Origin of the sequence: Avibacterium paragallinarum (genome assembly GCF_011765605.1) — a bacterium.
In the GTDB taxonomy this organism is placed as follows: domain Bacteria; phylum Pseudomonadota; class Gammaproteobacteria; order Enterobacterales; family Pasteurellaceae; genus Avibacterium; species Avibacterium paragallinarum.
This window is the reverse complement of record NZ_CP050316.1, coordinates 1,777,284-1,834,954: the sequence shown is the minus strand read 5'-3', so window position 1 is coordinate 1,834,954 and position 57,671 is coordinate 1,777,284. Positions and strand designations below refer to the sequence as shown.

General features: G+C 41.0%; 48 protein-coding genes, 5 tRNA genes and 4 pseudogenes (2 of these 57 cut by a window edge). 37 read left to right on the top strand and 20 right to left on the bottom strand.

Going from position 1 to position 57,671, the window contains the following annotated elements; translation table 11 throughout:
- The 9 genes from HBL79_RS08830 to polA form a co-directional block, all read left to right on the top strand.
- On the top strand, positions 1-18 hold the final stretch of the coding sequence (locus HBL79_RS08830) for an HlyC/CorC family transporter (protein ID WP_035688765.1). The gene continues 1,263 nt to the left of window position 1, outside the view; 18 of the gene's 1,281 nt are visible here — the last part of the coding sequence; the start codon falls outside the window, past its left edge; it ends in the stop codon at positions 16-18.
- A gap of 233 nt (positions 19-251) precedes the next feature.
- A complete protein-coding gene (gene exbB, locus HBL79_RS08825; protein WP_035688763.1) occupies positions 252-698 on the top strand; it encodes a TonB-system energizer ExbB in 447 nt (148 codons plus the stop codon).
- Positions 699-707: 9 nt separating this feature from the next.
- The gene (gene exbD / locus HBL79_RS08820) at positions 708-1,097 is read left to right on the top strand and encodes a TonB system transport protein ExbD (protein WP_017806909.1); all 390 of its coding nucleotides are present in this window, start codon (positions 708-710) and stop codon (positions 1,095-1,097) included.
- Entirely contained in the window at positions 1,094-1,849 is a 756-nt protein-coding gene (locus tag HBL79_RS08815; RefSeq protein ID WP_035688760.1) for an energy transducer TonB, read from the top strand. The genes exbD and HBL79_RS08815 overlap by 4 nt, the downstream gene beginning before the upstream one ends.
- 390 nt (positions 1,850-2,239) lie before the next feature.
- Positions 2,240-4,111 carry a PTS mannitol transporter subunit IICBA gene (locus HBL79_RS08810; protein WP_035688758.1) on the top strand — a complete coding sequence of 624 codons (1,872 nt, stop codon included), beginning with the start codon at positions 2,240-2,242 and terminating at the stop codon, positions 4,109-4,111.
- Positions 4,112-4,178: 67 nt separating this feature from the next.
- Positions 4,179-5,330 (top strand): mannitol-1-phosphate 5-dehydrogenase, encoded by a 1,152-nt coding sequence (locus tag HBL79_RS08805; protein WP_035688756.1) that lies wholly within the window; start codon positions 4,179-4,181, stop codon positions 5,328-5,330.
- Between the two features lie 115 nt (positions 5,331-5,445).
- Positions 5,446-5,955, top strand: a complete 510-nt coding sequence (locus HBL79_RS08800; RefSeq protein ID WP_017806905.1) for an MltR family transcriptional regulator — start codon at positions 5,446-5,448, stop codon at positions 5,953-5,955.
- A 100-nt stretch (positions 5,956-6,055) separates the two neighbouring features.
- The gene (locus HBL79_RS08795) at positions 6,056-6,838 is read left to right on the top strand and encodes a glycosyltransferase family 32 protein (RefSeq protein WP_156127781.1); all 783 of its coding nucleotides are present in this window, start codon (positions 6,056-6,058) and stop codon (positions 6,836-6,838) included.
- 101 nt (positions 6,839-6,939) lie between these two features.
- Positions 6,940-9,804: a DNA polymerase I gene (gene polA, locus HBL79_RS08790; RefSeq protein WP_035685606.1), complete on the top strand. Its 2,865-nt coding sequence runs from the start codon at positions 6,940-6,942 to the stop codon at positions 9,802-9,804.
- A 74-nt stretch (positions 9,805-9,878) separates the two neighbouring features.
- Here polA and HBL79_RS08785 read toward each other — a convergent pair whose 3' ends face one another.
- Together HBL79_RS08785 and HBL79_RS08780 are read right to left on the bottom strand one after the other, a co-directional pair.
- Positions 9,879-11,663, bottom strand: coding sequence for a cation:proton antiporter (locus HBL79_RS08785; protein WP_035685602.1), 1,785 nt, complete (start codon positions 11,661-11,663; stop codon positions 9,879-9,881).
- Between the two features lie 110 nt (positions 11,664-11,773).
- Complete coding sequence (locus tag HBL79_RS08780; protein WP_035685599.1) at positions 11,774-13,801, bottom strand: BCCT family transporter; 2,028 nt, start codon at positions 13,799-13,801, stop codon at positions 11,774-11,776.
- Positions 13,802-14,244: 443 nt separating this feature from the next.
- Here HBL79_RS08780 and copM point away from each other — a divergent pair, with 443 nt between their 5' ends.
- Both copM and HBL79_RS08770 read left to right on the top strand, forming a co-directional pair.
- On the top strand, positions 14,245-14,595 hold the full coding sequence (gene copM, locus HBL79_RS08775) for a CopM family metallochaperone (RefSeq protein ID WP_035685595.1): 351 nt from the start codon (positions 14,245-14,247) through the stop codon (positions 14,593-14,595).
- 159 nt (positions 14,596-14,754) lie between these two features.
- Positions 14,755-15,111: pseudogene (locus tag HBL79_RS08770) on the top strand (DNA-processing protein DprA); the annotation flags it as partial.
- A gap of 3 nt (positions 15,112-15,114) precedes the next feature.
- Here HBL79_RS08770 and HBL79_RS08765 read toward each other — a convergent pair.
- Positions 15,115-15,666: pseudogene (locus tag HBL79_RS08765) on the bottom strand (BCCT family transporter); the annotation flags it as partial.
- 505 nt (positions 15,667-16,171) lie between these two features.
- Between HBL79_RS08765 and tig the strand changes: the two are divergent.
- The 4 genes from tig to aspA all read left to right on the top strand — a co-directional run bounded on the left by tig (position 16,172) and on the right by aspA (position 21,082).
- Positions 16,172-17,470 carry a trigger factor gene (tig, locus tag HBL79_RS08760; RefSeq protein WP_035685589.1) on the top strand — a complete coding sequence of 433 codons (1,299 nt, stop codon included), beginning with the start codon at positions 16,172-16,174 and terminating at the stop codon, positions 17,468-17,470.
- Between the two features lie 117 nt (positions 17,471-17,587).
- On the top strand, positions 17,588-18,178 hold the full coding sequence (gene clpP, locus HBL79_RS08755) for an ATP-dependent Clp endopeptidase proteolytic subunit ClpP (RefSeq protein ID WP_017806897.1): 591 nt from the start codon (positions 17,588-17,590) through the stop codon (positions 18,176-18,178).
- A gap of 3 nt (positions 18,179-18,181) precedes the next feature.
- The gene (gene clpX, locus HBL79_RS08750) at positions 18,182-19,432 is read left to right on the top strand and encodes an ATP-dependent protease ATP-binding subunit ClpX (RefSeq protein WP_035685587.1); all 1,251 of its coding nucleotides are present in this window, start codon (positions 18,182-18,184) and stop codon (positions 19,430-19,432) included.
- Positions 19,433-19,654: 222 nt separating this feature from the next.
- A complete protein-coding gene (gene aspA / locus HBL79_RS08745) occupies positions 19,655-21,082 on the top strand; it encodes an aspartate ammonia-lyase (RefSeq protein WP_035685584.1) in 1,428 nt (475 codons plus the stop codon).
- A gap of 90 nt (positions 21,083-21,172) precedes the next feature.
- Here the strand turns inward: aspA and HBL79_RS08740 are convergent, their stop codons facing one another.
- The 6 genes from HBL79_RS08740 to ubiA all read right to left on the bottom strand — a co-directional run bounded on the left by HBL79_RS08740 (position 21,173) and on the right by ubiA (position 26,943).
- Positions 21,173-22,969, bottom strand: a complete 1,797-nt coding sequence (locus tag HBL79_RS08740; RefSeq protein WP_035685582.1) for an AMP-dependent synthetase/ligase — start codon at positions 22,967-22,969, stop codon at positions 21,173-21,175.
- Between the two features lie 160 nt (positions 22,970-23,129).
- Positions 23,130-23,573: a ribosomal protein S18-alanine N-acetyltransferase gene (gene rimI, locus HBL79_RS08735; protein ID WP_017805347.1), complete on the bottom strand. Its 444-nt coding sequence runs from the start codon at positions 23,571-23,573 to the stop codon at positions 23,130-23,132.
- Position 23,574: 1 nt separating this feature from the next.
- Positions 23,575-23,985 (bottom strand): DNA polymerase III subunit psi, encoded by a 411-nt coding sequence (locus HBL79_RS08730; protein ID WP_026138449.1) that lies wholly within the window; start codon positions 23,983-23,985, stop codon positions 23,575-23,577.
- Between the two features lie 114 nt (positions 23,986-24,099).
- Positions 24,100-25,431: an HslU--HslV peptidase ATPase subunit gene (hslU, locus tag HBL79_RS08725; RefSeq protein WP_035685580.1), complete on the bottom strand. Its 1,332-nt coding sequence runs from the start codon at positions 25,429-25,431 to the stop codon at positions 24,100-24,102.
- Between the two features lie 47 nt (positions 25,432-25,478).
- Entirely contained in the window at positions 25,479-26,003 is a 525-nt protein-coding gene (hslV, locus tag HBL79_RS08720; RefSeq protein WP_017805350.1) for an ATP-dependent protease subunit HslV, read from the bottom strand.
- A gap of 76 nt (positions 26,004-26,079) precedes the next feature.
- A complete protein-coding gene (ubiA, locus tag HBL79_RS08715) occupies positions 26,080-26,943 on the bottom strand; it encodes a 4-hydroxybenzoate octaprenyltransferase (RefSeq protein WP_035685578.1) in 864 nt (287 codons plus the stop codon).
- A 133-nt stretch (positions 26,944-27,076) separates the two neighbouring features.
- Here ubiA and glpE point away from each other — a divergent pair, with 133 nt between their 5' ends.
- On the top strand, positions 27,077-27,412 hold the full coding sequence (gene glpE, locus HBL79_RS08710) for a thiosulfate sulfurtransferase GlpE (RefSeq protein WP_035685576.1): 336 nt from the start codon (positions 27,077-27,079) through the stop codon (positions 27,410-27,412).
- A gap of 120 nt (positions 27,413-27,532) precedes the next feature.
- On the opposite strand, the gene brnQ is transcribed toward glpE, so the two are convergent.
- Both brnQ and HBL79_RS08700 read right to left on the bottom strand, forming a co-directional pair.
- Positions 27,533-28,864: a branched-chain amino acid transport system II carrier protein gene (brnQ, locus tag HBL79_RS08705; protein ID WP_035685574.1), complete on the bottom strand. Its 1,332-nt coding sequence runs from the start codon at positions 28,862-28,864 to the stop codon at positions 27,533-27,535.
- Between the two features lie 10 nt (positions 28,865-28,874).
- Positions 28,875-31,178: a Tex family protein gene (locus tag HBL79_RS08700; RefSeq protein WP_035685573.1), complete on the bottom strand. Its 2,304-nt coding sequence runs from the start codon at positions 31,176-31,178 to the stop codon at positions 28,875-28,877.
- 174 nt (positions 31,179-31,352) lie between these two features.
- On the opposite strand from HBL79_RS08700, the gene HBL79_RS08695 reads away from it, so the two are divergent.
- The 6 genes and pseudogenes from HBL79_RS08695 to acrB all read left to right on the top strand — a co-directional run bounded on the left by HBL79_RS08695 (position 31,353) and on the right by acrB (position 37,670).
- Positions 31,353-31,613, top strand: coding sequence for a type II toxin-antitoxin system Phd/YefM family antitoxin (locus HBL79_RS08695; RefSeq protein WP_017805355.1), 261 nt, complete (start codon positions 31,353-31,355; stop codon positions 31,611-31,613).
- An 8-nt stretch (positions 31,614-31,621) separates the two neighbouring features.
- Positions 31,622-32,041 carry a type II toxin-antitoxin system VapC family toxin gene (locus tag HBL79_RS08690; RefSeq protein WP_035685571.1) on the top strand — a complete coding sequence of 140 codons (420 nt, stop codon included), beginning with the start codon at positions 31,622-31,624 and terminating at the stop codon, positions 32,039-32,041.
- Positions 32,042-32,050: 9 nt separating this feature from the next.
- Positions 32,051-32,527, top strand: a complete 477-nt coding sequence (gene greB / locus HBL79_RS08685; protein ID WP_035685569.1) for a transcription elongation factor GreB — start codon at positions 32,051-32,053, stop codon at positions 32,525-32,527.
- Positions 32,528-32,747: 220 nt separating this feature from the next.
- Positions 32,748-33,314 (top strand): annotated as a pseudogene (locus tag HBL79_RS08680) (TetR/AcrR family transcriptional regulator).
- Positions 33,315-33,341: 27 nt separating this feature from the next.
- On the top strand, positions 33,342-34,568 hold the full coding sequence (acrA, locus tag HBL79_RS08675; RefSeq protein ID WP_017805359.1) for a multidrug efflux RND transporter periplasmic adaptor subunit AcrA: 1,227 nt from the start codon (positions 33,342-33,344) through the stop codon (positions 34,566-34,568).
- Positions 34,569-34,583: 15 nt separating this feature from the next.
- Entirely contained in the window at positions 34,584-37,670 is a 3,087-nt protein-coding gene (acrB, locus tag HBL79_RS08670; RefSeq protein WP_035685567.1) for a multidrug efflux RND transporter permease subunit AcrB, read from the top strand.
- Between the two features lie 123 nt (positions 37,671-37,793).
- Here acrB and HBL79_RS08665 read toward each other — a convergent pair whose 3' ends face one another.
- The gene (locus tag HBL79_RS08665) at positions 37,794-38,522 is read right to left on the bottom strand and encodes a copper homeostasis protein CutC (RefSeq protein ID WP_017805361.1); all 729 of its coding nucleotides are present in this window, start codon (positions 38,520-38,522) and stop codon (positions 37,794-37,796) included.
- 203 nt (positions 38,523-38,725) lie between these two features.
- Here HBL79_RS08665 and HBL79_RS08660 point away from each other — a divergent pair, with 203 nt between their 5' ends.
- The 5 genes from HBL79_RS08660 to HBL79_RS08640 are packed head-to-tail and all read left to right on the top strand — an operon-like array spanning position 38,726 to position 43,062.
- Complete coding sequence (locus HBL79_RS08660) at positions 38,726-40,003, top strand: PTS sugar transporter subunit IIC (RefSeq protein WP_035685564.1); 1,278 nt, start codon at positions 38,726-38,728, stop codon at positions 40,001-40,003.
- 38 nt (positions 40,004-40,041) lie between these two features.
- The gene (locus HBL79_RS08655; RefSeq protein ID WP_233570697.1) at positions 40,042-40,965 is read left to right on the top strand and encodes a glycosylasparaginase; all 924 of its coding nucleotides are present in this window, start codon (positions 40,042-40,044) and stop codon (positions 40,963-40,965) included.
- Positions 40,920-42,383 carry a M17 family metallopeptidase gene (locus HBL79_RS08650; RefSeq protein ID WP_233570696.1) on the top strand — a complete coding sequence of 488 codons (1,464 nt, stop codon included), beginning with the start codon at positions 40,920-40,922 and terminating at the stop codon, positions 42,381-42,383. The genes HBL79_RS08655 and HBL79_RS08650 overlap by 46 nt, the downstream gene beginning before the upstream one ends.
- A gap of 26 nt (positions 42,384-42,409) precedes the next feature.
- Positions 42,410-42,712: a PTS sugar transporter subunit IIB gene (locus HBL79_RS08645; RefSeq protein WP_017805365.1), complete on the top strand. Its 303-nt coding sequence runs from the start codon at positions 42,410-42,412 to the stop codon at positions 42,710-42,712.
- Between the two features lie 14 nt (positions 42,713-42,726).
- Positions 42,727-43,062, top strand: coding sequence for a PTS lactose/cellobiose transporter subunit IIA (locus HBL79_RS08640; protein WP_035685558.1), 336 nt, complete (start codon positions 42,727-42,729; stop codon positions 43,060-43,062).
- Here the strand turns inward: HBL79_RS08640 and HBL79_RS08635 are convergent.
- Positions 43,041-43,865, bottom strand: a complete 825-nt coding sequence (locus tag HBL79_RS08635) for a helix-turn-helix domain-containing protein (protein WP_046097505.1) — start codon at positions 43,863-43,865, stop codon at positions 43,041-43,043. The genes HBL79_RS08640 and HBL79_RS08635 overlap by 22 nt on opposite strands.
- A 245-nt stretch (positions 43,866-44,110) precedes the next feature.
- Here HBL79_RS08635 and eno point away from each other — a divergent pair, with 245 nt between their 5' ends.
- The 6 genes from eno to HBL79_RS08605 all read left to right on the top strand — a co-directional run bounded on the left by eno (position 44,111) and on the right by HBL79_RS08605 (position 48,299).
- Positions 44,111-45,412 (top strand): phosphopyruvate hydratase, encoded by a 1,302-nt coding sequence (eno, locus tag HBL79_RS08630; protein ID WP_046097504.1) that lies wholly within the window; start codon positions 44,111-44,113, stop codon positions 45,410-45,412.
- A 227-nt stretch (positions 45,413-45,639) separates the two neighbouring features.
- Entirely contained in the window at positions 45,640-45,855 is a 216-nt protein-coding gene (locus HBL79_RS08625; protein ID WP_035685552.1) for a YceK/YidQ family lipoprotein, read from the top strand.
- A gap of 3 nt (positions 45,856-45,858) precedes the next feature.
- Positions 45,859-47,871 carry a DNA helicase Rep gene (gene rep / locus HBL79_RS08620; protein WP_035685550.1) on the top strand — a complete coding sequence of 671 codons (2,013 nt, stop codon included), beginning with the start codon at positions 45,859-45,861 and terminating at the stop codon, positions 47,869-47,871.
- A gap of 112 nt (positions 47,872-47,983) precedes the next feature.
- Positions 47,984-48,073 (top strand) — tRNA-Ser (locus tag HBL79_RS08615).
- Between the two features lie 10 nt (positions 48,074-48,083).
- Positions 48,084-48,160, top strand: a tRNA-Arg gene (locus tag HBL79_RS08610).
- Between the two features lie 62 nt (positions 48,161-48,222).
- Positions 48,223-48,299: transfer RNA gene (locus tag HBL79_RS08605), tRNA-Arg, on the top strand.
- A 29-nt stretch (positions 48,300-48,328) separates the two neighbouring features.
- Here HBL79_RS08605 and folA read toward each other — a convergent pair.
- Both folA and folD read right to left on the bottom strand, forming a co-directional pair.
- Positions 48,329-48,823: a type 3 dihydrofolate reductase gene (gene folA, locus HBL79_RS08600; RefSeq protein WP_167316931.1), complete on the bottom strand. Its 495-nt coding sequence runs from the start codon at positions 48,821-48,823 to the stop codon at positions 48,329-48,331.
- Positions 48,824-48,968: 145 nt separating this feature from the next.
- The gene (gene folD / locus HBL79_RS08595) at positions 48,969-49,844 is read right to left on the bottom strand and encodes a bifunctional methylenetetrahydrofolate dehydrogenase/methenyltetrahydrofolate cyclohydrolase FolD (RefSeq protein WP_017805372.1); all 876 of its coding nucleotides are present in this window, start codon (positions 49,842-49,844) and stop codon (positions 48,969-48,971) included.
- A gap of 165 nt (positions 49,845-50,009) precedes the next feature.
- Between folD and HBL79_RS08590 the strand changes: the two genes are divergently transcribed.
- Both HBL79_RS08590 and HBL79_RS08585 read left to right on the top strand, forming a co-directional pair.
- Positions 50,010-50,086 (top strand) — tRNA-Pro (locus HBL79_RS08590).
- Positions 50,087-50,112: 26 nt separating this feature from the next.
- Positions 50,113-50,189, top strand: a tRNA-Arg gene (locus HBL79_RS08585).
- Positions 50,190-50,464: 275 nt separating this feature from the next.
- Here the strand turns inward: HBL79_RS08585 and dusA are convergent.
- The 5 genes and pseudogenes from dusA to HBL79_RS08560 all read right to left on the bottom strand — a co-directional run bounded on the left by dusA (position 50,465) and on the right by HBL79_RS08560 (position 56,557).
- Positions 50,465-51,463, bottom strand: a complete 999-nt coding sequence (gene dusA / locus HBL79_RS08580; protein WP_035685543.1) for a tRNA dihydrouridine(20/20a) synthase DusA — start codon at positions 51,461-51,463, stop codon at positions 50,465-50,467.
- Positions 51,463-52,888 (bottom strand): annotated as a pseudogene (locus HBL79_RS08575) (chloride channel protein). Before HBL79_RS08575 ends, dusA begins: the two are co-directional and overlap by 1 nt.
- Before the next feature lie 337 nt (positions 52,889-53,225).
- Positions 53,226-53,942 carry a purine-nucleoside phosphorylase gene (gene deoD / locus HBL79_RS08570; RefSeq protein ID WP_017805375.1) on the bottom strand — a complete coding sequence of 239 codons (717 nt, stop codon included), beginning with the start codon at positions 53,940-53,942 and terminating at the stop codon, positions 53,226-53,228.
- 17 nt (positions 53,943-53,959) lie between these two features.
- Positions 53,960-55,198 (bottom strand): phosphopentomutase, encoded by a 1,239-nt coding sequence (deoB, locus tag HBL79_RS08565; protein ID WP_035685540.1) that lies wholly within the window; start codon positions 55,196-55,198, stop codon positions 53,960-53,962.
- Between the two features lie 96 nt (positions 55,199-55,294).
- Complete coding sequence (locus HBL79_RS08560; RefSeq protein WP_035685538.1) at positions 55,295-56,557, bottom strand: NupC/NupG family nucleoside CNT transporter; 1,263 nt, start codon at positions 56,555-56,557, stop codon at positions 55,295-55,297.
- 342 nt (positions 56,558-56,899) lie between these two features.
- On the opposite strand from HBL79_RS08560, the gene HBL79_RS08555 reads away from it, so the two are divergent.
- Both HBL79_RS08555 and HBL79_RS08550 read left to right on the top strand, forming a co-directional pair.
- On the top strand, positions 56,900-57,406 hold the full coding sequence (locus HBL79_RS08555) for a SprT family zinc-dependent metalloprotease (protein WP_017807545.1): 507 nt from the start codon (positions 56,900-56,902) through the stop codon (positions 57,404-57,406).
- Positions 57,407-57,455: 49 nt separating this feature from the next.
- Positions 57,456-57,671, top strand: partial view of an opacity family porin gene (locus tag HBL79_RS08550; protein WP_124994882.1) — the 5' portion only. 327 nt of this gene lie beyond the right edge of the window; the window shows 216 of its 543 coding nt (coding positions 1-216); its start codon is at positions 57,456-57,458; its stop codon lies beyond the right edge, outside the window.

The window sequence follows — 57,671 nt, the reverse complement described above, 5'->3', positions numbered from 1 at the left end:
TCTAAAAACGCGGAATAAAAAATCTTATTTTTCAGTTCCTCTTAAAGACGAAAGTGTTTGCTTTCGTCTTTTTCTTTTGTAGCTAAAAAATCAATAAAAGTGCGGTCATTTTCACCGCACTTTTTTATTGGTGCTTTGACCCATAAATTTTTCTTTGTTACAATTCGTAATCTAATTGAAATTAATTCTCAATACTAATTATAGGCGGATTGCCTAAATTCTATTTTGAAGTCAGCGTTAAGGATTTTCCAATGCCACAATTATTCGCATTTTTACAACATTACATTGATTACATTATTCTTGGGTTGCTCGGGTTAATGAGTTTTATTATGGTATGGTTTGTGATTGAACGCTTTGTTTTCCTAAACCGTGTTGATGTTGCCAAATACTCCAATATCCACGAGCTAGACATTGATCTCAACCGCAACCTCACTATTATTTCCACTATCGGATCTAATGCCCCTTATGTGGGATTATTGGGGACGGTAATCGGGATTTTATTAACCTTTTATGAATTGGGAAATTCAGGCGGTGATATTGATGCTGCGGCGATTATGCTCAACCTTTCTCTTGCTCTAAAAGCTACTGCGGTGGGAATTTTGGTTGCCATTCCGTCAATGGTGTTTTACAACGGCTTGCAACGCAAAGTAGAAGTCAATCGCCTAAAATGGAAAGCCTTAAACGAGAAAAACAGCTAGGATCATAACGTGAAAAAATTTGATGAAATCAACATTATCCCTTTCATTGACATTATGTTGGTGCTGTTGGCGATTGTATTAATTACCGCGTCTTTTATTTCGCAAGGTAAAATTCAAGTGAACGTGCCAAAAGCCAGTAGCACAGTGGCATTTAAGTCGGATGACTTGGCAAAATTATTAACCGTTACCGAAACGGGCGAAATCTTTTTTAACGATAAGCCGACGGATTTAGCTCAGATGGAAAAAGAAGTGGCAAGCTGGGCAAAAGATCAAAAAGTTACCCTTAAAGTGGATGCCAAAGCGACATTTCAAGATTTCGTAACCCTAACGGATTTAATGGCAAAAAATGACATCAAAAACGTTGCCATTGTGACGATGAAAGAAAAGGCAAATAAATGACGAACAAACAGCGTTCTTGGTTTGGCTTTTTAGCTTCTTTGCTCTTTCATTGCTTTTTATTCGGCGGGATTGCTTATGCGTTACGATCTGATGACACTGCTAATGGCTATCAGGCTGATTTGATCGACACCAGCATTTCAATGGAAATGTTGCAAGGAATGATGGTCGAACCTGAGCCAGCTCCCGTCCCTGAGCCTGAGCCAGAAGTGAAGCCTGAACCTCAGCCTGTGGCGAAGGAAGATGTGCCTGATCCGACGCAACAGCCTGAAAAAGTTACGGAAGTGAAAAAAGAAAAACCAAAAGAAAAGAAAAAGCCAAAAGAAAAATCAAATAAAGCGATAAAAAATAAAGATCTATCAAAGGGTGACCGCAATGTAGATTCTGCAGCGAAAATAGATTCTGTCGCCACAGGATTAAGTAAAGCCACGGTGGACAACCCTAATTTGGTGGGCAAGGGAAACAGCACAGATGAGGTGAAAGCCTATCTTTTAGCTCTACGCAGAGAATTTGAACGGCAAAAACGCTATCCACAGCGTGCAAAATTAATGCGTAAGCAGGGTATAGTGAAGATTTCCTTTTCTGTAGCAAATAACGGAACGATTGGTAATATTAAAGTGGCACAATCCTCAGGCAATGCCGATTTAGATAATGCCGCATTGAATGCGGTGAAAAACGCACAATCTGTTGGTCCAAAGCCTTTAGGGCTACAGGAAATAAATGTTGTTCCAATACGGTTTACGCTGAGCAATTAAATGCAGTTAGGTTGCTATTAAAATGTAAAAAGTCATAAATTTATTATGATGTTACATTCATATTCAAAGTCGAGTTCAAGAGCTACCCTTCTTCGGATAAAATCGCAATAAAAAGGCTTTTCTGACCCTCGACTTTCTTCCATACTATAAAAAATAATCCTTTACTTAGCTTTCCTTCTCTCTAGATAGTTCTAAATAGTAATTAAGAGCAAAATTGACAGCTTATTATATAAACTGTGATCTGTATCACATTTTATATTTTTATACTCCAAAATATATTGTGATCTAACTCACATTTCTGACTTAAAAAATTTTGGCTTTGATTTTGCCTTTGCTATGCTTTCGTTCATTAAATGGACGCAAATCGTTTCTCTATAAATGAGGTAAATTATGTTATCTGCAAATGCAAAGCTTAAGGTTCAAAGTTTTGGACGCTTTTTATCGAATATGGTAATGCCAAATATTGGGGCATTTATTGCGTGGGGATTTATCACCGCACTTTTCATTCCAACGGGCTGGGTGCCGAATGAAACCTTGGCGAAACTCGTTGGGCCAATGATCACCTATTTATTACCATTATTAATTGGTTATACTGGAGGGAAATTAGTCGGTGGCGATCGTGGTGCGGTTGTAGGTGCGATCACAACCGCTGGGGTAATCATTGGGGCAGATATTCCAATGTTCCTTGGCGCTATGATTGCAGGGCCAACAGGTGGTTGGGCGATTAAACGTTTTGACCGCTGGGCTGATGGTAAAATCAAAAGCGGTTTTGAAATGTTGGTGAATAATTTTTCATCAGGCATTATCGGAATGGTACTAGCCATTCTATTCTTCTTAGTGGTTGGCCCCGCGGTGAAAGTGCTTTCTACTGCATTAGCGGCTGGGGTTGATGTGCTTGTGCAAGCTCATTTGTTGCCTTTAACCTCTATTTTTGTTGAGCCAGCAAAAATCCTTTTCCTTAACAATGCCATCAATCACGGAATTTTCTCGCCATTAGGTATTCAACAATCTCAAGAAGTTGGTCAATCTATTTTCTTCTTGATCGAAGCTAACCCGGGCCCAGGATTAGGCATCTTATTAGCCTATATTTTATTCGGCAAAGGCTCAGCGAAACAAACTGCAGGTGGAGCGGCGGTGATCCATTTCTTCGGTGGGATTCACGAAATTTATTTCCCTTATGTGTTAATGAATCCACGTCTATTAATTGCGGTTATCGCAGGGGGAATGACAGGCGTATTTACCTTAGTGTTATTTAATGCAGGGCTTATTGCACCAGCTTCACCGGGTTCGATTATTGCCGTATTGGCGATGACTCCTGCCCATTCTATCTTTGGCGTACTTTGTTCCGTGGCATTAGCGACCTTGGTTTCTTTCCTTATTGCCGCGTTCTTCTTAAAAATTCAAAAAGAAGACACATCAGATAAATTAGAAGAAGCGCAAGCTGCATCAAAAGCAATGAAAGGCGGTGTGGCAAAACCAGTAACTGACTACAAAGGCTTACAAAAAATCTTTGTATCTTGCGATGCAGGGATGGGATCAAGTGCGATGGGTGCAAGTATGCTACGCAAAAAAGTGAAAGATGCTGGCTTGCCAATTGAGGTGGCGAACTGTGCAATCAATGACTTGCCAGATAACGCAAGATTAGTGATCACGCACCAAGACCTAACCTTACGAGCACAAAAACAAGTGCCAAATGCAATGCATCTTTCTTTAACCAATTTCTTGGATAATAAATTCTATGATAATTTGGTGAATGAATTAAAAGCGCATTTCGCAGAAGCAGCTGCAAAACCGGCAGACAGCGTAGAAGTGGCAGAAATGGACGGTGCAACCTTCAACCTCAGTGCGGATCAAATTTTCTTAGGATTGAAAGCGGAAAATAAACAAGATGCCATTCGTTTTGCTGGCGAACAATTAGTGAAAGCAGGTTTCGTGTTGCCAAGTTATGTGGACGCAATGTTTGAACGCGAAGAATTAGTTTCCACTTATTTAGGCGAAGGCTTAGCCGTGCCACACGGTACAGTTGATGCAAAAGATGCCGTATTGAAAACAGGTATCGTAGTATGTCAATATCCTGAAGGCGTACGCTTTACTGAGGAAGAAGACGGCGTAGCCAAATTAGTGATTGGTATCGCCGCACGCAATAATGAACATATTCAAGTGCTAACTGCAATCACCAACGCTTTAGACAGCGAAGAAGCGATTGCAACACTGACCACCACAAATAATGTGGAAGAGGTGTTAGCCTTACTTAAATCTTAAAGTGCGGTCAAAAATGGCATCGTTTTTGCGATGCCATTTCTCATTATTGATGTTATTGGAGAAAAAAATGAAAGCATTACATTTTGGGGCAGGAAATATCGGACGAGGTTTCATCGGAAAATTGCTCGCAGACAGTGGTATTGAAGTGATTTTTGCCGATGTGAATGATGATGTTATTCGATTATTACAAGAACAAAAAAGCTACAACGTAAAAGTGGTGGGGGAAACGGTTAATCGAATTGAGCAGGTGTCTAATGTAACAGGCGTTAATTCAAAAGATGAAAATGCTCTGATTGACTTATTTAAACAAGTGGATTTAGTCACCACTGCCGTTGGACCAAACGTACTAAAAATTATTGCTAGCACCATTGCCAAAGGCTTGGTAGCACGTCTTGAAGCAGGCAACAAACAGCCACTCAATATCATTGCGTGCGAAAATATGGTGCGTGGCACAACCTTCTTAAAAGAGCAGGTTTTTCACTATTTAGATGAAAAACAGCAGCAACAAGTGGACGCATTGGTTGGCTTTGTGGATAGTGCGGTGGATCGCATTGTGCCGCCAGTGCAACTTGATCCGCAAGATCCGCTGTTGGTTACGGTGGAAGAATTTAGCGAATGGATCGTGGATAAAACCCAATTCAAAGGCGATATTCCGCACATTGAGGGAATGGAACTCACGGATAATCTAATGGCGTTTGTAGAACGTAAATTGTTTACGCTAAATACAGGCCACGCGGTAACGGCATATTACGGCAAATTAAAAGGCTACCAATTTGTCAAAGAAAGCATTGAAGATCCGCAAGTGCGTGCTTTTGTTAAAGCAGTAATGGAAGAAAGTGGCGCAGTTCTGATTAAACGTTACGGATTTGATCCGCAAGCACACGCCACTTATATTGAAAAAATCTTGGCTCGATTTGCCAATCCTTATTTAGTTGATGATGTGGATCGTGTAGGACGTGAGCCGTTGAGGAAACTGAGCTACAACGATCGTTTGATTAAACCATTGCGTGGCACATTGGAATACCATTTGCCTCATCAACACCTTATGCAAGCAGTTGCCACCGCCCTGTGCTATCGCAATGAAAACGATCCGCAAGCCCAAGAGTTGCAACAAGCCCTCGCTCAGCAAGGGGTTATTCCAAGCCTTGAGAAATTCACGGAATTGCCAGATCACGAAGTGATTTCACAAATCGCCCAAGCCTATGAAAAACTCGCGTAAATTTACCGCCCAAGTGTGATAAACTTGGGCTATTTGCGAATATTCAAAAGTGCGGTGCAAAAAATGCGAATTTTTCTAACCGCACTTTGTCTACCCAATTTTTAGGAAGCTATCATTGGACGATCCAGTTTATGAAAAATTGAGCGAAGCCACCTCCATTCGTGGCTTCATTACCGCGAGCGTTGCCCTTTTTGATGAAGCGGTGGACAGCCTCATCAATCGCGTTTTCCGCAAAACGGATTTTGCGGTGAAATCTGTAGTGGACTCCCTTTTTATGACTTCTGGCCCGCTTTTTGAGCTGTCGATCCGCCTGAAAGTGCTACTTGGACTTGGCGTAATCGAACACGACGTTTTTGAAGATCTCAATGCCTTTATCAAATTCAAAGAAAAGCTCAATAATGACGAAAAAGATCACCGCTTTTTCGATCCCCTTATCATTGCGTTTATGCAAAGCCTGCATTTGCAACAAGACAAAAGCCTGCTGAATTTCCCCGAAGAAAAGGAAGATCCCGACTCCCTCAGCTACCAAATCAAAACTCAACGCAAAGAAAAATTAGTGCGTTCCTGTCTAATACTCACCATAAGTGAAATTTACGAACGATTACAGGTGGAAAGCCCGCTATAAACTCAAGCTGAAAAGTATCATTATTTCCCTGTTTAATCTTTAAATGCTTATGTGGTACACTGTTCCCAAAACTTATATTTTTTGGGGAATGGGTCATAAAATGAAATACGGATTAAATTCAAAGAAAATTCTTGTTACAAATTCTGTATTAAGATTAATTGGTAATGTTGTTAAAACGCTGAGCTATCCATTTCATTTCCTTTTTCCTAGAAAACGTTTCACCCTACCTGAGTTTAGTCCAGCTAGAAAAGAGAATTTAAACTATCAAATATCCCCTACAATTTGGCAAACTAATTATACTAATAAAGTAACGTTACCTATTTACTGTACTTATTTAATTAACCGTTTTTTCTCACCTTCTTTCAATTATCGTTATATGGGAACAGAAGAACGAGAAAAATACATTAAACAAAATGCTCCTCAGCGTTTTTATGAGGCTTATATAAGACCAAACGATGGTGCTGCACAAGCGGATTTTTGGCGTTTATTTGTTTTATACAATGAGGGCGGAGTTTATATTGATATAGACGGTCATTTAGTATGGAAGCTTGAAGAAATTATCAAGCCGAATGATAGTGAGGTTTTAATTAAAAGGCGTGATAGTTATACAAATTTTTTTATTGCAAGTAAAAAAGGAAATTCATTTTTATTAGATACACTCATACTAATTGTTGAGAATATTGAGCAGGGTAGAACAGAAAATGGCGTATTTTGTTTAACAGGTCCCGTCACATTAAATAATGCATTAAAAGACAAAGTCGTTAATTGCCGAAAAGATAAATTAACTTGTGTTCAAGGTACCTTTTCTAATGAATATTTCCAATATATGGATAAAAAGAAAGGAAAATGGATTCACAAAAAAAGTGAAGATCTCCTGAAATAGTTTACTCATTATGTGTTTCTCACTTTTTCGAGGCAGTAGGCTATTTTTCTCATTTCAGCTATAATAGCCGACAATTTTCACTCTGATTTAATGAGAATATTATGGCTAACATTGCAGAAAACCCACTTGTTTTAGTAGATGGTTCTTCTTATTTATACCGTGCGTTTCACGCTTTTCCACCGCTCACCAACTCGCTCGGCGAGCCTACGGGGGCGATGTATGGCGTGTTGAATATGCTGAAAAGTTTGATTGCACAGGTACAGCCGAGCCATATTGCGGTGGTGTTTGACGCGAAAGGGAAAACATTTCGTGATGAATTGTTTGAGCAATACAAATCGCACCGCCCGCCAATGCCTGATGATCTTCGCAAACAAATTCAGCCTTTGCACGCCATTATCAAAGCCCTCGGCATTCCGCTATTATCCATTGAGGGCGTGGAAGCCGATGATGTGATCGGCACGCTCGCGGTGCAAGCCTCTCAAGCGGGCAAAAAAGTGTTAATCAGCACGGGCGATAAAGATATGGCTCAGTTGGTGGACGATAACATTATGCTCATCAATACAATGAATAACAGCCTGTTGGATCGCGAGGGCGTGATTGAAAAATATGGTATTCCGCCTGAATTGATTATTGATTATTTAGCCTTAATGGGCGACAGCGCAGACAATATCCCCGGTGTCGCAGGCGTGGGGGAGAAAACCGCACTCGGCTTGTTGCAAGGCATTGGCAGTATGGCGGAAATCTATGCCAATTTGGATAAAGTTGCTACCTTGCCTATTCGTGGGGCAAAAAAATTGGGGGAAAAACTGCTCGCAGCCAAAGCGGACGCGGACTTATCTTACACCCTCGCTACGATTAAAACCGATGTGCCGCTCGATATGAAGCCTGAAGAGCTCCATCTGGGGGAAAATCAACGGGATAAATTGATTGAATATTTTGCTCGTTATGAATTTAAACGCTGGCTCAATGAAGTGATGGAGGGTGAAAGCGGTTTAACCAAAGGCGATTTACAAAGTGCGAAATTTGCCAGCTCGCCAGAGGTGGCAGATAGCACACAAAGTGCGGTAAAAAATCGCGTCAAAATTGACCGCACTTTATATGAAACAGTGGATAGCCAAGAGAAACTTGACGCGTGGATCGGCAAAATTCAGCAAGCGAAACTCATTGCGGTGGACACAGAAACCGATAATTTAGACGTAATGCAAGCCAATTTAGTGGGCATTTCTTTTGCGTTAGAAAATGGCGAAGCGTGTTACATTCCGCTGGCTCATCAAGAAGAAGTAGCAACGGAAAGCCAGCCCCAAGGGGAATTATTCGGCGAAACAGAAGCCCCAGCCAGTACGCACTTTGCCCTTGTGCCGAATCAATTGGATAAAACGGCTTGCCTTGCCGCCCTCAAGCCCCTATTGGAAAACCCTGAGATCCAAAAAGTGGGGCAAAATATCAAATATGATCTCACCATATTTGCCAACAACGGCATTGAATTGCAAGGAGTGAAATTTGACACAATGCTCGAATCCTATGTGCTAAACAGCACGGGGCGACACAATATGGACGAGCTGGCAAAACGTCATTTGGAGCATCAAACCATCGAATTTGAAGCCATTGCAGGCAAGGGCAAAAAACAGCTCACCTTTGACAAAATCGCCATCGCCCAAGCCACCGAATACGCGGCAGAAGATGCGGACATCACAATGAAATTGCACCAAACCCTATGGCAAACCTTAGATCAAACGGAAAGTCTGGTACAATTATTTAACAAGATAGAAATGCCGTTGGTTGGCGTGCTTTCTCGCATCGAACGCAACGGCGTGTTGGTGGATAGCGAAACTTTGCTCGCCCAATCGCAAGAAATTAGCGAAAAACTGACCGCACTTGAAAGCCAAGTCCACCAAGTGGCGGGGGAAACCTTCAACCTCGCCTCCACCAAACAATTACAAGAAATTTTGTTTGAAAAGCTCGGTTTACCGATTATCGCTAAAACGCCAAAAGGCGCACCTTCCACCAATGAAGAAGTATTGGAAGAATTGGCACAGCAGGGGCATATTGTGCCGAAATTACTGATTGAACATCGCGGCTTGTCAAAATTAAAATCTACTTACACGGATAAATTACCGCTGATGATTAATCCACGCACGGGGCGGATTCACACCTCTTATCATCAAGCGGTAACGGCGACAGGGCGATTATCTTCCAGTGATCCCAATTTGCAAAATATCCCAATCCGCAACGAAGAAGGTCGCCGCATTCGCCAAGCCTTTATTGCAACAGAAGGCTATCAAATTATCGCAGCGGATTACTCACAAATCGAACTTCGTATAATGGCACATTTATCGCAAGATGAGGGGCTGATCACCGCATTCCAGCAGGGCAAAGACATTCACCGTTCCACCGCGGCGGAAATTTTCGGCGTCCCCCTTGATGAGGTAACCAGCGAACAACGCCGCAGTGCCAAAGCCATTAACTTCGGCTTGATTTACGGAATGAGTGCTTTCGGGCTGTCCCGCCAACTAGGTATTCCACGTGCGGACGCACAAAAATATATGGATTTGTATTTCCAACGCTACCCCGCCGTGCAAACCTTTATGACGGACATTCGCGAAAAAGCCAAAGCACAAGGCTATGTGGAAACCCTATTTGGTCGCCGTTTATACTTGCCAGACATTCAATCCAGCAACGCAATGCGGCGTAAAGGGGCGGAACGTGTCGCCATCAACGCCCCAATGCAAGGCACGGCAGCGGACATTATTAAGCGTGCGATGATCGCCATTGATCAGGCAATCCACCAAGATCCCGACATTAAAATGATTATGCAAGTCCACGATGAATTGGTGTTTGAAGTGAAAACCGACCGCGTAGATCACTACCGCTCGCAAATTCAATCTCTAATGCAAAATGCCGCCGAGCTTGTAGTGCCATTGATTGTAGATGTGGGCGTTGGGGAAAACTGGGACGAAGCCCATTAATTCGCGTTGATAAGCGTACAGTTAGAAAAACAAAGTGCGGTGAAAAATTTCCATTTTTTCCACCGCACTTATTTTTATGCGCTTTTCGCCGTTTCTTCTTCCGCCACTAACGCCACGATACGGCAGTTGGTTGGGATCGTTTGTTCATCATTGATAATAGAAATAAAGCCTTTATCATCAATGGTATATAACGGCACAAATTGTTTGTTGGTGGTTTTGTAATCTTGATAAGTGTAGCTATCAGTAAGATTGGTTACCTTAACACGCGCATTTTTCGCCAGCATACTGGCTAATTTTGCGTAGGTTACATTTTTGCCGAAAAGCCAGTTGGAACGGTAGTTGTCTTGAATATCATAACGTTCCGTTGGATTGTTATCATCGCTAAAACGAATGCGGTAAATGTTTTCTTTATCAAATTCGTGGCGATAATGAATTTCCGACAAGGTGTTGAGTTCTTTGTCCGTACTAATAGCGAACATATTGCCCAACCCGATAAGATCCAAATGGCCATCTGCGTGAGTGGACACGGGGTTGCCGTAGTAAGTGCGAAGCCCGAGCATTCTGGCTTTTGCCACTTCGTTATAATGGCGGCTGGCAACCAGCACATCGACATTTTGTTCTTTCAGCGAGGTGGCGATCGCCAAGGCAACAGGGTTTGAGCCGATAATCAACACGCCTTTGTACACCGATTCTTGCACATTCAGCAATTTCGCAATGGTTTTTGCCCCTAAGCCTTGAATTAACACTGTGCCGATAATAATGGTGAATACCAATGGCACGAGCAATTCCACGCCTTGAATTTGGGTTTCTTGCAATTTAATCGCGAACAGAGAAGAAATGGCTGCGGCGACAATGCCTCGAGGCCCAATCCAACTGATCATTAATTTTTCGTTGAAACTTAATCGTGAGCCAATGGACGATGCCCAAATAGCCAGTGGACGTGCGATAAACATTGCCACGAATAACAGCAAAATGCCTGCCATCCCCACGCTCGCTAAATGTTCTAAATTCACCCGTGCGGCTAAAATGATAAACAGGGTGGAAATCAGCAAAACGGTTAGGGATTCTTTAAATTCTAAAATATGATCTTTCGGAAAGCCTTTCCAGTTCGCCAACGCCACGCCTAGCACAGTAACCGTTAATAGCCCTGATTCGTGGGCGAAATGGTTTGACGCAGTGAATAACAGCAAAATGTAAGCCAGTACAAAGACGTTGCGTAAATATTCAGGGATCATATGGCGTTTGATTAAATTCGCCAGCACCCAAGCTCCGACTAAGCCAATGACACCCGCCACGGCGATGATTTTGGCAAAGGTGCCGATTTCACTGGCTTCACCGCCGGAAATAATGTATTCATACACCAAAACCACGGCGATCGCACCGATGGGGTCAATGATAATACCTTCCCATTTGAGAATATTGGCGATGTTGCTGTTGGGGCGAACGCTGCGTAACAATGGCACAATCACCGTTGGCCCAGTTACGCATACCAATGTGCCGAACAGCAAGGCGATTCGCCAATCCACCTCAAAGAGAAAATAGGTGGCAACAGAAATCACGCTGACCGTAATCAGCATTCCGAGCGACACCAAAAGTTGCACCACTTTGCCGTGCTGTTTGATTTCGTCAAATTCGAGGGTTAACGCTCCCTCAAAGAGAATGACAGCAACGCCAAGGGAAATAAAAGGAAAGAGCAAATCGCCCAAAATGGCATCAGGGTTGAACAAATTCAGCACGGGGCCGACTACAATGCCGATCAGCAATAAAAATAAAATTGAGGGCTGTTTTAAATACCAAGCCAGCCATTGTGCCACAATACCCAAGCCAACAATGGCAGATAAGATAAATGCGGTATCCATAAAGTTCTCCATAAACATCAAAAGCGAGAAAAGCTCGCGTAAAAAAGTGCGGTCAAAATTCTATCATTTTTTTGACCGCACTTTATTTTTAATTTCAGAAATAGGTCAGATTATTCCGCCAATTCTGTTTGCTCGTGCGACATTAGCTCTTGCCCCACGTCTTCTAGCAAGCTGAGATAGCGTTCATATTGACGCAAAATATCGGCGATGAGTTCGTTACGTGTCATATATTGCACATCATAGCCCGTACGACCGTCAGCGAAGTAAGTCATCGGCTGGTAGGTTACGGAATGCTGAATATGCGGGAGGTTTTCATCATCAACCAACTGTGAGGCAATTTCGTGGCTTACGGATTTCACTCCATACATAAAATCACGCATTGATTCTTTCTTGATGATAAGCTCCACACTTGGTTCGTCAGAATCCAAGGTTTGCACCACTTCCACGTTCAAATTATGCACATTAACCAATTCTTGACGCAACTCACGCATCGCAGGCAAAGCCGTGCGGTTAAGGAATTTTAAAATATCCTTTTCTTGCGTTTGATTAAGCATTTGCCCCAAACGCTCTCGCCATTTTTCCCCCGTCCATAACAGGCTGGTTGGGGTAACTTTGGCGGCGAAATATTTTTGATCCGCGTTCAAGCCTTTCCATAAACTCACGCATATCACCAACATTAGCATTGCAAAAGGAAGCGCGACCAATAAAGTCATTGTTTGAAGCGTGCCTAAACCGCCCTCACGCATTAACACAATAGCTAATACCATCATCACCGCACCCCACATTATGGCTTGCCAACGCGGTGCGGAAAGGCTTTTATCGCGTGATGCCATATTATTTAACACATAAATGCCCGAGTCCGCGGAGGTGATGAAAAATAAAGAAATAATCACCAACGCCATTGTGCCAGTTAATGCGGAAAACGGAAGATAATCTAAGAATTTAAATAACAATTTTTCTGGTGCGGAGGTGAACGCGTGTAATGCCCCCTCTGCCACGTTTAGCTCTAACCAAATCGCACTGTTGCCAAACACGGTGAACCACAAGACGCAGAATAAACTTGGCACGGCTAGCACGCCGAAAATAAATTCGCGAATGGTGCGTCCGCGGGAAATACGCGCGATAAACAAGCCCACAAATGGCGCCCACGAACACCACCACGCCCAATAAAGCACCGTCCAGCCCGTAAACCACGAGGTGTTTTCCGTTTCATAGGCATAGGTTTTAAAACTTAGGCGTACTAAATTGCTCAAATAAATGCCAATGTTATCGCTAAATGTGGTGAGCAAATATAGGGTTGGGCCTGCGATTAAAATAAACAACATTAAAGCGAGGGCTAAGCCGAGATTGATTTCGCTGAGTAATTTCACCCCTTTGCCCACCCCTGAAATGGCGGAAAATACCGCAATGGACATCACCACAACGATAATCACCGTTTGCAAGCCGAAACTATTTTCAGCCACCACGCCAAGCTGAGTTAGCCCTGCACCGAGCTGTGCCGCACCAAATCCTAAGGTAGTGATAATCCCGAAAAGGGTCGCCACTAACGCCATAATATCAATCACATCGCCGATCTTGCCGTTAATACGATCTTTCAATAAAGGATAAAAGCAAGAACGCAACGCCAACGGCAATTTATAGCGGAAGCCAAAATAAGCGAGTGCTAAGGCGATCACACCATACACTGCCCAAGCGTGAATGCCCCAGTGGAAAAAGGTGTGCAACAAGGCTTCTTGCTGTTTATGTTCGGGCGATCCTGTGGTGATGGTGGAAAAATAATGGGTGAGCGGTTCAGCCACGCCGAAGAACATTAATCCCACCCCCATTCCTGCGGCGAACAGCATTGCCAACCAAGAAAGGAAAGAAAATTCAGGTTCTTCTTCATTCGTTCCGAGTTTAATGTTACCCAAGCTACTGACCGACAACACGAATAAGAAACAAAGAAAAACGGAAAAGGCTAAAATATAAAACCAGCTAAAATTCGCAAACACGCCCGCTTTCGCCCAGTTTAAAAGTGCGGTGGTTTTTTCTGGCAAAATTAACGTTGCAACGAGCAACAAAATAACCAGTAATAAAGTTGCCCCTATAACAAAGGGGTTAAACGATGATCTTTTATGAATAAAAGCAGAAAAAGACACAACAATGATTCTCCTTTAAGTTAATGTTTTGTGCACATATCAATCTCAACAAATAAATTGAAATAGCCGCTAAATAGCTCGCTTAAATAAAGAATACAAAACAAATTGATGAATGAAATTGCTTCAAATTTGAGCTAAAAAAGACGTTCATTACACCTTTCTTAGCAATAAACGTTTATGCAACGCATTGAGTTGTACATCACAGTACAAAAAGACGAAAAAATCATACTTTCTCGATATGAAATTCTCAAAAACGGATAGATTATAGCATAAAATATCGAGGATTGACAGGCCTTATTATTTTCACTTATATATCAATAAGATAACTATAAATTTATCAAAGAAATGTATAAGAAGAAGTTTTGCTTTTTTTCTTGACCTTACCCTAAGGGTAAGGTTTATTATTTTGGCTCATTTAATCATACAAAAATAAGGTACTCACAATGAAAAAAGCACTATTGATTTTAATCGGTTTAGTTTCTAGCACTGCGATGGCTGAAATGCAACATCATCACACTGCACATCAACCTAATGCAATGCAAAGTGAATTAATGGCAAGTATGTCTGCAATGCACGCGGATATGGAAAAAGGAATGCAATATCAAGATGCTGATGTCGCGTTCGCGGCCAGTATGCTGCCACATCACGAAGGTGCAGTGAAAATGGCTGAGATAGAATTGAAATATGGCAAAGATCCTGAGTTACGTCAGCTAGCAGAAAATATCATCAAAGCACAACAGAGCGAAATCCAATTTATGCAACAATGGTTGGAAAAACATCAGGCTAAACAATAATGCTGAAATAACGCCCTCAACTCAGGGCGTTATTACTTTTTAATTCCCCCAAATAGGAATTAAATTCTCGATCACCATCGCAAAACGCAAACAAAGTTTACTTTCCTTCTCCCCTTTCTTTTAAGCTACTCCTCTATTTTGCCAATTTCTAAAATATCAATGTTAAAAAACGAGATCTTGCTTCGCCTATTACAAGTGCCAAAACTTGGCGCGAATACGATTCAAAAAATACTGGCTGAAATTAGCCCTGAACAGCTTTTAGACTATGACGCGATTGCTTTCAAACAAATGGGATGGGCGGAAAAACAAATTCAGCGCTGGTTTAATCCTGAGCGTAAATTTATCGAGCCGGCGTTAAATTGGGCGCAAAGTGCGGGCAATTTTTTGCTTAATTTTACTGAGCAACATTATCCTTATTTATTAAAACAAATTCCGTCAGCGCCGCCGCTGTTATTTTTACAAGGAAATTTAACCGCACTTTCGCAACCACAAATTGCCATTGTGGGCAGCCGTTATTGCTCTAATTTTCAATAAGGGGTAGAAACAAGAACGCAACGCTAACGGCAATTTATAGCGAAAGCCAAAATATGCCAACGCGAGGGCAATCACCCCATACACTGCCCAAGCGTGAATCCCCCAGTGGAAAAAGGTGTGCAACAAGGCTTCTTGCTGTTTATGTTCGGGCGATCCTGTGGTGATGGCGGAAAAATAATGGGTGAGCGGTTCAGCCACTCCAAAGAACATCAATCCAACCCCCATTCCAGCGGCAAACAACATCGCTAGCCAAGAAAGGAAAGAAAATTCAGGTTCTTCTTCATTGCTCCCCAGTTTGATATTGCCCAAACTACTGACAGACAGCACAAACAAAAAGCAGAGAAAAATAGAAAATGCCAAAATGTAAAACCAACTAAAATTAGCGAATACTCCCGCTTTCGCCCATTCTAAAAGTGCGGTGGTTTTTTCTGGTAAAATTAAGGTGGCGAGCAACAATAAAATAACCAGTAATAATGTTACCCCAACCACAAAGGGGTTAAATGAGGATTTTTGCTGGATAAAATTTGAAAAAGACAAAATAAGGTTCTCCTCTAGGTTTTATGATTTATTAAGGGTTGTGTATTATGGCTGAGAGCTATACTTTAAACTTCTTAGTTTCTCCTACTCTCAAAATTTTGTTAGCATAAAATGGATAAAATAGCTTAAAAATAAAAATTAAATATATAAAATAATTGCCATTTTAGCATAAAAATCTAAATTTTGCCAGAAAAGGGATTTTTGACATTTTTATCAATAAGATAAAAGATAGCAATTCATCAATTTATTACACTCTCTAGTATATCAAAGCATCATCAGGATCGATTTTCCTTGTATTTAAAATTAAATACATTATCTTTTCTAAATTATCATTCTTATAGAATGAAGTGTTTAGGTTAAAAAATGCCCAATTGTATTTTTTTATTTCTCAATATCTCGACGGGCGAGTGTTGTATCGCTATAATCTGATGTCTTTTAACTTTTTATTTACTAACGTGTTCGGTGTTAGTGTTCGCCGAGTGCAAATTCATTTTGAGGTAACATAATGTCATTTAATATTGAAACAACTCAAGGTCTTGAGCGTCGTGTAACTATCACCGTTCCAGCTGAAACCGTAGAACAAGCGGTGCGTGAAGAATTAAAACGTGTAGCAAAAAATGCACGTGTAGATGGTTTCCGTAAAGGTAAAGTGCCACCACATATTATTGAAAAACGCTTTGGTGCGTCTGTACGTCAAGATGTGTTAGGTGATCTATTACAAAAACACTTCTTCAACGTGCTTGTTGAAAGCAAAGTGAATCTAGCGGGTCGCCCAACATTTAACGTTGAGCAATTTGAAGCGGGTAAAGATCTTGTTTTCACCGCAACCTTTGAAGTGTATCCAGAAGTGGAATTAAAAGGTTTAGATCAAATCAAAGTTGAAAAACCGGTGGTTGAAATCACTGAAGCAGACATTGATAAAATGGTTGATGTGTTACGCAAACAGCAAGCCACTTGGGAAGAAACCCAAGAGCCAGCGAAAGCTGATGATCGTGTAACTATTGACTTCGTTGGAAGTGTTGATGGCGAAGAATTTGAAGGCGGCAAAGCCACTGATTTCGTATTAGCAATGGGGCAAGGCAGAATGATCCCTGGCTTTGAAGAAGGCATTGTTGGACATAAAGCAGGTGAGCAGTTTGATATTGATGTAACCTTCCCAGAAGAATACCACGCTGAGAACTTAAAAGGTAAAGCCGCGAAATTTGCCATTACCTTGAAAAAAGTGGAAGTAATGGTATTGCCTGAATTAACCGACGAGTTTGTGGCGAAATTTGGTCCAAACACCAAAACCGTAGCAGATTTACGTGCAGAAATTGCTAAAAATATGCAACGTGAGTTGAAAAATGCTTTAGCCGCACGCGTTAAAAATCAAGTTATCGAAGGTTTAATTGAACAAAACCCAATTGATGTCCCTGCTGCAGCAGTTGAACAAGAAATTGATGTGTTACGCCAACAAGCGGCACAACGTTTTGGTGGCAACCAACAACAAGCGTCACAATTACCTCGCGAATTATTTGAAGAGCAAGCAAAACGTCGCGTTCAAGTTGGCTTATTACTCGCGGAAGTGATTGCTTCAAATGAATTAAAAGTGGATGAAGATCGCGTAAACGCAATGATTGACGAAATTGCTTCAGCTTACGAGCAGCCAGCAGAAGTGGTGGAATATTATAAAAATAACAAAGAGTTAATGAATAATATTCGCAATGCAGTGTTAGAGGAACAAGCCGTTGATGCGGTCTTAGCGAAAGCACAAGTGAGTGAAAAAGCGGCTTCATTTGATGAAGTGATGAATCCACAAGCATAATTTCGGATTTTATTACCCTTTTAAAGTGCGGTCGTTTTTTTAAGCGAAAAATGACCGCACTTTTATTATTTGATTTCCTGATAGCACGCCTATCGGAAAAGATTAATGGAGATTTCTATGGCTTTAATCCCTATGGTCGTTGAACAGACCGCAAGAGGCGAGCGTTCATATGACATTTATTCACGTTTATTAAAAGAGCGTGTGATTTTTTTAAGTGGGCAAGTTGAAGACAATATGGCGAATTTGATCGTCGCACAACTGCTTTTTTTAGAATCGGAAAATCCAGACAAAGATATTAGTATTTACATTAACTCTCCGGGCGGCTCGGTAACCGCGGGAATGGCGATTTATGACACAATGCAATTCATTAAGCCTGATGTGAGAACCCTTTGTATTGGACAGGCTTGTTCAATGGGAGCATTTTTACTCGCGGGTGGCACACCGGGCAAACGTGCGGCATTACCAAATGCACGGGTGATGATTCACCAACCACTAGGGGGATTCCGTGGGCAGGCTTCCGATATTCAAATTCACGCCCAAGAAATCTTAAAAATTAAGCAGACATTGAATGAAAAATTGGCATTCCACACAGGGCAGCCTTTAGCAAAAATTGAAAACGATACTGATCGCGACAATTTTATGTCTGCCGAAGAAGCCAAAGCTTACGGCTTAATTGACGAAGTCCTAATTAAAAGAGAAACGGAATAAATTATGACAACAGAACAACAACTCCATTGTTCCATCTGCGGCAAAGAACGCAGCGAAGTCAAAAAATTGATCGCGGGTGAAGATGGGGCGATTTGTAATGAATGTATCGAACTTTGCCACAATTTATTGGTTGAGGCAGAGCAACAAGCAAACGAAAACCCGCAAGAAAACGCCTCACAACCTGAAAAGGCAGAATTACCTACACCTCATCAAATTCGTGCGCATTTAGATGATTATGTTATTGGGCAAGACTACGCTAAAAAAGTGCTTGCCGTTGCGGTGTATAATCATTACAAACGCCAACAGGCGGGCTATAAGGCTGACGATGTGGAACTAGGTAAAAGTAATATTTTGCTTATTGGTCCAACGGGAAGCGGAAAAACCCTATTGGCAGAAACCCTAGCTAGAATGCTAAATGTGCCTTTTGCAATGGCTGATGCAACCACACTCACCGAAGCGGGTTATGTTGGTGAAGATGTAGAAAATGTGCTACAAAAACTTTTGCAAAATTGCGATTATGACGTGGAAAAAGCAGAAAAAGGCATTATTTACATTGATGAAATTGACAAAATTACGCGGAAATCAGAGAACCCATCTATTACTCGCGATGTATCAGGCGAGGGCGTTCAGCAAGCCTTACTTAAATTAGTAGAGGGAACGATTGCGTCAATCCCACCACAAGGTGGACGCAAACACCCACAACAAGAGATGTTACGCCTTGATACATCAAAAATTCTCTTTATCTGCGGCGGGGCTTTCGCGGGGTTAGATAAAATCATTGAAAAACGCGTACATGTAGGTAGTGGTATCGGCTTTGGAGCAGAAGTGAAAGGAGAATCAGATAAAGCTACCTTGACGGAACTATTTGCCCAAGTTGAACCTGATGATTTAATGAAATTTGGTTTAATCCCTGAATTTATCGGGCGTTTACCCGTGATAGCACCATTAGCCGAGCTTGATGAAGAAGCCTTAATCCAAATTCTGACCGAACCGAAAAATGCACTTACTAAGCAATATCAAGTGCTATTCAACCTTGAAAATGTGAAGTTAGAATTTACCCACGATGCCCTCGTGGCAATGGCAAAACAGGCGTTGGAAAGAAAAACAGGGGCGAGGGGATTGCGTTCTATCGTAGAGGGATTGTTGCTTGATACGATGTACGATCTTCCTTCATTGAAAAATGTCGAGAAGGTAATCATTGAAGAGAGTACGGTAACAAAAAAACAAGCTCCACAGATAATATATAAATCGTAAAATTTTTACTATTTGTTTCAAAACTAGAACAGCTATTAATAGATAGGTGTTCTAGTTTAATTAGCGAGATATCATCTTCCTTCCATTACACACAAAAAAATCTAATTCTAACGATAAATTAATATCTTATATACATTTTTAACAATGTGATCTACTTCAAGTTTTTCCCTAAATTAAATATCTATAATAGAGTCATATTTAACAAAATATAAGGAACTAATTATGACAAATTTACGCATTGAAGTTGATTTACTTGGTAAACGAGAAGTACCAAATGATGCTTATTGGGGAATACACACACTAAGAGCGATGGAAAATTTTAATATTTCAACCCATACTATTTCCGATGTTCCTGAGTTTATCCGTGGAATGGTAATGGTAAAAAAAGCCACTGCTCTAGCTAACGGTGAACTTGGTGCAATTCCTTCTAAAATTGCTAATGCGATAGTAAAAGCCTGTGATGAGATATTAGAAAATGGACGCTGTATGGATCAATTTCCAACAGATATTTACCAAGGCGGTGCGGGAACATCGGTGAATATGAATACCAATGAAGTTATTGCGAATCTTGCATTAGAGTTGCTAGGACATAAAAAAGGCGAATATAGTATTATTAATCCAATGGATCACGTTAATGCAAGCCAATCTACCAATGATGCCTATCCTACTGGGTTCCGCATTGCAGTGTATAACAGTATTATGCATTTATTAAAAAATATCCGTTACTTACAAAAAGGCTTTGAAGCGAAAGCTAAGGAATTTTCTAGCATCTTAAAAATGGGTAGAACCCAATTACAAGATGCAGTGCCTATGACATTAGGACAAGAATTTAAAGCTTTTTCAGTATTATTAGAAGAAGAAGTGCGTAATTTAAAACGGACTGCAAAATTGTTGCTTGAAGTAAATTTAGGTGCAACCGCAATTGGTACAGGCTTAAACACTCCTGAAGGCTATGCGAATCTTGCAGTAAAATATCTTGCTGAAGTGAGTCAATTACCTTGTATTCCATCAGAGAATTTGATTGAAGCTACCTCTGATTGCGGAGCCTATGTAATGGTACATAGTGCATTAAAACGCACAGCGGTGAAATTATCAAAAGTCTGCAATGATTTACGTCTATTATCTTCAGGCCCAAGAGCAGGGTTAAATGAAATTAATTTACCAGAGCTACAAGCAGGGTCATCAATAATGCCTGCTAAAGTCAATCCTGTTGTTCCAGAAGTAGTAAATCAAGTGTGTTTTAAAGTTATCGGTAATGATACAACAGTAACCTTTGCCGCCGAAGCTGGACAACTACAATTGAATGTAATGGAACCAGTCATAGGGCAAGCAATGTTTGAATCTATTGAGTTGCTTAGTAACGCGTGCATTAATTTACGTGATAAATGTATTAATGGGATCACCGCAAATCCTGAAATATGTAAAAATTACGTCCTCAATTCTATTGGCATTGTTACTTACCTGAATCCATTTATTGGACATCATAATGGAGATATTATAGGAAAAATTTGTGCTGAAACAGGAAAAAATGTACGTGAAGTCGTGCTAGAGCAAGGACTACTAAGCGAAACACAATTAGATGACATTCTTTCGTTAGAAAACCTAATGAATCCTCGTTACAAGGCAGAACGATTTACTGAAGATAAATAAGTATAATCAAAGTGCGGTAAGAAATTTCATCATTTTTCTTCCGCACTTTTATTATTCCGTAGTTATTTTAAGCTCAAAATAAAATAACTATCATTGGTACATCGCTTCAATTTGTGCTTTATAACGTTCTAAAATCACCTTACGGCGTAGCTTCAGAGTTGGGGTGATTTCATTCATTGCAGTGGTAAAGGCTTGAGGCAAGAGGGTGAATTTTTTCACTTGTTCAAAGCTCGGCAGTTCTTTTTGCAATTCGTTTAAGCGTTTTTCAAATAGTTGAATAATCTCGGAATGTTTGATGAGATCCATTCGGTCTTGATATTTGATATTGAGCTTTTTCGCGTATTCTTCCAATGAAGCAAAGCAAGGCACGATGAGGGCGGAAACGTATTTTTTCGCATCGGCAATCACCGCTATCTGTTCAATAAATTTATCCTTGCCGATTTTGCCTTCAATATGCTGTGGTGCAATATATTTTCCGTTCGAGGTTTTCATTAGCTCTTTAATGCGATCGGTGATGTAAAGGTGTCCTTGTTCATCAAGTTTGCCCGCGTCGCCCGTTTTTAGAAAGCCGTCAGCGGTAAAGGCTTGAGCGGTTTCTTCGGGCTTTTTATAGTAGCCACGCATTACCATATCGCCACGCACGAGAATTTCGTCATTCTCGCCGATTTTCACTTCCACGCCCGGCATTAATTCGCCGATGGAATCGGGTTCAAAATGATCGTCTTTCCAGCACGACACGGTCGCGGTAGTTTCGGTCATTCCGTAGCCGAGTTTGATATTGATCCCAATGCTGTGGAAAAAACGCCCGATGACTGGCTCTAATTTCGCCCCGCCACACGGCATCATACGAATGTTTCCACCGAGCAGGTGGCGTAATTTGCGGAGTACCAATTTATCAGCAAGTAAAAATTGCTGTTTGAGCCAAAAAGAGATGGGCTGTTTTTGGCTTTTGCGATCGAAATAGCGATGCCCGATATTCATTGCCCAGTGAAACATTGCACGGCGGAAAAACGGGGCTTGTTGCACTTTGTCGTGGATTGCGGTGTAAATTTTTTCGTAAAACCGCGGTACGGCACACATTAATGTGGGGCGAATTTCACTGAGGGTGGCACGCACTTGATTGGTATCTTCAATATAGCAGTTGGTTGCCCCGCGGTGTAACACATAAGCCACCCACGCCCGTTCAAAAATGTGCGAAAAGGGTAAAAACGACAGAGAAACATCTCGCTCATCAATGGGTTGCAAAGCTTGATCGTGTGCTTTGAGCTGATGGGCGAGGTTCGCGTAATCCAACATTACCCCTTTCGGCTCGCCCGTTGTGCCAGAGGTGTAGATGAGGGTAAATAAATCGTCCAAACGCTTGTTGGCAAGACGCTCAGCAAGCAAGGCGGGATCGGTTTGCGTTCCCTGTGCGATGAATTGTTCCCAAGTGTAGGCGTGCGGATAATGATTTAGCTCAATGCTGTCTTTCATTGCGACAATATGTTGAAGCTGTGGGCATTGATCGGCAATTTGTATGGCTTGATCGTATTGTGCTTGATCGCCAACGAACAGGATCTTGATGTCGGCATCATTGATGATGAACGCCGCTTGCTGTGCGGTGTTGGTGGCATAAATTGGCACGGTGATCGCACGGGTTTGCAATGTGCCGATGTCGGCGATCGTCCAGCGTGGCATATTATGGGCAAAAATGCCGATTTTATCTTGTATCTTAATATGATGTGCCAGTAAAGCTAAGGAAAAGGCATCAACTTGTTGCTGGAAACTCGCCCAAGAAGTATCGTGCCATTGTTGATTTTCAAAATAACGAAGTGCGGTGTGATTTTTTAATGTTTTTGCTTGGTGTTGAAAACGGTTCACAAAATGAAAATCAAGCGTTGTTGTCATTATTATTTCCTCGTTTATAAATTCATTTTAGCGTACAGCTGTATGCTAAATATAATCGCTAATGAGTGAAAAAGCGAGAAAAATCATTAAATTTGCCTGAATTATCAATGATTTTGTGATCAATATAACATTTTTCTTTTTTGCCATAATCTGCTATCAATCATAAATAGCAAGCCATAATAATAGCGTCTTCGCGACCTCCTTCCACCGTTGGGTAATAATTTCTACGAATATCAACTTTATTAAAACCACAGTAAAGATATAAATTTTGTGCGATTTTATTAGACGCTCGCACTTCTAACCATAACGTAAGTATATTCTGCTTTCTCAATTCCGAAAGTAAATATTTTAATAAATACTTTCCTAATCCCTTCCCTTGATAATGAGGGAATATTGCAAGATTAAACAAGGTAGCTTCATCATATACTTTTTGGCATATCGCAAATCCAATTATTTTACCTTCCCAAACAAGCTTTAAATTAAAATAATTATTTCCTTGATTATTTTTTAATGTCCTCAAGGACCAAGGAATAGAATGAGCTGCTTTTTCTATTTCGAACAACGCATCAAAATCTTGTTCAGCAATAGGTGATATACTTGGCATACTATAAACCTTTCCGTTGAATTTGTGTCCATAGATTACGTTTAGCTACAGGATCTTCCATAAAGCGTTCCCAGCGAGGAGATACCCATTTATCTAAGAAAGTTCTACAATAATTTTGAGCTTGGTGAATTTTTTCAGGATCATCATTTAAAAACCAATAATACACAGGATGATTTATTTTAAAATGGGGTATTAAATCAAAATTAATGACTAGGTACTGTTCTTGTGTAATATCCAGACTCGTTAAAATATCTCTTAATAAGGGAGAAAATAATAATTCAGTTTCACTGATAATAATTAAACGGATATTTTCATTAACAGGTATATTTACACTCCCTTTTAAACTATCTGGACGAACAAGCTTCCATTGAACAATGCCCATTGACTGCAAGAGTAATTGATATCTATTCATTTCTTCCTCCCAAATAGAAACTTGATTCTAACATTAAAAAGAGCTACTAGGCTTAATAAAGTAAGCGTTCTCCTAGTTACTATGTCAAGAATAGATATCATCACAAATAACAAATCAGAGAATAAAACGACTTAAATCTTCGTTTTCTACCACTTCGCCGAGGGCATCTGCAACGTAAGCACCATCAATGGTAACTTGTTCGCCGTTCATATCGCTGGCGTTGAAGGAAATTTTATCCATTAAACGCTCCATTACCGTATGCAAGCGTCTAGCCCCGATGTTTTCCGTTTTTTCATTGACACGGAAAGCGGCTTCGGCGATTTTCTTAATCGCATCTTGAGTAAAGGTAATATTCACGCCCTCCGTTGCCATTAAGGCTTTGTATTGCTCGGTTAAAGACGCGTTTGGTTCGGTGAGGATTCGCTCAAAATCTTCCGCGGTGAGGGCGGAAAGTTCAACGCGAATAGGTAAACGACCTTGCAATTCAGGGATTAAATCAGACGGGCGAGCCACTTGGAACGCACCAGAGGCGATGAAAAGGATATGATCGGTTTTCACCATGCCGTGCTTGGTGCTGACCGTTGAGCCTTCCACCAGTGGGAGCAAATCACGTTGCACGCCTTCGCGAGAAACGTCCGCCCCGCTGTATTCGCCTTTTTTGCAAATTTTGTCGATTTCATCAATAAATACAATCCCATTTTGCTCTACCGCTTCAATGGCTTTTTCTTTCAGTTCTTCAGGATTAATTAATTTCGCAGCTTCATCATCAACTAAGGCTTTGAACGCATCTTTAATTTTCATTTTGCGGGTTTTGGTTTTGCCACTAGAAAGATTCTGGAACATTGATTGCAACTGGCTCGTCATTTCTTCCATTCCCGGCGGTGCCATAATTTCAACGCCCATTGAAGGTGCGGCTACGTCAATATCAATTTCGCGATCATCAAGCTGCCCCTCACGCAATTTTTTACGGAAAATTTGGCGGGTGCTATTATTGTTGTTTTGATTTTCTACTTCGCCCCATTGATTTTTCGCTGGTGGCAATAAGGCATCTAAAATACGTTCTTCCGCCGCTTCTTCCGCACGGAAACGATTTTTTTCAATCTCAGTTTGACGCACCAATTTCATCGCACTATCGGTTAAATCGCGGATAATGGAATCCACTTCTTTCCCCACATAGCCCACTTCGGTAAATTTGGTCGCTTCCACTTTAATAAACGGGGCATTGGCAAGCTTCGCCAAACGGCGTGCGATTTCGGTTTTCCCCACACCCGTAGGGCCGATCATTAGGATATTTTTCGGCGTAACTTCGTGGCGTAATGGCTCTTGTAATTGCATTCTACGCCAGCGATTACGCAGGGCGATAGCCACCGCTCTTTTCGCTTCAGCTTGCCCGATAATATGTTGATCTAATTCAGAAACTATTTCACGAGGGGTCATTTCAGACATAATTTAATCCTTTTGTATAATCGATTTAACGCATTAGAGATAGAGGGTTAAGGCAATTCTTCAATGGTGAAATTCGTGTTAGTATAAACACAAATATCGCCCGCAATTTTAAGGGATTTTTCAACAATTTCACGAGCAGAAAGATCGGTGTTCTGCACTAACGCTCGAGCCGCAGACATCGCATAGTTCCCGCCAGATCCGATCGCCAAAATTTGATCTTCTTCAGGTTGAACCACATCGCCAATGCCCGTGATGATTAAACTTTCTTTTTCATCAGCCACAATCAACATCGCTTCCAATTTACGTAAGGCTCTATCGGTTCGCCAATCTTTGGCTAATTCCACCGCACTTTTTAACAAATGCCCTTGGTGCATTTCCAGTTTACGTTCAAATAATTCAAACAAAGTGAATGCGTCAGCCGTCCCTCCCGCAAAGCCTGCGAGAACTTTATTATTGTATAAACGGCGAACTTTGCGTGCGTTGCCTTTCATTACGGTATTACCTAGGGAAACTTGTCCATCTCCCCCCACAACCACTTTCCCGTTGCGGCGAACACTTACTATCGTAGTCATATTTTTTCCTTTTTCGATAAAAGAGATACGCCCTATATTGGGTTGAAAATCAGGCTTTCAAGGTAGGAAATGGCGTTTAAAGAAAAATCCCTGCAAGAAAGGCGAGAAAAATCCCCATTCCCACATAATTATTATTTAAGAATGCCTTGAAACAGGCTTCGCGGCGGCGATCACGCGTGAGTTTGCATTGATAGGCAAAGAAAAGTGCGGTGCAAAAAAGAAGCAAAAAATAGCTCCAGTGTAACTGAGCAAGATAACCAATTAGCACCAGCAAAGCGAGGGCAATAAATTGCAATAAGGCGATGATTTTATTGTCATATTGTGCAAAAAGAATGGCTGTGGATTTCACCCCAATGCGTAAATCATCATCGCGATCCACCATTGCGTATTGGGTATCATAAGCCACCGTCCAAGCCAAATTGGCTAAAAAAAGCAACCAACATTCTAAGGGTAAATATGCAATTAACGCTCCATAAGCCATCGGAATTGACCAGCCAAACGCTGCCCCTAAAAAGAATTGCGGTAGGTGGGTATAGCGTTTCATAAAGGGATAAATAAAGGCGAGCAACACGGCGATGAAAGATAAACCAATGGCATAATGATTTAGAAATAGCACTAGAATAAATGCACAAAAAATCAAACTAGCAAACAGGATTTTTGCTTCTTTCTCACTCACTCGACCTGTGGCTAGCGGGCGTTGCGAAGTGCGTTTCACCTTGCCATCAATATGCCGATCGGCGTAATCGTTTACCACACAGCCAGCGGCTCGCATCACGACCACACCAAGTACAAATGCCAACAACACGGAAACAGGCGGAACATTTTTCTCTGCCAAAAACAACGCCCACAAGGTCGGCCACAAAAGCAATAATGTGCCAATGGGTTTGTCGAAACGCATTAATTGGGCGTAAGCGGTGAGTTTTTCCGAAAGTTGTGGCATAGTCCTAAATCAATGAATTGAAAGTGCGGTTATTTTACTTGAAAAATCCGCAAAGGTCTTGAACAAATTGATCTATGTCAATAATATAGCGGATTATTTTATCGCTACACCATTTCAAAAAACAAGGAAAAAAATGACCGCACTTAAAGAAATCACCCCACAGCAGGCTTGGCAAATGATGAATGAAGAAAACGCAATATTAGTGGATATTCGCGACTTTCCTCGCTTCACACACAGCCACCCCAAAGGGGCATTTCACCTCACCAACCAAAGCTATGGCGAATTTCAACAACTGGTGGATTTTGATGATCCCATTATCGTGAGCTGTTATCACGGTATTAGCAGCCGCAATGTGGGGGCATTCCTTATCGAACAAGGCTATGACAACGTGTACAGTATGCAAGGCGGTTTTATGGGCTGGGAACAAGCAGATTTACCGCTCGAAGGCGAGGCGGTGAAAGAGAGCTAGACAAAAAGTGCGGGTGAAAATTCACCCGCTTTTTTTATGGCTAAAAATACGGAAAAAAGTACCGCACTTTAAAATAAAAAAGGATTGAACATTACATTCAATCCTTTTCTTTGGAATAAATTATTTTACTTTGCTTTCTTGAATAATCGACAAAATCCCTTGTCGCTTACGCCAGTGCAGTAAATAGCCTGCTACCAAGCCCACCAAGGCGAAAGGCAACCATTCGATGGAATAAGGTTTAAACGGGAGTTGTTCGAGAAAATCTATTTTGCCTGAACCTAGCACAGATAAAATCGACACAAAGGTAACCAAACCAATGGCTAAGCGGTGAGCCAAGCTCGGCATTGGTAAAAATAAATTAATCAACAACAGCAAAATGACCGTAATGGTGATGGGATATAAAATCATCAACACTGGCAAGGAAAGCCCGATCACTTCTTTTAGCCCTAAATTTGCGATCACAAAGCTGATAATGCAAAACAACATCGCGTAAGTGCGGTAAGAAAAACGCGGGAATTGTTGTGCAAAATAGCTGCTGATCGAGGCACAAAGCCCAACGGCGGTGGTTAAACAAGCGAGGGAAACAATAACATTCAGCACCAAACGCCCCGCTTCCCCGAATGCCATTGCGGTAACGTGGTTGAGAATGTAAGTACCGAGATCTTGCTTGTTTTGCTGTAATTGTGCCAACACATCAGGGGAGATCATCAAATGATTGCCCACCCAACCGAGGGAAATATAAATAAAGCCAAGGGCAACGCCTGCGATCATTGCGGCAAAAATGGTTTGCTTTTGTAGCGAAACCGCTTTTACTGCACTGGATTTTATCGCCCCCAACACCATTGTGGAAAAGGCAATGGAAGCCAGTGCGTCCATTGTCAAATAGCCGTTAATCGCCCCATTGAAAAAATACTGATGGCTATCTTCTGGCATTGGCAGCGGAGTTTTCCCCATTAGCATAAATACCGCTTTCACCACAAGGGCGATAATGGCGATCAACAACACAGGGGTGAGGATCGAGCCAATCCGCTCCACCATTTTTGACGGATTTAGACTTAACCATAGGGTGATGGCAAAATATACCGCAGTAAACGCCAGTTGCGACAAGGCATCGACTTGATGTAAAAAGGGCAACATCACCATTTCATAAGACATCGCCCCTGTTCTTGGCCCAGCGAAAAAAGGCCCGACCGCAAGGGAAATCGACACCAAAAACAGCACGGAAAACCCAGGGTGGATTTGCTTCAACGCGGCGATATAACCGCCACGATAAAAGGCACTCACAATAATGCCAAGCAGTGGCAGCCCCACGCCCGTTAAGACAAAGCCTAAAATAGAGGGTAAAAATTCCGATCCCGTTTCAAAACCTAATTTGGGTGGGAAAATCAAATTGCCCGCACCAAAAAAGATGGCAAACAGCATAAAGCCAATAATAAAGGTATTTTTTGTCATTGAATGTCCTTTATTTTTTCCAGTTTTTTAACGCGTCTGCAAAGGCATTGCCCATTACGCTGTGGTTTTGCGGTTTACGCTGAGGTTTTGTGGATAAAGTGCGGTGATTTTTAACCTCATTTTTTTCTACCTTGTCAGTGGCTTGTTCTTCTAAACGCATCGTCAATGCGATCCGCTTGCGTGCTACGTCCACTTCCAACACTTTGACTTTCACAATATCGCCCGTTTTCACCACCTTGTGCGGATCTTCCACGAATTTATTGGAAAGGGAAGAAATATGCACTAGCCCGTCTTGATGCACCCCAATATCCACAAACGCCCCGAAATTGGTTACGTTGGTAACGGTGCCTTCAAGGATCATTCCCGCTTTCAAATCGCTGATCTCTTCCACGCCGTCCATAAAGGTGGCAGTTTTAAATTCCCCACGCGGATCACGCCCTGGTTTTTCCAGCTCTTTGAAAATATCTTGCACCGTTGGCAAACCAAACTGTTCATCAATAAATTGTTTTGCATCGATCTGACGAATGGCACTGGCGTTGCCCATTAAATCTTGGATAGATTGCTGCGTGGCTTGCAAGATTTTTTCCACCACAGGGTAGGTTTCAGGGTGAACGCCTGACGCATCAAGAGGATTTTTACCCTGCGGGATACGCATAAAGCCCGCACATTGTTCAAAGGCTTTCGGCCCTAAACGAGACACTTTTTTCAGCTCTTCACGGTTTTCAAAACGCCCGTTTTCATCACGGAACTGCACGATATTTTGTGCCAACGTTTTTGTCATTCCCGCCACGCGAGCCAATAATGGCACGGAGGCGGTGTTTAAATCCACGCCCACGGCGTTTACACAATCTTCCACCACCGCGTCCAATTTGCGTGCTAATTGGGTTTGATTAACATCGTGCTGATACTGCCCCACACCAATAGCTTTCGGCTCAATTTTCACTAATTCCGCGAGCGGATCTTGCAAACGCCGTGCGATCGACACCGCCCCACGCAACGACACATCAAGCTGTGGAAATTCTTGTGCCGCTAATTCGGAAGCAGAATACACCGAGGCTCCCGCTTCGCTCACCACCACGGTTTGTGGTTTTTGTCCTGAGATTTGCTTTAATACGTCTTTGGCAAAGCGTTCTGTTTCTCTTGATGCTGTGCCATTTCCAATGGCGATCAGTTCCACATTATGGCGTTCAATCAACTGATACAAACTGCTCATTGCCGCAGCGGTTTGTCCTGTGTGTGGGTAAATAGTATCCGTTGCTAGTAATTTCCCTGTATTATCCACAACAGCAACTTTTACCCCCGTACGCAAACCTGGGTCTAAGCCCATTGTGTTTTTCGCTCCAGCGGGAGCTGCCATTAAAAGTGCGGTAAGATTTCGAGCAAAAACATTGATGGCTTCTTCTTCCGCTTTTTCACGCAACTGGCTCATTAATTCCGTTTCCAAATGAAGCGAAATCTTAATCCGCCACGTCCAGCTAATCACCTGCTCACGCCATTTGTCTGCGGGTTGCTGATTGAAATGCACGCCCAAATGCTGGCGGATAATTTCCTCACAATAGCTTTGACGCACGCCCTCTTCTTGCTCAGGATCGGCGTTTAAGCTGAGTTGCAAAATGCCCTCATTACGCCCACGAAACATTGCCAACGCACGGTGTGAAGGCACGCTGTGCCAAGGCTCTTGGTGATCGAAATAATCTTGGAATTTTTCGCCCTCTTCCTCTTTCCCCGCCAAAACTTTAGAAATTAACACCGCACTTTGTTGCAAGTATTGACGCACTTTCGCAAGCAATGCAGCATCTTCAGCGAAGCGTTCCATTAAAATATAACGCGCCCCATCAAGCACCGCTTTACTGTCAGCAAAGCCTTTTTCCGCATCAATATAATTATTGGCGAGGGCTTCAGGATCTTGGCTCGGATCATTCCATAAACGTTCCGCCAACGGCTCAAGCCCTGCTTCAATGGCGATTTGCCCTTTGGTGCGGCGTTTTGGTTTGTAAGGGAGGTATAGATCTTCTAATTCGGTTTTGCTTTGCGTTTGCTGGATTTTTTCCCGTAATTCCTCGCTGAGCTTGCCTTGCTCTTCAATGGATTTCAAAATGGTTTGACGGCGATCTTCCAACTCACGCAAATAAATGAGGCGAGTTTCAAAATGGCGTAATTGAGTGTCATCTAAACCGCCCGTTACCTCTTTGCGATAGCGAGCAATAAAAGGAATGGTATTGCCTTCGTCCAATAATTGAATTGCGGCAAGAATTTGCTGCGGACGCACTGTAAGCTCCGCCGCAATAATCTGTGAAATAAATTGATTTAACATAGTTTTGTATCGTTAATAAATAGTCATCGTCAAAAATCCGCATAGCATACTGGTTTTAGTAGATTTGCTCAAATGTTTCTTCTTCAAGAAAAAAAGATCTCGTCTTTTGTTGCGATTTTATTCTTTTTGCACTACATTGTAGTCACATCACTACAAAATAAAGAGAGGTGAAAAATGACGATTATGACAAGCCGAGAGTTCAATCAACATCTTAATCAAGCCCAGAAAGCCGCTCAAGTTGCCCCTGTTATTGTAACCAATCGTGGCGAACCCGCTTATGTGCTAATGAGCTACGCGGATTATCAAAAAGCACTGCACAAATCATCTCCCCGCAATGCGTTAGAAGCCCTAATGCCGCAAGATGATATGGCGATTGAACTCGATATTACCCCACGCTCTACAAAACAGCGTGCGACACTCGCATTTGATGAGTAGAGGGAAAAATGTATTTTATTGATACCAATATACTCAGCGAAATCTGCAAAATTAAGCAGGGAAAAGCTAATTTGGGGCTAATTCGCTGGCTGTCCTCAATTAATGAAGCACAAATTTATACCAATGTGGTGGTGATAATGGAATTAGAACGTGGCATTTTGGCAAAAGAACGCAAAGATCCGCCACAAGGTAAAGCATTACGCCAATGGTTTGAGCAATCCATAAAACCGAGCTTTGCCCATCGCATTCTTCCACTTGATGAGAGAACGACAAAAATTTGTGCGTCCTTACATATTCCTGACCACAGCCCTGAAAATGATGCTTGGATTGCAGCTAGTGCTATTCAATATGGGCTGACACTGGTAACTCGTAATACCGCAGATTTTTTGCGTATGGGCGTGAAATTACTCAATCCCTTTGATGAATAGGCTGAAAAAATGACAAAATCAAACTATATTACCCGCCAAGGTTGGAACGCGTTGGATCAAGAATTGAAATTTTTGTGGAAAGAGGAACGCCCGAAGGTAACGCAAGCGGTATCTGATGCGGCAGCCTTGGGGGATCGCAGTGAAAACGCGGAATATATTTACGGCAAACGCCGTTTGCGTGAAATTGATCGCCGTGTCCGCTTTTTGACAAAACGTTTAGAAGTGTTGCAGATTGTGGATTATCACCCTAGACAGGAAGGTAAAATCTTCTTTGGTGCTTGGGTAAGCCTTGAAAATGAAAATGGCGAGGAAAATCAATACCGTATCGTGGGCGGTGATGAATTTGATCCCGCTAAAAATTGGATCTCCATTGACAGCCCTGTGGCACGAGCTTTGATTGGAAAAGAAGTAGATGATGAAGTGAAAGTCCATACACCATCTGGCTTAGTGACGTTATTTGTGAATAAAATTTGGTATGAAAAATGACCGCACTTTAAAGATTTTCAAATTGTAAATGGATTTTTCTTTTTACGATGAAAAACATTGAGTGAGTTCCTTATTCATTTTTGGAGTGTCTAAAAGAGACTTTTTTAGACTATTATCATTTCTTTATTGCGTTAAAATAAAAAAACATTAAAATGAACGAACGTTCATTCAGTCAAGCTGTTTGTAACTTCTTTTTATTCAATTTTTATAGATTAGTTAAATGCGTCAATCTGAAAATGAGATGACCGAGCAAATCTTTTTAGCTACGGAAAGGCTAATGGCGAAAGAAGGATTGCATAATTTATCAATGCATAAAATCGCTAAAGAAGCCAGTATTTCTGCTGGCACAATTTATATTTACTTCAAAAGTAAAGAATAATTACTCAAAGAGTTTGCTCGTAGAGTGTTTACCCTTTTTTCTAAGGAATTAGAAAAAAACTATGATGAAAACCGACCGCACTTTGAGCAATATCGCCAAATGTGGTGGAATATTTGGCATCACTTACAAAATAATCCAATGATCGTGGTGAATATGAGCCAGTATCAGTCCTTACCTGATTTTTATGAGGTATGTACTGAACTTGAAAGCGAAAGTCTTTGGTATGCCTTTTGCGAAAAGGCCAAAAAAGCCAATGTTTTATGTGAATTGCCAAATAAGGTTTTGTTTTCATTAAGTTTAAAAAGTGCGATTAATTTGGCTTTAGACCAAGCTTTTTTCAAAACTGAAATGAAAGACGAGATGTTAGAGCAAGTGATCGTAAGAACTTGGCGTTCAGTTCAAAAGTAGTTTAGTTATTCTGTTATGGAGTTTTTTATGAGCCAAAATACTCAATCCATTCAACCTATCGTTAAAAAACGTTCTCACGTTTTTTGGATAAAGTTGAGCCTTATTGTGTTTGCATTGATTTTTGTTGGTATGATTGCTGCAAACCTTTTTAAAGGACATATGATAGGAAAATATTTGGCGAATATGCCAGAAAATGCCAGTCCTGTTACGGTGATGAAGGTAGAAGCCAGTGAATGGACACCAGTGATTGAAACCACAGGGCTGGTGCGACCAAATCAAGGGGCTATGCTCAGTTCACAAATTGCGGGTACGGTGTCGAAAGTGTTAGTGCAATCAGGGCAAACGGTGAAAAAGGGCGATGTGCTGGTTGAGCTAGACAGCTTAGTGGAACAAGCGAATTTGAAAGCCTCGCAAGCACAGTTAGCTTCCACCAAACAAACCTATCAACGTTATTTGAGCTTATACAAAACCAAAAGTGTTTCGCAACAAGAGCTGGATAATGCCAAAGCGAGCTATGATGCGTTAGTGGCGAATATTGAAGCCTTAAAAGCCACCATTCAACGTCGCCAAATTGTCGCCCCTTTTGATGGCGTAGCAGGGATTGTGAAAGTGAATGCGGGGCAATATGTCACCAATGGGACAGAAATTGTTCGCGTTGAAGATCGTAGCCAAATGAAAGTGGATTTTTCTATCGCACAAAATTCGTTGGAACAGTTGCATTTAGGGCAAAAAGTTACGGCTACGGCAGATGCTCGCTTAGGGGAAACCTTCGCGGCGAAAATCACTGCCATTGAGCCAGCCATTAATAGTTCAACAGGGTTAGTTGATGTGCAAGCCACCTTTGAACCTGAAGATGGACAAAAATTATTATCAGGAATGTTCACCCGCTTACGCATTGCCTTGCCTACGGAAACTCAGCAAGTTGTCGTGCCACAAGTGGCAGTGAGCTACAATATGTATGGCGAAATCGCGTATGTTTTGACCGCACTTTCTGACCAAGACAAAGAAAAACTCACTTCTAATCCAGCGTTTGCTTATAAAGATCAGCTTGATAAGCTGTATCGAGCCAAGCAAATTACCGTGTTCACCAAAGATCGCCAAGGCATTTACGCTCAGTTAAAAGGTGATGATGTGAAAGTGGGTGATTTAATTATTACTGGCGGTCAGCAACGTATTGGTAACGGCAGCCTTGTGCTAGCAACGGAGAAAGCGGGCGTTGGTACGACAGAGCCGGCGAAGAAAACCAATCTTTAATTTAGGAATATACGAATGAAATTTACTGATATATTTATTCGTCGCCCAGTATTAGCGGTTTCCATTAGTTTGTTGATTGTGATTTTGGGCTTGCAAGCGATCGCGAAGCTGACCGTACGTGAATACCCAAAAATGACAACTACCGTGATTAATGTAACCACAGCATACCCCGGTGCTGATGCCAATTTAATTCAGGCGTTTATTACCTCCAAGCTGGAAGAAGCCATTGCACAGGCGGACAATATTGACTATATGTCCTCATCAAGTAGCCCTAGCACCTCTTCGATCACAGTGAAAATGAAGCTGAACACCGATCCGAATGCGGCATTGGCTGATGTGTTAGCGAAAGTGAACTCGGTGCGTTCCGCCTTGCCAAGTGGGATTGATGACCCGACCATTACCTCTTCTTCAGGGGGATCGGGGATTATGTACATCAGTTTCCGTTCCAACAAACTTGATGCTAGTCAGGTAACAGACTACATTGAACGCGTAGTCAAACCGCAATTTTTCACCATTGAAGGGGTGGCGAAAGTAACCATTTACGGGGCTTCGCAATATGCAATGCGTATTTGGTTAGATCCGCAAAAAATGGCATCGCAAAACCTCTCTGCCCCTGAAGTAATGGCTGCTTTATCGGCAAATAACGCACAAACCGCGGCAGGGAATGACAACGGCTATTTCACGGTGTATAAAAACAAAGTGGAAACCACCACTAAAACGGTGGAGCAGTTGCGTAATCTTATCGTGTATTCACAAGGTGATAATTTAGTGCGTTTACGCGACATCGCCGATGTGGAATTAGATAAAGAAAGCGATAATAGCCGTGCGGTGGCAAATGGCTCAGATTCCGTGGTACTTGCCATTGATCCAGCCTCAACCGCGAACCCATTAACTGTTGCGGAAAATATTCGCCCACTTTATGAGAGCATTAAACGCAACCTGCCAGATAGCATCGAAACGGATATTTTATACGACCGCACTATCGCAATTAATAGCTCCATTGACGAAGTAATCAAAACCATTTTAGAAGCCACCGTGATCGTATTGGTGGTGATTACCCTCTTTATTGGATCGCTGCGTGCGATTTTAATCCCGATCATTACCATTCCGATTTCCTTAATCGGGGTGATTATGATGCTACAAACCTTTGATTTCTCCATTAACCTGATGACCTTGCTGGCGTTAATCCTCGCCATCGGTCTGGTGGTTGATGATGCCATCGTGGTGTTGGAGAATGTGGATCGCCATATTAAACTGGGTGAAACGCCATTTAGAGCAGCGATTATCGGGACGCGTGAAATTGCCGTGCCTGTTATCTCAATGACGATCGCCTTGATCGCGGTGTATTCCCCAATGGCATTAATGAACGGGATTACGGGATCGCTATTTAAAGAGTTCGCACTCACCCTTGCGGGTGCGGTATTTATCTCGGGCATCGTGGCATTAACCCTTTCGCCAATGATGAGTAGTAAACTGCTCAAAGCCCACACTGCACCTTCAAAATTTGAGCAAAAAATTGACCGCACTTTAACTAAGCTCACCAATGCGTATGGCTATGCGTTGGGCTTAGTAATGAACAGCCGTAAATCTGTACTCGCGTTTGCAGTGGTGATTTTTGCCACTGTGCCGATGTTGTTCAACTCTCTATCGAGCGAACTTACGCCAGCGGAAGACAAAGGGGCGTTCCTCGCCTTAGGTAATGCACCGTCAAACGTGAATGTGGATTATGTTCAAGACGCAATGAAAGGCTACGAGCAAATCCTCAAAGAAACCCCTGAAGTGGCATTCTCAATGGTAATCTCCGGTGCACCAAGCTCTAACCAATCGCTTAATGTGATTACCTTAAAGGATTGGAATGATCGTAGCCGTAAACAAAGTGAAGTATTGGCTGATCTCAATAAAAAAGCTCAAGCGATCCCTGAAGTATCAGTGAGTGGCTTCGCCTTCCCTGAAATCGACACGGGAGAGCAAGGGCCGCCAGTGAGCTTTGTGATCAGTACTGCGAAAGGCTATGATGAGCTAGCTCAAATTGCAGGCAGCTTCCTCGACAAAATGAAAAACTCGGGGCTATTCGTTTACACTACATTGGATTTGAAATTCGATACGCCACAAATGAATATTACCATTGATAAAGAAAAAGCGGGAACTTATGGTGTATCAATGCAACAAATCAGTAGCACTTTAGGGAGCTACCTCTCTGCGGCAACCATCACCCGCGTAGACATTGACGGGCGTGCCTATAAAGTGATCTCAGAAGTGAAACGCAAAGATCGCCTCTCGCCAGAAAGCTTAGACAATTACTATGTGAAAGCCAGCAACGGTGAATCTGTACCGCTAAGCAGCTTCCTAACTATTAAATTGGAATCACAGCCAAGCTCATTGCCACGCTTTAGTCAGTTGAACTCGGCGATTATTGGGGCCGTGCCATCGCCCACTTCAAGCATTGGTGATGCAGTGAAATGGTTAAAAGACACCGCTGCGACAGACTTACCGCAAGGCTATAACTATGATTTCAAAGGCGAAGCACGTCAGCTTGAGCAAGAGGGCAACGCCCTAGCGGTAACCTTTGCTTTAGCGGTCATCATCATCTTCCTTGTGCTTGCGATTCAATTTGAATCAATTCGCGACCCAATGGTGATTATGATCTCCGTACCGCTCGCAGTAAGCGGGGCATTATTCGCCCTAAACCTCTTTGCTGCTCTTGGCTTTGCAGGGACAACCTTGAATATTTATTCACAGGTGGGCTTAATCACCCTTGTGGGGCTAATCACCAAACACGGTATTTTGATGTGTGAAGTGGCAAAAGAAGAACAGCTTAATCACCACAAAAACCGCATTGATGCGATAATGTCCGCCGCAAAAGTGCGTTTACGCCCAATTCTAATGACCACCGCCGCGATGATCGCAGGCTTAATCCCGCTTCTCTATGCCACAGGTGCGGGTGCGGTATCACGCTTTAGTATCGGTATCGTCATTGTCGCAGGGCTTGCAATCGGAACGCTGTTCACCTTGTTCGTCTTGCCAGTGATCTACTCTTACATCGCCAGCGAACACAAACCGTTACCTGAGTTTGATGAAAATATCAAACCGATAGGAAAATAATAGGTAATATTAGTTTAAGACCTCCTTAGGGGGGTCTTAAACTGTTCCTCACCTTTTTTAATTAAAGGTTCAATAATAAATTCGTTAAAGGCTGTTTCGCAAGGATTTTATGTATTACTCTTTTTAAAATAATTTTTTTAATTTCTCAATTTGTTGGAATTCTGTAATAGCTATCTGATAATCCTGTGCTGAATTATCTCCCATTACCGCTCTGCAATGCTGATAGTCCATTAAACTACGTCGATATTTTTTTCCAGATAAATGTAATTCCCTGACGCCCGTTTCTGCAACGATTGCTTGTGCATTGATTGCGGTGACTCCTGCTCCAGCCATAATCGAAATTCGGTTGTTAGCTTGCTTAACATAAGAGGCAATTTTTTCTCTTCCTTGATATGCATCAATATGTTGACCCGATGTAAGAATACGATGACAGCCTAACTCAACCAGTGTTTCCAGAGAACTTTCGGGGTTCACCAATAAATCAAATGCACGATGAAAAGTAATTTCTTTCGTTTTAGCCTGCTCAATTAAAGATGAAATACAAGGAATGTCTAATTCCCCTTTCTCAGTTAATGCACCAATAACAAAACCAGCGACACCTAATTGCTTAAACATTTCAATATCAGTAAGCATTATTGACAATTCTTTATCATTAAATAAAAAATCTCCAGCTCGAGGTCTTATCATCACAACAACGGGTTTAGATACATAATGTAATACTGTTTTAACAAACGCATAACTAGGCGTTAATCCACCTAAAGCAAGAGCATTGCATAGTTCTAAACGATCTGCTCCAGCTTGACAGGCTGTTATAGCTGATTCGATGTTATCAACACAAACTTCTATTTTCATTTCAGCCTCAATATAAAAAGTATCATATGATTATTAAATCATAGATATAAATATAATTAAATAAAATTGCAATTAAAATAATATAATCATATGATACTTTTTTAATTTTGCGATCTCGATCACTTTTTTTATATAGATTTAGTGATAAAGTTCCACTAAATAAATTTCTTGTTGTTACCTTTTACTTTCTGTTAGGAGGAGTTATGCATTCTTTTACAAAAAATATGGAGCAATCTCTTATCCAACTCGCTGGTAAGCTCGCTCAACAGCGGCATTTAGGAGCAATTAGGGATGCATACATATCATTTATGCCTTTTATTATCGTTGGTTCTATATTATTAGTAATTAGCTCATTCCCGAGTGAAGCATATAAACAATTTATGGTCCAAATTTTCGGAGAAAATTGGGATGAAATTATTGAGATTCCATTTAATGTGATTTTTTCTTCAATGGCATTGTTTATTTCTTTTCTAGTGGCTTATAGATTAGCGGAACGTTATAACATTGATAAGATGTCTAGCGGTATTTTATCTTTGTCGGCATTTTTAATACTGACACCATTTCTTCGTATAGAAAATGTGGGTAGCGTAATTTCAACAGAATGGATTGGCTCTAAAGGGTTATTTATCGCTATGTTAGGTGGAATTATATGGACTGAGCTTTTTGCTTGGCTATTGAAACGCAATATTAGGATAAAAATGCCTGATGGTGTACCGCCAGCGGTTCAACAATCATTTGCCGCATTAATTCCAGCATTAATTATTTTATGCATTGCATTAACTCTTCGTCTTTTATTCGCAAATACAGAATATAAAACGATCCATCAATTTATTTATCAAATTTTGGCTATGCCAATAAGACATTTTGGCACTTCTTATTTTGGTGCGTTTATGACTGTTTTCAGTATTAATATTCTCTGGTCTGTAGGCATAAATTCTGGTTCTATGGTTAATGGTATTTTACGTCCGTTCTGGCTAGAAAATCAGGCAGAAAATCTAGTAGCTATGCAAAATGGACTTGCCCCTCCGCATATCGTAACAGAACAATTTTTTGATATGATTTTTATGGGCGGTTCTGGATCAACATTAGCATTAGTTTTAGCAATGATTATTTTTGCGAAAAGCCAGCATTGTAAAAAAGTGTCTATATTAGCAATTGGATCTTCTATATTTAATATTAATGAACCTGTTTTATTTGGCTTACCCGTTATACTCAATCCTATTATGTTGATTCCATTCAATCTCGTACCATTGGTAATGATGACTGTCCAATATGTAGGAATGTCATTAGATATGATTGCGACAACAACCGGTATTTATATCCCTTGGACTTTACCAGCAGGTATCAGTGGTTTCATTGTAACGGGACATATTTCTGGGGCAATAATACAGCTTTTAAACTTACTTATTGGAGCAATGATTTATTTACCATTTTTAAAAATTATTGATACACAATATCTACAAAAAGAATATGTGAGGTAATAATGAGTTCGATTTGGGGAATGATTGGAACTTGGCGAATGTCTTTAGAAGGCATTAGAGAGTCAAGTCAGCAATTAAAAATTGGAAGGTCTGCTCGGCAATCTGTTATCAATGCGATTAAGGCGGTCGAAGATTTTCCATATTATAAGTCGGTAGGATACGGTGGGTTACCTAATGAAGAAGGTATTGTTGAACTTGACGCAGCTTTTATGGATGGTTCGTCTTTGGCTATTGGTGCTGTAGCAGGAATTAAAAATATCGCTAACCCAATTTTAGTTGCAGAAGCTTTAAGCCACGAACGTTTTAATAACTTCCTTGTTGGAAAAGGAGCTGAAAGATGGGCTAAATATAAAGGCTTTGAAATGAAAAATATGCTGACAGATAGAGCTTATCATTACTATAAAAGATACTATCAGCAAACTATTGGACGTGGTTTAAGTCCCTATTCAGGACACGATACTGTAGGAATTATTGCTTTAGATCAACAAGGAAATATTTGTGTAGGTACTTCCACTAGTGGGTTGTTTATGAAACGCCAAGGGCGAGTAGGAGATTCTCCCTTATCTGGCTCAGGATTTTATGCAGATTCTGACGTTGGTGCAGCTACCGCAACAGGTTTAGGAGAAGATCTAATGAAAGGTTGCACTAGTTATGAAATTGTCCGTAAAATGCGTGCTGGAATATCACCTCAAAAAGCGGCGGAAATAACAGTTTCAGAGTTAGAATTACGTTTATTGGAAAAATATGGTAAGGCAGGAGACTTATCTGTTGTATGTATGGATATTGATGGTAATTTTGGCGTTGCAAGCAATATCGACACATTTTCATTTGTTGCTACAAATAATAAACTTCAACCTACAGTTTTTTTAGCTAAAAATAAAGATACTCATACTTTCTATGAGCCAGCTGATAATGAATGGATGAGAAATTATCAATTAAACTTAGTGGGGGATTTAAAATGACGATTAATTGCTTATTAAAAATCATTGATGATCAACTATCTTTACCACCAAATAGTGTATTTATTTCTTGGAAAAGTAGCGTTTCTAACCTTAATCATTTATATCCTAATTTATTCATTTCTTCAACTTATACATCAATTCCATTATCAATTCATCACTACTTTTTTGAAAATGATAAAACGTTTTATCAAGAGCGGTATTATTTTCTTAAGAATTCTTTGAAAGATTTAAAACGTTATATCAATAACATTCATCATATCATTCTCGATTTAACGGAATTTGACCCCAAAAATAATGATGATATCGCATTAGCAGAAAATATATTATTGACGTTATATAACTCTGTTTATGATATTTCTGATCTTGGTTTTAAACATAAAAATGAAACACAAAAACACGAATTTTTATTATTAATTAAGGATCAAGTTGAATTATGGAAAAGATTAAATGATGAATTTCTTATAATTGGAAAGGCAATGGTTAAAGCGAGAAAGCTAGCTGATTTACCTGCAAACATAGCTACACCACTATATTATTCTCAATATTTGGAAAATTATGCTAAAAAGAATAGGTTAGATATTCAAATCTTAGATAATCAATCCTTATGTCAATACGGATTTGATGCGCTATATACAGTAGGACAAGCGAGTCAACACTCTTCTTATTTAATAAAGATAAGCTATAACGGAATACCTGATAATAATCATCGCTATCTCTTTGTTGGGAAAGGTATTACCTTTGATACTGGTGGATTGTGGTTAAAATCAGGCGAAAAAATGGCAACGATGAAATATGATGTATGTGGTGCTGCAGTGCTAATTGGGTTACTTGATTCTGTAGTAAAAATGCAATTACCGATTAATATAACTATTATTTTAGGGTTTGCTGAAAACACTGTAGGTAATAATGCAATGCGACCTGGAGATATTATTAAATCATATTCAGGGAAATTTATTGAAATAATTAATACTGATGCGGAAGGGCGTTTAATTCTAGCTGATTTATTAAGTTATGCTACAGAACAAAAACCAACCTATATTATAGATGTAGCAACATTAACAGGAGCTATCGTAAAAACATTAGGTTATGAAATTAATGGAGTGATGAGTAATAATGAAGAACTCGTACACAAAATGAAGCAAGCTTCAGAACAATCAAAACAACGAATTTGGCAATTACCTTGCGATGATTCATTTAAGCCTCAAATTGAAAGTAAGATAGCTGATTTAACAAATACGCCACCAAATAATGCGGCAATTAGTATTTCTGCTGCCTATTTTTTGAGTTCATTTGTGAAACAGTATCCTTGGTTACATCTAGATATTAGTGGAACTGCTTTAGATCATAATGAAAATATTTGTGCTAATGGTAATCCGCTACCCTTATTATATCACTTTTTGAAAAATGAGAGTTGCTAATAACATAAAACTATAAGGAGAACATAATGAAAAAAATATTATTAATTTGTGATATGGGAATGTCTACTAGTTTAGTTGTAAAGAAAATGAATAAGATTGCAAAAGAAAAGTCATTATCCTTACAAATTGAGGCCCATGGAATGCAGCACTTCAAAGAATTAATTCAAGAATTTGATTGTGCATTATTAGGACCGCAAATAGCGTATAAACTAGAGGAGTGTCAAAATATAGCTCATCAATTTAATAAAAAAGTAGCTTGTATTAATATGATGGATTATGGAATGTTGGATGGAGAAAAGATTCTTGCTCAGGCACAATCATTACTTTAAGTGGAAAGAATAAAATGAATAAAAAAATTTCTGAAACACAAATAATGGAACTTATTTGTTATGCGGGGGAGTGTAGAAGTCTATTAATGCAGGCTATCAAAAAAGCAAAATCTTTTACTTTCGATGAGGCAGAAGCTTTAATAGCACAAGCTGAAAAAAGTCTTTTACAGGCACATTCGCAACAAATGGCTCTAATTGCGGCAGATGAAGGTGAGGGAGAACTCCCCACCACGATTATTTTAGTGCATGCTCAAGATCATATTATGAATGCAGTATTACTCTTTGATTTAGCAAAAGAACTTATTGATGTTTATCGACAAATCTCTCATCAATCATTGAATTGTAAATAAGATATTGCTGTTTTTTTCTGTAATCTTGTTCTAGATAGATGAGCGTTTAAGTAATCTTCATACATTAATAGTAGTGCATCTATGCCGAGTCTAGCATCAGTAAATGTACCGCATAAGATTTCTGTAAAATCTTTATTTTGATCAAATTTCTGAAAAGAGAAAGATAATTGCTCATTAGTTTTTTGGAAAACATAAGGAACGGATAGTCTGTTACAGATAGTTTCTACTAACGTTATTTTTTGCCCCTCGATACTAGTTATCTGGTAGGGAAGCATATTTTGATAATAATTGATAATGCCATCCAATCTTGTTTGTTTTTGATCTAAACAAGCAAAACTAATAAACCCCGTCAGCTTTTCTACAAGTATAAGTAAAAACTCTTTATTTTTTGATATGGACTTAGGTAACGGAATAATGTCTAAAAATGTATCTCCTATTTTTTGCGGAAGTAATGTTTTTTTAACCCGATTTATTTGTAATTTTTGAAGACTTCTAGCTAAAGCTGCTCTAGATATTTTCTGGTTTATTAGGGAATGAGTTGCTTTTAACAATTCATCTAATGATAAATTTAGCCGTATCCGCAAATAAACAATTAACGCTTCTTGTTCAGAACTTAATCTACGATTAACTGTGTGAGGAGTATGTGACCGATCAAAAGTAGAAGAACGTTTACGCCATTTCCTAATTGTTTGTAATGAAACACTAAACTGTTCTGCAAGTTCAGAATCTGACTTTGTGGATGTCTGAATATAATTCCGTACCTTGGGGGTTGTCGTTGCATTAGAATGTAGCTTTATTTCCATTATTACGTATCCAATCGCATTTTTTATCTCAAATTATTGATGATGAAAGGTTTCTTCCAAAGTTGAGCAATTCTAAGATGCTCAGGTTTATTATAAACATACAATATTATCGGGTGATAAATGTTGGCTGTTCTATCAGTAAAATTTAATTGTGATCAAGTTTAAATCATTTTTTACAAGACAAAAATTAAAAATCACTTTAATATAGAGAGAAATTTGACTTAACTTGTAAGAAGGAAACTAAAATGGCAAAAATTGTTAAAATTATTGGTCGTGAAATCATCGACTCTCGCGGTAACCCAACTGTAGAAGCAGAAGTTCACCTTGAAGGTGGTTTCGTAGGGCTTGCGGCTGCACCATCTGGTGCATCAACAGGTTCTCGCGAAGCGTTAGAATTACGCGATGGCGATAAATCTCGTTTCTTAGGTAAAGGTGTATTAAAAGCGGTTGAAGCGGTAAATGGCCCAATCGCACAAGCTTTAGTGGGTAAAGATGCCACTAATCAAGCTGAAATCGACCAAATTATGATCGACTTAGACGGCACGGAAAACAAATCTAAATTCGGTGCAAACGCGATTTTAGCGGTTTCTCTTGCGAACGCAAAAGCAGCCGCCGCTTCTAAAGGCTTGCCACTTTACGCGTGGATTGCTGAGCTTAACGGCACACCGGGTGTTTACTCAATGCCGTTACCAATGATGAACATCATCAACGGTGGTGAACACGCAGATAACAACGTGGATATCCAAGAATTTATGATCCAACCAGTGGGTGCGAAAACATTAAAAGAAGCACTACGCATTGGTGCTGAAGTGTTCCACAATCTTGCTAAAGTATTGAAATCTAAAGGTTTAAGCACTGCGGTGGGCGATGAAGGTGGTTTCGCTCCAAACCTAGAATCAAACGCTGCAGCGCTTGCTTGTATCAAAGAAGCAGTAGAAAAAGCAGGCTATGTATTAGGTAAAGATGTTACCCTTGCAATGGACTGTGCGTCATCTGAGTTCTACAACAAAGAAAACGGTATGTACGAAATGAAAGGTGAAGGCAAATCATTCACTTCTCAAGAGTTTACACACTACCTTGAAGCGCTTTGCAAAGAATACCCAATCGTTTCTATCGAAGATGGTCAAGATGAATCAGACTGGGAAGGTTTCGCTTATCAAACTAAAGTGTTAGGCGACAAAGTTCAATTAGTGGGTGATGATTTATTCGTAACTAACACCAAAATCTTAAAAGAAGGGATTGAACGCGGTATTGCAAACTCAATCTTAATCAAATTCAATCAAATCGGTTCATTAACTGAAACTTTAGCGGCAATCAAAATGGCGAAAGATGCAGGTTATACTGCAGTAATCTCTCACCGTTCTGGTGAAACTGAAGATGCAACTATCGCAGATTTGGCGGTGGGTACAGCAGCAGGTCAAATCAAAACTGGTTCAATGAGCCGTTCTGACCGTATCGCGAAATACAACCAATTAATCCGTATCGAAGAAGCACTTGGTGACAAAGCACCATTCTTAGGATTAAAAGCAGTTAAAGGTCAAGCCTAATTATTATACTGAGCCACCGTTTATCGGTGGCTTTTTACTATGATTAAAAATATTCTAAATATTGAAGTAAATTTTATTTTCCACACATTGCCCTATCATTCTTGAATATAATAACAAAACAGATTATTTTGATTCCTTTACGTGATGAGTTATCTCTGAATAGTATTTTTTATTTTATTTACTTTTTCTCGTTTTCTATAATATCTAAAGTTTTTGAACTACTAATTATGAAAAAAATAGCCTTAATTTTGACCGCACTTTGTTTGCTTTCAGGTTGTGGCACACTGGTGAAATTGGTTGCACCCACTTCACCTTATGAAAGCTATGCGGGAACAAAATACGATTGGCAAATGGCACAGAAATGGGGGGTGCCGATCTTAGATTTACCGCTGTCTTTTTTGTTAGATACCGCATTATTACCTTATGTTTGGGCGAAAGAATAAACTATGAAATTAAATGATCAACAGCAACAAGCCGTCCATTATGTTTCAGGGCCTTGCCTCGTGTTAGCGGGGGCAGGCTCGGGAAAAACGCGGGTTATCATCAATAAAATTGCCTACTTAATTGAAAAGTGCGGTTATTTGTCGAAGCAAATTGCCGCCGTTACCTTCACCAATAAAGCCGCGCGGGAGATGAAAGAACGCGTGGCACAGTCTATCGGGAAAGAGCAAAGCCGCGGCTTAACCATTTCCACCTTCCATACACTGGGATTTGATTTGGTGAAGCGGGAATATAAGCATTTAGGCTTGAAAGCCTCGATCACGCTATTTGATGATTCCGATCAAATGGCGTTATTGAAAGAACTCACAGCGGATATTTTGGCAGAAGATAAAGACCTGCTCAAAGCCTTGATGACGCGTATCTCTCGTTGGAAAAATGATTTGATTTTGCCCGCACAAGCCATTGCAACGGCACAAGATCCGCAAGAACGGGATTTTGCTGAATGCTATCAACGCTATGCGACGCAACTGCGGGCCTATAATGCGTTAGATTTTGACGATTTAATTATGCTGCCAACTTTGCTATTACGCCACAATATGGAAGTGCGGTCAAAATGGCAGGCAAAAATTCGCTATTTATTGGTGGACGAATACCAAGACACCAACACCAGCCAATATGAATTGATTAAGCTATTGGTGGGGGAGCAGGCACGTTTCACCGTCGTGGGTGATGATGATCAGTCGATCTACTCGTGGCGAGGGGCGAAACCGCAAAATATGGCACGATTAAAACAAGATTTCCCGCATTTAAGCGTGATTAAACTGGAACAGAATTATCGTTCCACGGGGAGAATTTTGCATTGTGCGAATATTTTAATCGCCAATAATGATCACGTTTTCGAGAAAAAATTATTTTCCGCCTTAGGCGATGGCGAAAAATTGCAAGTCATTGAGGCAAAAAATGAAGAACACGAAGCCGAACGGGTGGTCGGCGAACTCATTGCCCACCGCTTTATGCAAAAAACGCAATATCGTGATTATGCTATTTTATATCGCGGTAATCACCAATCTCGCTTATTTGAAAAAGTGCTAATGCAAAACCGCATTCCTTATAAAATTTCTGGCGGCACGTCTTTTTTCTCCAGAGCGGAAATTAAAGATATGATGGCGTATCTCCGCCTGTTGGTGAACCAAGATGACGATGCGGCGTTGCTACGAATTATCAACACGCCGAAGCGGGAAATCGGCACGGCTACCCTGGAAAAATTGGGTACGCTAGCAGCGGAAAAACAAATTAGCCTGTTTGAAACGATTTTTGATTTTGAACTCATTCAACGGGTAACGCCAAAAGCCTATGACACGTTACAGCATTTTGCCCGTTGGATTGTGGAATTAACCGATGAAATCCAGCGAGCCGAGCCAGAGCAAGCACTTCGTCGAATGCTGAGCCAGCTGCATTATGAAGAATATCTCTATGAAACAGCGACATCACCGAAAATGGCGGAAGTACAAAGTAAAAATGTGGCGACCTTATTCCAATGGGTGGCAGAAATGTTGCAAGGCGATGAATTTAATGAGTCGATGACCTTAAACCAAGTAGTAGCACGCCTAACCTTGCGGGATATGCTGGAGCGTGGCGAAGAGGACGATGAAAGTGATCAGGTACAACTAATGACCTTACACGCCTCAAAAGGGCTAGAGTTTCCGCACGTTTTTCTGGTGGGAATGGAAGAAAATATCCTGCCACATCAAACTAGCATTGATGAAGACAATGTGGAGGAAGAACGCCGCTTGGCTTATGTGGGAATTACACGAGCACAGCGAACACTCACATTCTCATTATGCAAAGAGCGGCGACAATTTGGCGAGGTTTTTAAACCAACGCCCAGCCGCTTTCTTGAGGAACTGCCCGCTGATGATGTGCTATGGGAACGTGACAAGCCTCCATTGAGTACACAAGAAAAGCAACAAAAAGCCAAAAGTCACATTGCCAATTTGCGTTCGATTTTAAACAGCTAAGTGGTAAAATGATTGAGATTGTAGAGAAATCATTCAAACAATGCACTTTTTACAAAAAACTGTTTGACTTATGTGGGGGCAATCCGTATTATACCGCCCACAAACCGATTGCGGTGAGATGGCCGAGAGGCTGAAGGCGCACCCCTGCTAAGGGTGTATAGGGGAAACTCTATCGAGGGTTCGAATCCCTCTCTCACCGCCATTTACTCAGGGCATCCGTAGCTCAGCTGGATAGAGTACTCGGCTACGAACCGAGCGGTCAGAGGTTCGAATCCTCTCGGATGCGCCATCTTATTGAACTCTACAATAAGATTAAAATGATTAAATGAATGGTACTAAATATTCAAATACGCACCCGTAGCTCAGCTGGATAGAGTACTCGGCTACGAACCGAGCGGTCAAAGGTTCGAATCCTTTCGGGTGTGCCATCTTAACAATACAAATATCGTTAATCTTATTATCTCTTAACTTTTATTTTTTCTAGAATCATAAAACGGCAATCATACATATTCCATTCATCTGCGGGATGATATTCATCAAGAATGACTTTCCATTCCGTCCAGTCAATACACGGAAAAAAAGTGTCACCATCAATTTCGGTCTGAATTTCAGTCAAATAAAGTCTATCTGCTTGTGGCAAATATTGTTTGAATAATTCGCCGCCACCTAGAAGCATAATTTCAGGGGAATCTTGTACTGAAAGCACCGCACTTTCAAAACTTGCTTTCCAAATTACACCTTGATATTCAAAGGGGGAGCGAGAAAGTACGATATTCGTCCGTTTTGGGAGGGGATGACCAATACTTTCAAAAGTTTTTCTCCCCATAATTACTGGTTTACCTTGTGTATTTTTGCGAAACCAAGCAAGATCCACAGGTAAATGCCAAGGCATTTGGTTGTCTTTTCCAATAACATTATTTTTGGTAATAGCAACAATTAGGCTAAGGATCATTTTCATCTCTGCTACAGGTTGTTTTGTTATACTATACCACAGGTTATAGTGATACAGCCCCTAAAAACTAATACTTAGATAGTTCTTATAGGAAGAGGTACAAGAGCATCACAACAAGCTAATTTAAAAAATAAGTATTCTTATGTTATTTAGGCATCTTTATAATATGGCTAGAGCTGTTTTTTTCATAAGCATATAATGTATTAAACATTAGCATAGCAACTGTCATTGGCCCCACACCACCAGGTACAGGTGTAATATAGCTTGCTTTATTCTTAGCTTTCTCAAATTCAATATCTCCTACAAGTTTTCCATCTATACGGTTTATGCCTACGTCTATTACTATAGCTCCTTCTTTGATCCAATCTCCTGGAATAAACTGTGGTTTACCTACCGCAACAATGAGAATGTCTGCTTGCTTGATATGAAATTCTAAATCTCGTGTAAAACGATGAGTTACTGTAACGGTGCAACCAGCAAGCAATAGTTCTAATGCCATTGGACGTCCAACAATATTGGAGGCACCAACAATAACAGCATGTTTTCCATAAAAATCAATTTTTGTGGATTCTAATAATTTTATAATTCCATAAGGGGTACAAGCCCGTAATGTAGGTATGCGTTGACATAGTCTCCCAACATTATAGGGATGAAAACCATCCACATCTTTATCTGGAGATATACGTTCTATAACAGATGTACTGTTAATGTGCTCAGGTAGCGGAAGTTGAACTAAGATACCATCAATCAAAGGATCATGATTTAATTCATCAATTAAGTTAAGCAGCTCATTTTCTGTGGTATTTTGTGGCAAATCATAAGATTTAGAATACATTCCCAGTTCTTCGCAGTTTTTTCGTTTACTTTCAACATAAATTTGAGAAGCGGGGTCAGAACCGACCAAAATAACGGCCAAACCTGGTGCTCGTTTACCTTGCCGTAAATATTGTTGAATTTTCCGTGTTATTTCACATTTAATATTTTTAGATAACTCTACTCCTGAAATAATTTTAGCTGTCATTTTTTCCCCTTTGCCTTTAATATAAAAGAATGTAAACGTTTGCTATTTTCGCAAAAAAAAAATATTAATGTAAGTCTTACTGGAATAATTTTAAACAATTAAATCTAACCTCAAAAAAAACTCATTGACTTACTCAGAAAGCCTTCTATAATACCCAGAAAATTTCGGCGAGTAGCGCAGCTTGGTAGCGCAACTGGTTTGGGACCAGTGGGTCGTAGGTTCAAATCCTATCTCGCCGACCACTCTTATCTTAATATCCATTTGAAATGCGCCCTTAGCTCAGCTGGATAGAGCAACGGCCTTCTAAGCCGTAGGTCATTGGTTCGAATCCAATAGGGCGTGCCATATCATTATCCTAGGTGATTTTGCTAAAGTTATTTCTAACGACGCCATTGCTTATGGTAGGCAGACTTTGGAGAATGCTACTAACTCTATTGCGAATGACTTAGATCCAAATGATGTAGTGAATGTTTCTCAATTAAAGGCTGTAATAAGTCGGGTAGATGCCTCTAGCCGAACTATCAAAACAGCCACTGGTAACAATGAAGAAACTATTTTTACTGTCCATATGGATAAATTGATTCAGGCAGCTGAAATTTGTAAGCAATGTAAGGATAGCGTTATTCTTGAATAAACGCCAATGCCTGTTCGACAACATCAATCCCTGCACCTGCTTTATGGGCATTTTCACTGAGGTATCTTCGCCATTGGCGTGCGCCTTTACAGTGTTGAAATGCACCAAGCATATGGCGGGTGATGTGGTTCAGGTGTACACCTTGGGAAAGTTGTTGCTCAATATAAGGGAACATTTTCTCCACCGCTTCTCTTGGGCTGACGATAGGGTTTTGCGGATCAAACAAGGCTTGGTCAATGTAACCCAATAAACTTGGGTTCTGATAGGCTTCACGCCCCACCATTACGCCGTCTACATAATTCAAATGAGCTTGCATTTCTTCAATGGTTTTAATCCCACCGTTAATGCTAATCCACAGTTGTGGAAAATCCCGTTTCAGTTGGTAAACCCGCTCATAATCAAGCGGCGGGATTTCGCGATTTTCTTTTGGGCTTAAACCGCTGAGCCACGCTTTGCGCGCGTGAACGATCAATTCTTGGCAGCCCGCTTTTGCCACTTTTTCGACAAAATCACACAGAAATTCGTAGCTGTCCAGCTCATCAATACCAATACGCGTTTTCACCGTAACGGGAATATCCACCACGGATTGCATTTGTTCAACACACTGAGCAACTAAATCCGCTTTTGCCATTAGGCACGCGCCAAACATTCCATTTTGTACGCGATCAGAGGGGCAACCTACATTGAGATTAATTTCTTGATAGCCCCGTTGCTCTGTGAACCTAGCACAATGTTGCAACTGATCGGGATCGCTACCGCCAAGCTGAAGTGCCACAGGATTTTCCGCCAGATCAAATTCTAAATGATCGTATTTGGCGTGAATGATCGCCCCTGTGGTGACCATTTCCGTATAAAGTAAGGCGTGCTGGGTAAATTGGCGATGAAAATAGCGACAATGGCGGGTTGTCCAATCGAGCATTGGGGCGACAGAAAACCGCCCACGATAAAAGTGCGGTTGTTTTTCAGTGAGTTTTTTGTGTTCCATTATTTGGTTTCTTCTTGTACGGCTTGCTTTGTTACTTCTTGTTTCACTGCGTCTTGTTTTATGGCCTCTTGTTGCTTCGCCTCCTCTTGGATACGTTGGCGGAAGCGTCCCGCAGCAAAATGATAGAACGGTTTTGCGTTAAATTGGCGTGAAATAATAGAAGCGATAAGGCTACAAATCAAGAGTCAAAATAATACAGGCTCACTCGCAGTCATTTCCATCACGATCACACTTGCCGTAACAGGGGATTGGGTTGCTCCCGCCAAAAATGCTGCCATACAGAGCAAAACTAAAAGGCGTTGATCGACAATTTCTCCCGTAAGCGACCAAACTTGAACACCAATCCCCGCCCCAGTAGTGAGTGCGGGAGTGAAAATGCCGCCTGCTGTGCCAGTCCAATAAGTGGCAACCGTAGCAAATAATTTACTTATCCCAACTTCTGAGGCAACGGTTTGATCATCAAGGGCTTTGGTTACGACTTCGTAACCCGTGCCGTAAGTTTGTCCGTGAGTGAATGTACCAAGTCCTGCAAGGATCAAGCCTAAAATAAACGCCGTGTAAATAGGGTGGCGGCGAATCCAACCTCGCATTTTGGCTGGAGCGGTGCCTGCAACGCCTTTGGCGAGTAACCACGCAAAAACGCCGCCTAACACCCCGCTCACTACGCTGCAGAGGATCACCCATAGAAACATATAGGGTACGGAAGTTTGTCCGTGATAATTGGGGAAATAAGGATTATTGCCTTCGATAGCAACTAAAATAAATCCAGCAGCCAATACGCCGAGCAATACACGACGTTCCCAGCGTAATAAAATGCCCCGCCCGAGTTCTTCAATGGCAAAAATTACACCGCCTAATGGGGCATTGAACGCCGCAGCCAATCCTCCCGCCGCCCCTGTTGCCATTAGTTCATTGACGTTTAGCCCTTTGAATGCCAAGCCGTGGCGACGGCAAACATTGCCCCACGCATACATCACCGCTGCCCCCCACTTGCACCGAAGGCCCTTCCCGTCCAACGGAAGCTCCAAACAGCATCGCCAAAAAAGTGAGTGGGATTTTCCACAGGGTTTGCCCAAAAGCGATGAGTTTGCTTTTATTTGCACTGTAAGGCATATCAATGGAAGCGATAACTTGAGGAATGCCACTGCCCGAAACATAAGGGGTATATTTGGCAGTTACCCAAGCCAAAAAGGCTAAGCCCAACGGCAGCACCACCCACACCGCATAGGGATGTTTAGCTGTCCAAAGGGCATTCCAATGCAAACCGAGATCCGCCAGCTTCGCGAAACCGAGAGAAAATAACGACACCAACGCCGCCCCCATTAATAAACAAGAAAATTCAAGGGTTTTGCGAGAAATACGGTAACTTTGGCGTAGAGTTCGGTGAATAAAATGACGAATTTTATTGGTAAATCGCTTTAACATTGTGGAAATTGTTGATGAGGTTTAAATTGGGCGAAATTATAGCAATATTTTTCTCTGCAAGGTATGGGAAAGCAAGAAAAATAGGGATAAAAAACACCGCACTTTACTTTCCTGTGGCGTTACTTTGCCTCACCGAACGATTTGTACTGTATCGGTTCAAAGCCTTGTATGAAAGTGAAAACAATTTAGTTATTTTGAAACAGCTAGACAAGATCTGCTCGCTGAGAAGTGGAAGCCCAAAAATAAACACGCCATATTGATCATATGGCGTGAAAAATGTTCCGCAAAAGGGAAAAGACCACAATCATTAAAGTGCGGTCATTTTTTAGCGTATTTTTTAGGCTTGATCACCGATTAATACGCTTTCTAACGCGATTTCAATCATTTCATTGAAGGTTAGTTGGCGTTCTTCTGCGGTGGTTTGTTCGTGAGTGCGAATGTGGTCTGATACGGTACAGATGGTTAAAGCTTTCGCACCAAATTCTGCAGCAACACCATAAATGCCCGCGGCTTCCATTTCTACGCCCAAAATGCCGTATTTTTCCATTACGTCAAACATTTCCACATCTGGCGTATAGAACAGATCAGCAGAATAAAGGTTTCCCACACGCACATTGATGCCTTTGTTTTTTGCCGCTTGCACGGCGGCTTGGGTCATATCAAAATCGGCAATAGCAGCAAAATCGTTATCTTTAAAGCGAATGCGGTTCACTTTGGAATCCGTACAAGCACCAAGCCCGATGATGACATCACGCAATTTAACATCTGAACGCACGGCACCGCACGAACCGACGCGGATAATTTTTTTCACGCCGTATTCAGTGATCAGCTCTTTGGCATAAATAGAGCAAGACGGAATACCCATTCCGTGTCCCATTACGGAGATTTTGCGACCTTTGTATGTGCCTGTGTAGCCAAGCATATTACGCACATTGGTTACTTCTTTGGCATCGTCTAAAAAGGTTTCAGCAATATATTTAGCACGCAACGGATCGCCCGGCATTAATACTACGTCAGCAAAAGCCCCAGCGGGTGCGTTAATATGTGGAGTCATAATCTATCCTCTTAAAGTTAATCTTGATGGTGAAAATCAATGATTGATTTGCCGTAATCCATTGGCGGCAGATCAAAATAATCTGCGACAGTTTGCCCTACGTCAGCGAAAGTGTCGCGTTTGCCTAAAAATTGTTTTGGCACTTGCGAACCGTATAATAGCACAGGGATATGCTCGCGAGTGTGATCCGTGCCGTGCCACGTTGGATCGCAACCATGATCAGCGGTGAAAATGAGTAAATCATCTTCGTTCATTAAGGCTAATAATTCTGGAATACGACTATCGAAATATTCCAATGCCGCAGCGTAACCTGCTACATCACGGCGATGGCCGAAATCAGAGTCAAAGTTTACAAAGTTGGTGAAAACAATGGAATTTTCCCCCGCTCTTTTCACTTCCACAAGGGTTTTGTCGAATAATTCTTCCAAGCCCGTGGCTTTCACTTTTTCGGTGATGCCAGTGTGTGCGTAAATATCCGCAATTTTGCCGATAGAAATCACATCGCCTTGTTTTTCTTCCACTAATTTTTGTAATACGGTTTTGGCAGGTGGCTCAATGGCGTAGTCTTTGCGGTTGCCGGTACGAGAAAATTCGCCCGCTTTGTTGCCCACAAATGGACGAGCGATTACGCGGCCAATGTTGTAATCAGCCAGTTCTTCACGCACGATTTCGCACAGTTCATAGAGTTTTTCCAAGCTGTAGGTTTCTTCGTGGCAAGCAATTTGGAAAACGGAATCTGCCGAGGTGTAGAAAATCGGTTTGCCCGTTTTCATATGTTCTTCACCAAGCTGATCTAAGATCACCGTGCCAGAAGAATGGCAGTTGCCGAGATAGCCATCAAGCCCCGCACGTTCAACAATGCGATCTAAAAGTGCTTGTGGGAAGCTGTTTTCGTGTTCTGGGAAATAGCCCCAATCAAACAAAACGGGAACACCCGCGATCTCCCAGTGTCCTGATGGAGTGTCTTTACCTGAAGAAATTTCTTTTGCATAAGCATAACCGCCGATTAAATTTGGCGTAGGGTTAAAGCCTGCTGGCAATTCACCGCAAGATTCTTTCGCAGCCAAGCCTAAGCCGAGTTTTTCAAAGTTAGGCAGATGAAGTGGGCCTTTGCGACCATTTTTGTCCTCTAACCCTTCTGCACAACGCTGTGCAATGTGACCTAAGGTGTTCGCTCCTTTATCGCCAAATTTTTCTGCATCTTCACTTGAACCAATACCGAAAGAATCTAACATTATTATAAATACGCGTTTCATTTTACCTCGATGCAAACGTTTACATTGTACAAATATGACAACACCACGGAATGTTGCCGTGGTGTTGGGAAAATATTGTTCAAATTGTACCGCACTTTAGAGTGCCGCACCACTTAAACCGATAAATAATCCCGCGATAGTCGCACTCATTAAGTTAGCTAATGAGCCTGCAATTACCGCTTTAATGCCAAGACGTGCAATATCCCCTCGGCGACTTGGTGCCATTCCGCCTAATCCACCGATTAAGATCGCGATTGAGCTGAAGTTAGCAAAACCGCAAAGTGCGAAGGTGATGATGGCTTTGGTTTTATCGCTGAGTTGCACTGCAGCATCAGCAGCAAGGTAAGGGGCAAATTCTAAGTAACCCACAAATTCATTGACTGCGAGTTTAATCCCGATCATTTGCCCTGCGATTTCGGCTTCATTCCAAGGCACACCAATGATCCAAGCTAATGGGCGGAAAATCCAGCCAAGAATTAAGCCAAGAGAAAGCTCTGGCATTCCGAACCAGCCGCCGATTCCACCTAATAAACCATTAACCAATGCAATGAGTGCTACGAATGCAATCAGCATTGCTCCTACATTGAGAGCGAGTTGTATACCTGAAGATGCACCGCCAGCTGCGGCATCAAGAATATTGGCGGGTTTATCTAAAGTAACATCTTCAATGTCATCATTGAATTTTTCAGTTTGTGGCATCATCAATTTGGCAAATAATAAGCCTGCAGGTGCTGCCATAAATGACGCCGCGATTAAGTATGGCAATGGCACGCCTAAACCTGCGTAACCAGCTAATACAGAACCTGCGATTGAAGCTAAGCCACCACACATTACGGCAAATAACTCGGATTCAGTCATTTTGCTTATATAAGGTTTCACGACGAGAGGGGCTTCAGTTTGACCAACAAAAATATTTGCTGCGGCAGACATTGATTCCGCTTTTGAGGTGCCTAAGGCTTTTTGCAATCCTCCACCAATGATTTTGATTATCCACTGCATAATACCCACATAGTATAGTAGTGAGATTAGGGCTGAAAAGAATACGATGATAGGTAAGACGCGTACTGCGAAGATAAATCCATCATTACCAAAAGCTTTAAAGGAAGCCTCCGTTGCTAAACCACCAAACAGGAATTTTATTCCTTCATTCCCATAATTAATTACGTTGCTAATACCGTTAGCCATAGCCAATAAAATATTGCGTCCTGTTGGCACATAAAGAATAAATGCACCTATTAAAATTTGAATGAGCAATGCACCAACGACAGTACGCAAACGAATTGCTCGACGATTACTAGACAAAAGGATAGCAATAACTAAAAGTACAATAATACCTACTACACTAATTAGGGTATTCATATTAGGATTCCCTCAAAATTAAAATGATTCACTGAAATTAAAATATAAGATCTATTTTACTGTTTTTGCCTTAGATTTACAATCCAACTGAAATGTATAAAGAGAAGTATTTATCAATTTACGCTATGGTAGTATTCAAAAGATGGAAGAAATTAGGTGCAGGTGTGATGTTAGCATTTGCAGAGTTATTTATTTGCTAACCCTGACCAATAGACATATCAGGTATTTCTTTTTATTTTCTTTGTTGACTTTAGTAATGCTACGTTATGTTGCTTGTTTACATTATATATACTGTTTTTGGCTTATTGCCTGTCCATTTGAAATTGAAATGATGATATTCCGATGTTAGAAAAAAATATTTCGCTACGCTTACTCAATATCCAAATCCTCCGTCAATTACGCCATTATCTGAAATTGGCGGAACAGCATTTTCAGCGTTCCTTCCCAATGCCAGAAGTGAATTATCAATTACGCGGATTGAAAGCGGGCGTGGCATATTTACAGAAAAATGAGATCTGTTTTAACCGCACTTTATTACTGGAAAATCCCGACTATTTTTTACAACAAATTGTACCTCACGAATTGGCTCATTTAATTGTTTATCAAGTATTTGGACGAGTTTCACCGCACGGCAAGGAATGGAAAGCGGTAATGGAAAAACTGTTTAACTTGCCCGCTGAAATTTATCATTGCTTAGATGTGCAATCCGTACAGGGCAAAACCTTTCCATATCAATGTGCTTGCCAAATCCACAATCTTAGCTTACGCCGTCATAACCGCGTACAGAATCAAAGTGCGGAGTATTTTTGTAAACAGTGCAAAGAGAAATTAATGTTGAAAAAGATGTAAATTAATATAATATAGGGGAAGTTATTTAACCGTTCATATGGAGTGTATTATGAAAAAATTGTTAGCAGTAGCTCTTGGTGCTTTAGTCGTTTCAGCAACAGCGAATGCAAATTGGTATGTGCAAGGGGATTTGGGATATTCCAAATTAAAATTTACCGAGTACTCTGAGTTGAATAAAACTCAATTTGAGCCTCGTATTTCGGTAGGTTATAAATTAAATGATTGGCGTTTTGCGGCTGATTACACTTATTATGGAAAATCCTCA

Coding starts and splice junctions, on each gene's coding strand:
- exbB (WP_035688763.1), top strand. CDS start 252: ATGCCACAATTATTCGCATTTTTACAACATTACATTGATTACATTATT.
- HBL79_RS08815 (WP_035688760.1), top strand. CDS start 1,094: ATGACGAACAAACAGCGTTCTTGGTTTGGCTTTTTAGCTTCTTTGCTC.
- HBL79_RS08810 (WP_035688758.1), top strand. CDS start 2,240: ATGTTATCTGCAAATGCAAAGCTTAAGGTTCAAAGTTTTGGACGCTTT.
- HBL79_RS08805 (WP_035688756.1), top strand. CDS start 4,179: ATGAAAGCATTACATTTTGGGGCAGGAAATATCGGACGAGGTTTCATC.
- HBL79_RS08795 (WP_156127781.1), top strand. CDS start 6,056: ATGAAATACGGATTAAATTCAAAGAAAATTCTTGTTACAAATTCTGTA.
- polA (WP_035685606.1), top strand. CDS start 6,940: ATGGCTAACATTGCAGAAAACCCACTTGTTTTAGTAGATGGTTCTTCT.
- HBL79_RS08785 (WP_035685602.1), bottom strand. CDS start 11,663: ATGGATACCGCATTTATCTTATCTGCCATTGTTGGCTTGGGTATTGTG.
- copM (WP_035685595.1), top strand. CDS start 14,245: ATGAAAAAAGCACTATTGATTTTAATCGGTTTAGTTTCTAGCACTGCG.
- tig (WP_035685589.1), top strand. CDS start 16,172: ATGTCATTTAATATTGAAACAACTCAAGGTCTTGAGCGTCGTGTAACT.
- clpP (WP_017806897.1), top strand. CDS start 17,588: ATGGCTTTAATCCCTATGGTCGTTGAACAGACCGCAAGAGGCGAGCGT.
- clpX (WP_035685587.1), top strand. CDS start 18,182: ATGACAACAGAACAACAACTCCATTGTTCCATCTGCGGCAAAGAACGC.
- aspA (WP_035685584.1), top strand. CDS start 19,655: ATGACAAATTTACGCATTGAAGTTGATTTACTTGGTAAACGAGAAGTA.
- HBL79_RS08740 (WP_035685582.1), bottom strand. CDS start 22,969: ATGACAACAACGCTTGATTTTCATTTTGTGAACCGTTTTCAACACCAA.
- rimI (WP_017805347.1), bottom strand. CDS start 23,573: ATGCCAAGTATATCACCTATTGCTGAACAAGATTTTGATGCGTTGTTC.
- HBL79_RS08730 (WP_026138449.1), bottom strand. CDS start 23,985: ATGAATAGATATCAATTACTCTTGCAGTCAATGGGCATTGTTCAATGG.
- hslU (WP_035685580.1), bottom strand. CDS start 25,431: ATGTCTGAAATGACCCCTCGTGAAATAGTTTCTGAATTAGATCAACAT.
- hslV (WP_017805350.1), bottom strand. CDS start 26,003: ATGACTACGATAGTAAGTGTTCGCCGCAACGGGAAAGTGGTTGTGGGG.
- ubiA (WP_035685578.1), bottom strand. CDS start 26,943: ATGCCACAACTTTCGGAAAAACTCACCGCTTACGCCCAATTAATGCGT.
- glpE (WP_035685576.1), top strand. CDS start 27,077: ATGACCGCACTTAAAGAAATCACCCCACAGCAGGCTTGGCAAATGATG.
- brnQ (WP_035685574.1), bottom strand. CDS start 28,864: ATGACAAAAAATACCTTTATTATTGGCTTTATGCTGTTTGCCATCTTT.
- HBL79_RS08700 (WP_035685573.1), bottom strand. CDS start 31,178: ATGTTAAATCAATTTATTTCACAGATTATTGCGGCGGAGCTTACAGTG.
- HBL79_RS08695 (WP_017805355.1), top strand. CDS start 31,353: ATGACGATTATGACAAGCCGAGAGTTCAATCAACATCTTAATCAAGCC.
- HBL79_RS08690 (WP_035685571.1), top strand. CDS start 31,622: ATGTATTTTATTGATACCAATATACTCAGCGAAATCTGCAAAATTAAG.
- greB (WP_035685569.1), top strand. CDS start 32,051: ATGACAAAATCAAACTATATTACCCGCCAAGGTTGGAACGCGTTGGAT.
- acrA (WP_017805359.1), top strand. CDS start 33,342: ATGAGCCAAAATACTCAATCCATTCAACCTATCGTTAAAAAACGTTCT.
- acrB (WP_035685567.1), top strand. CDS start 34,584: ATGAAATTTACTGATATATTTATTCGTCGCCCAGTATTAGCGGTTTCC.
- HBL79_RS08665 (WP_017805361.1), bottom strand. CDS start 38,522: ATGAAAATAGAAGTTTGTGTTGATAACATCGAATCAGCTATAACAGCC.
- HBL79_RS08660 (WP_035685564.1), top strand. CDS start 38,726: ATGCATTCTTTTACAAAAAATATGGAGCAATCTCTTATCCAACTCGCT.
- HBL79_RS08655 (WP_233570697.1), top strand. CDS start 40,042: ATGTCTTTAGAAGGCATTAGAGAGTCAAGTCAGCAATTAAAAATTGGA.
- HBL79_RS08650 (WP_233570696.1), top strand. CDS start 40,920: ATGGATGAGAAATTATCAATTAAACTTAGTGGGGGATTTAAAATGACG.
- HBL79_RS08645 (WP_017805365.1), top strand. CDS start 42,410: ATGAAAAAAATATTATTAATTTGTGATATGGGAATGTCTACTAGTTTA.
- HBL79_RS08640 (WP_035685558.1), top strand. CDS start 42,727: ATGAATAAAAAAATTTCTGAAACACAAATAATGGAACTTATTTGTTAT.
- HBL79_RS08635 (WP_046097505.1), bottom strand. CDS start 43,865: ATGGAAATAAAGCTACATTCTAATGCAACGACAACCCCCAAGGTACGG.
- eno (WP_046097504.1), top strand. CDS start 44,111: ATGGCAAAAATTGTTAAAATTATTGGTCGTGAAATCATCGACTCTCGC.
- HBL79_RS08625 (WP_035685552.1), top strand. CDS start 45,640: ATGAAAAAAATAGCCTTAATTTTGACCGCACTTTGTTTGCTTTCAGGT.
- rep (WP_035685550.1), top strand. CDS start 45,859: ATGAAATTAAATGATCAACAGCAACAAGCCGTCCATTATGTTTCAGGG.
- folA (WP_167316931.1), bottom strand. CDS start 48,823: ATGATCCTTAGCCTAATTGTTGCTATTACCAAAAATAATGTTATTGGA.
- folD (WP_017805372.1), bottom strand. CDS start 49,844: ATGACAGCTAAAATTATTTCAGGAGTAGAGTTATCTAAAAATATTAAA.
- dusA (WP_035685543.1), bottom strand. CDS start 51,463: ATGGAACACAAAAAACTCACTGAAAAACAACCGCACTTTTATCGTGGG.
- deoD (WP_017805375.1), bottom strand. CDS start 53,942: ATGACTCCACATATTAACGCACCCGCTGGGGCTTTTGCTGACGTAGTA.
- deoB (WP_035685540.1), bottom strand. CDS start 55,198: ATGAAACGCGTATTTATAATAATGTTAGATTCTTTCGGTATTGGTTCA.
- HBL79_RS08560 (WP_035685538.1), bottom strand. CDS start 56,557: ATGAATACCCTAATTAGTGTAGTAGGTATTATTGTACTTTTAGTTATT.
- HBL79_RS08555 (WP_017807545.1), top strand. CDS start 56,900: ATGTTAGAAAAAAATATTTCGCTACGCTTACTCAATATCCAAATCCTC.